The organism is Pseudobutyrivibrio sp. LB2011 (assembly GCF_000701765.1).
Taxonomy (GTDB): domain Bacteria; phylum Bacillota; class Clostridia; order Lachnospirales; family Lachnospiraceae; genus Pseudobutyrivibrio; species Pseudobutyrivibrio ruminis.
Genome location: NZ_JNJS01000007.1, coordinates 1 through 57,671, shown reverse-complemented (window position 1 = coordinate 57,671; position 57,671 = coordinate 1). Strand labels below are relative to the sequence as shown.

The 57,671-nt window shown below is 38.6% G+C and carries 54 protein-coding genes and 4 tRNA genes (1 of these 58 running past the window's edge); 8 read left to right on the top strand and 50 right to left on the bottom strand.

Going from position 1 to position 57,671, the window contains the following annotated elements:
* Both T375_RS09165 and T375_RS09160 read left to right on the top strand, forming a co-directional pair.
* Positions 1–186, top strand: the 3' end of a protein-coding gene (locus T375_RS09165) for an ABC transporter ATP-binding protein (RefSeq protein ID WP_044937653.1). The gene continues 639 nt to the left of window position 1, outside the view; 186 of the gene's 825 nt are visible here — the last part of the coding sequence; its start codon lies beyond the left edge, outside the window; the stop codon is at positions 184–186.
* 89 nt (positions 187–275) lie between these two features.
* Positions 276–653, top strand: a complete 378-nt coding sequence (locus T375_RS09160) for a thioesterase family protein (RefSeq protein WP_033154376.1) — start codon at positions 276–278, stop codon at positions 651–653.
* A gap of 34 nt (positions 654–687) precedes the next feature.
* On the opposite strand, the gene T375_RS13725 is transcribed toward T375_RS09160, so the two are convergent.
* The 13 genes from T375_RS13725 to T375_RS09105 form a co-directional block, all read right to left on the bottom strand.
* Positions 688–855 carry a hypothetical protein gene (locus tag T375_RS13725; RefSeq protein WP_167541227.1) on the bottom strand — a complete coding sequence of 56 codons (168 nt, stop codon included), beginning with the start codon at positions 853–855 and terminating at the stop codon, positions 688–690.
* A 53-nt stretch (positions 856–908) separates the two neighbouring features.
* On the bottom strand, positions 909–1,664 hold the full coding sequence (locus T375_RS09155) for an exodeoxyribonuclease III (RefSeq protein ID WP_044937651.1): 756 nt from the start codon (positions 1,662–1,664) through the stop codon (positions 909–911).
* 17 nt (positions 1,665–1,681) lie between these two features.
* Positions 1,682–2,935, bottom strand: coding sequence for an ABC transporter permease (locus tag T375_RS09150; protein WP_044937649.1), 1,254 nt, complete (start codon positions 2,933–2,935; stop codon positions 1,682–1,684).
* A gap of 10 nt (positions 2,936–2,945) precedes the next feature.
* Positions 2,946–4,457 carry an HlyD family efflux transporter periplasmic adaptor subunit gene (locus T375_RS09145; protein WP_044937646.1) on the bottom strand — a complete coding sequence of 504 codons (1,512 nt, stop codon included), beginning with the start codon at positions 4,455–4,457 and terminating at the stop codon, positions 2,946–2,948.
* Positions 4,454–5,146: an ABC transporter ATP-binding protein gene (locus T375_RS09140; RefSeq protein WP_033154381.1), complete on the bottom strand. Its 693-nt coding sequence runs from the start codon at positions 5,144–5,146 to the stop codon at positions 4,454–4,456. The genes T375_RS09145 and T375_RS09140 overlap by 4 nt, the downstream gene beginning before the upstream one ends.
* A gap of 2 nt (positions 5,147–5,148) precedes the next feature.
* Complete coding sequence (locus T375_RS09135) at positions 5,149–6,345, bottom strand: efflux RND transporter periplasmic adaptor subunit (RefSeq protein WP_044937644.1); 1,197 nt, start codon at positions 6,343–6,345, stop codon at positions 5,149–5,151.
* Between the two features lie 121 nt (positions 6,346–6,466).
* Positions 6,467–6,925, bottom strand: coding sequence for an HD domain-containing protein (locus tag T375_RS09130; protein ID WP_049960377.1), 459 nt, complete (start codon positions 6,923–6,925; stop codon positions 6,467–6,469).
* Between the two features lie 100 nt (positions 6,926–7,025).
* Positions 7,026–7,928 (bottom strand): hypothetical protein, encoded by a 903-nt coding sequence (locus T375_RS09125; RefSeq protein ID WP_155952489.1) that lies wholly within the window; start codon positions 7,926–7,928, stop codon positions 7,026–7,028.
* 17 nt (positions 7,929–7,945) lie between these two features.
* On the bottom strand, positions 7,946–8,599 hold the full coding sequence (locus tag T375_RS09120; RefSeq protein ID WP_044937641.1) for a PilZ domain-containing protein: 654 nt from the start codon (positions 8,597–8,599) through the stop codon (positions 7,946–7,948).
* 84 nt (positions 8,600–8,683) lie between these two features.
* Positions 8,684–9,538 carry a bifunctional 5,10-methylenetetrahydrofolate dehydrogenase/5,10-methenyltetrahydrofolate cyclohydrolase gene (locus tag T375_RS09115; protein ID WP_044937640.1) on the bottom strand — a complete coding sequence of 285 codons (855 nt, stop codon included), beginning with the start codon at positions 9,536–9,538 and terminating at the stop codon, positions 8,684–8,686.
* A gap of 12 nt (positions 9,539–9,550) precedes the next feature.
* Positions 9,551–10,165 carry a cyclodeaminase/cyclohydrolase family protein gene (locus T375_RS09110; RefSeq protein WP_044937637.1) on the bottom strand — a complete coding sequence of 205 codons (615 nt, stop codon included), beginning with the start codon at positions 10,163–10,165 and terminating at the stop codon, positions 9,551–9,553.
* Positions 10,166–10,213: 48 nt separating this feature from the next.
* Complete coding sequence (locus tag T375_RS13600) at positions 10,214–10,387, bottom strand: hypothetical protein (RefSeq protein ID WP_155952487.1); 174 nt, start codon at positions 10,385–10,387, stop codon at positions 10,214–10,216.
* 45 nt (positions 10,388–10,432) lie between these two features.
* Positions 10,433–11,353 (bottom strand): carbohydrate kinase family protein, encoded by a 921-nt coding sequence (locus T375_RS09105; protein WP_044937636.1) that lies wholly within the window; start codon positions 11,351–11,353, stop codon positions 10,433–10,435.
* Positions 11,354–11,487: 134 nt separating this feature from the next.
* Between T375_RS09105 and T375_RS09100 the strand changes: the two genes are divergently transcribed.
* Positions 11,488–12,426 carry a CobW family GTP-binding protein gene (locus T375_RS09100; RefSeq protein ID WP_044937634.1) on the top strand — a complete coding sequence of 313 codons (939 nt, stop codon included), beginning with the start codon at positions 11,488–11,490 and terminating at the stop codon, positions 12,424–12,426.
* Here the strand turns inward: T375_RS09100 and T375_RS09095 are convergent.
* The 4 genes from T375_RS09095 to T375_RS09080 form a co-directional block, all read right to left on the bottom strand.
* A complete protein-coding gene (locus T375_RS09095) occupies positions 12,423–13,664 on the bottom strand; it encodes an aconitase/3-isopropylmalate dehydratase large subunit family protein (RefSeq protein ID WP_044937927.1) in 1,242 nt (413 codons plus the stop codon). The two genes, T375_RS09100 and T375_RS09095, sit on opposite strands and share 4 nt — an antisense overlap.
* Before the next feature lie 10 nt (positions 13,665–13,674).
* Positions 13,675–14,169 carry a LeuD/DmdB family oxidoreductase small subunit gene (locus T375_RS09090; RefSeq protein ID WP_044937633.1) on the bottom strand — a complete coding sequence of 165 codons (495 nt, stop codon included), beginning with the start codon at positions 14,167–14,169 and terminating at the stop codon, positions 13,675–13,677.
* A gap of 114 nt (positions 14,170–14,283) precedes the next feature.
* A complete protein-coding gene (locus T375_RS09085; RefSeq protein WP_044937631.1) occupies positions 14,284–15,531 on the bottom strand; it encodes a 3-isopropylmalate dehydratase large subunit in 1,248 nt (415 codons plus the stop codon).
* Between the two features lie 2 nt (positions 15,532–15,533).
* Positions 15,534–16,007 carry a LeuD/DmdB family oxidoreductase small subunit gene (locus T375_RS09080; RefSeq protein ID WP_044937629.1) on the bottom strand — a complete coding sequence of 158 codons (474 nt, stop codon included), beginning with the start codon at positions 16,005–16,007 and terminating at the stop codon, positions 15,534–15,536.
* A 142-nt stretch (positions 16,008–16,149) separates the two neighbouring features.
* Here T375_RS09080 and T375_RS09075 point away from each other — a divergent pair, with 142 nt between their 5' ends.
* Positions 16,150–16,662: a YgjV family protein gene (locus T375_RS09075; protein ID WP_044937627.1), complete on the top strand. Its 513-nt coding sequence runs from the start codon at positions 16,150–16,152 to the stop codon at positions 16,660–16,662.
* A gap of 12 nt (positions 16,663–16,674) precedes the next feature.
* On the opposite strand, the gene T375_RS09070 is transcribed toward T375_RS09075, so the two are convergent.
* From T375_RS09070 to T375_RS09040, 7 genes are all read right to left on the bottom strand, one after another.
* A complete protein-coding gene (locus T375_RS09070) occupies positions 16,675–17,865 on the bottom strand; it encodes an EAL domain-containing protein (RefSeq protein WP_049960376.1) in 1,191 nt (396 codons plus the stop codon).
* 14 nt (positions 17,866–17,879) lie between these two features.
* Positions 17,880–19,049: an alanine racemase gene (gene alr, locus T375_RS09065; protein ID WP_044937626.1), complete on the bottom strand. Its 1,170-nt coding sequence runs from the start codon at positions 19,047–19,049 to the stop codon at positions 17,880–17,882.
* A 60-nt stretch (positions 19,050–19,109) separates the two neighbouring features.
* Positions 19,110–19,844 carry an amino acid ABC transporter ATP-binding protein gene (locus tag T375_RS09060; RefSeq protein WP_044937624.1) on the bottom strand — a complete coding sequence of 245 codons (735 nt, stop codon included), beginning with the start codon at positions 19,842–19,844 and terminating at the stop codon, positions 19,110–19,112.
* Positions 19,845–19,855: 11 nt separating this feature from the next.
* On the bottom strand, positions 19,856–21,361 hold the full coding sequence (locus T375_RS09055) for an ABC transporter substrate-binding protein/permease (RefSeq protein WP_049960375.1): 1,506 nt from the start codon (positions 21,359–21,361) through the stop codon (positions 19,856–19,858).
* Between the two features lie 161 nt (positions 21,362–21,522).
* Positions 21,523–22,779: an ABC transporter permease gene (locus T375_RS09050; protein WP_044937622.1), complete on the bottom strand. Its 1,257-nt coding sequence runs from the start codon at positions 22,777–22,779 to the stop codon at positions 21,523–21,525.
* Positions 22,780–22,799: 20 nt separating this feature from the next.
* Positions 22,800–23,513, bottom strand: coding sequence for an ABC transporter ATP-binding protein (locus tag T375_RS09045; protein ID WP_044937620.1), 714 nt, complete (start codon positions 23,511–23,513; stop codon positions 22,800–22,802).
* Positions 23,491–25,155: an efflux RND transporter periplasmic adaptor subunit gene (locus T375_RS09040; protein WP_044937619.1), complete on the bottom strand. Its 1,665-nt coding sequence runs from the start codon at positions 25,153–25,155 to the stop codon at positions 23,491–23,493. The genes T375_RS09045 and T375_RS09040 overlap by 23 nt, the downstream gene beginning before the upstream one ends.
* A 170-nt stretch (positions 25,156–25,325) precedes the next feature.
* Between T375_RS09040 and T375_RS09035 the strand changes: the two genes are divergently transcribed.
* Both T375_RS09035 and T375_RS09030 read left to right on the top strand, forming a co-directional pair.
* Entirely contained in the window at positions 25,326–26,036 is a 711-nt protein-coding gene (locus T375_RS09035) for a response regulator transcription factor (protein WP_044937617.1), read from the top strand.
* Positions 26,033–27,394: a sensor histidine kinase gene (locus T375_RS09030; RefSeq protein ID WP_044937615.1), complete on the top strand. Its 1,362-nt coding sequence runs from the start codon at positions 26,033–26,035 to the stop codon at positions 27,392–27,394. Before T375_RS09035 ends, T375_RS09030 begins: the two co-directional genes overlap by 4 nt.
* On the opposite strand, the gene T375_RS09025 is transcribed toward T375_RS09030, so the two are convergent.
* The 8 genes from T375_RS09025 to T375_RS08990 form a co-directional block, all read right to left on the bottom strand.
* Positions 27,375–28,112, bottom strand: a complete 738-nt coding sequence (locus T375_RS09025; RefSeq protein WP_044937613.1) for a sce7726 family protein — start codon at positions 28,110–28,112, stop codon at positions 27,375–27,377. The genes T375_RS09030 and T375_RS09025 overlap by 20 nt on opposite strands.
* Positions 28,112–28,936: a hypothetical protein gene (locus T375_RS09020; protein WP_044937611.1), complete on the bottom strand. Its 825-nt coding sequence runs from the start codon at positions 28,934–28,936 to the stop codon at positions 28,112–28,114. The genes T375_RS09025 and T375_RS09020 overlap by 1 nt, the downstream gene beginning before the upstream one ends.
* 240 nt (positions 28,937–29,176) lie before the next feature.
* Positions 29,177–29,250: transfer RNA gene (locus T375_RS09015), tRNA-Met, on the bottom strand.
* Between the two features lie 17 nt (positions 29,251–29,267).
* Positions 29,268–29,340, bottom strand: a tRNA-Val gene (locus T375_RS09010).
* A 168-nt stretch (positions 29,341–29,508) separates the two neighbouring features.
* The gene (locus T375_RS09005; RefSeq protein WP_044937609.1) at positions 29,509–29,943 is read right to left on the bottom strand and encodes a hypothetical protein; all 435 of its coding nucleotides are present in this window, start codon (positions 29,941–29,943) and stop codon (positions 29,509–29,511) included.
* A 68-nt stretch (positions 29,944–30,011) separates the two neighbouring features.
* Positions 30,012–32,444, bottom strand: coding sequence for a homocysteine S-methyltransferase family protein (locus T375_RS09000; protein ID WP_044937607.1), 2,433 nt, complete (start codon positions 32,442–32,444; stop codon positions 30,012–30,014).
* A 29-nt stretch (positions 32,445–32,473) separates the two neighbouring features.
* Positions 32,474–33,541: a tRNA 2-thiouridine(34) synthase MnmA gene (gene mnmA / locus T375_RS08995; RefSeq protein WP_044937605.1), complete on the bottom strand. Its 1,068-nt coding sequence runs from the start codon at positions 33,539–33,541 to the stop codon at positions 32,474–32,476.
* 13 nt (positions 33,542–33,554) lie between these two features.
* A complete protein-coding gene (locus T375_RS08990; RefSeq protein WP_044937604.1) occupies positions 33,555–34,145 on the bottom strand; it encodes an HD domain-containing protein in 591 nt (196 codons plus the stop codon).
* Between the two features lie 178 nt (positions 34,146–34,323).
* On the opposite strand from T375_RS08990, the gene T375_RS08985 reads away from it, so the two are divergent.
* Positions 34,324–35,769, top strand: coding sequence for a GGDEF domain-containing protein (locus T375_RS08985; RefSeq protein ID WP_044937602.1), 1,446 nt, complete (start codon positions 34,324–34,326; stop codon positions 35,767–35,769).
* 20 nt (positions 35,770–35,789) lie between these two features.
* Positions 35,790–36,185 (top strand): DUF6548 family protein, encoded by a 396-nt coding sequence (locus tag T375_RS08980; RefSeq protein WP_044937600.1) that lies wholly within the window; start codon positions 35,790–35,792, stop codon positions 36,183–36,185.
* Between the two features lie 48 nt (positions 36,186–36,233).
* Here the strand turns inward: T375_RS08980 and T375_RS08975 are convergent, their stop codons facing one another.
* The 18 genes from T375_RS08975 to T375_RS08890 form a co-directional block, all read right to left on the bottom strand.
* Positions 36,234–37,943 (bottom strand): methyl-accepting chemotaxis protein, encoded by a 1,710-nt coding sequence (locus T375_RS08975; protein ID WP_044937598.1) that lies wholly within the window; start codon positions 37,941–37,943, stop codon positions 36,234–36,236.
* A gap of 157 nt (positions 37,944–38,100) precedes the next feature.
* The gene (locus T375_RS08970; RefSeq protein ID WP_044937596.1) at positions 38,101–39,201 is read right to left on the bottom strand and encodes a DUF4179 domain-containing protein; all 1,101 of its coding nucleotides are present in this window, start codon (positions 39,199–39,201) and stop codon (positions 38,101–38,103) included.
* Positions 39,198–39,761, bottom strand: a complete 564-nt coding sequence (locus T375_RS08965) for an RNA polymerase sigma factor (protein WP_044937595.1) — start codon at positions 39,759–39,761, stop codon at positions 39,198–39,200. The genes T375_RS08970 and T375_RS08965 overlap by 4 nt, the downstream gene beginning before the upstream one ends.
* Before the next feature lie 133 nt (positions 39,762–39,894).
* Positions 39,895–40,350, bottom strand: coding sequence for a GAF domain-containing protein (locus tag T375_RS08960; protein ID WP_044937593.1), 456 nt, complete (start codon positions 40,348–40,350; stop codon positions 39,895–39,897).
* An 8-nt stretch (positions 40,351–40,358) separates the two neighbouring features.
* Positions 40,359–40,589 (bottom strand): hypothetical protein, encoded by a 231-nt coding sequence (locus tag T375_RS08955; protein WP_044937591.1) that lies wholly within the window; start codon positions 40,587–40,589, stop codon positions 40,359–40,361.
* A gap of 94 nt (positions 40,590–40,683) precedes the next feature.
* Positions 40,684–40,995: a YbjQ family protein gene (locus tag T375_RS08950; protein WP_044937589.1), complete on the bottom strand. Its 312-nt coding sequence runs from the start codon at positions 40,993–40,995 to the stop codon at positions 40,684–40,686.
* On the bottom strand, positions 40,976–41,620 hold the full coding sequence (locus tag T375_RS08945; protein ID WP_044937587.1) for a MerR family transcriptional regulator: 645 nt from the start codon (positions 41,618–41,620) through the stop codon (positions 40,976–40,978). Before T375_RS08945 ends, T375_RS08950 begins: the two co-directional genes overlap by 20 nt.
* The gene (locus T375_RS08940; RefSeq protein WP_044937585.1) at positions 41,617–42,432 is read right to left on the bottom strand and encodes an alpha/beta fold hydrolase; all 816 of its coding nucleotides are present in this window, start codon (positions 42,430–42,432) and stop codon (positions 41,617–41,619) included. The genes T375_RS08945 and T375_RS08940 overlap by 4 nt, the downstream gene beginning before the upstream one ends.
* A 3-nt stretch (positions 42,433–42,435) precedes the next feature.
* A complete protein-coding gene (locus T375_RS08935; protein ID WP_044937583.1) occupies positions 42,436–43,230 on the bottom strand; it encodes a YhfC family intramembrane metalloprotease in 795 nt (264 codons plus the stop codon).
* A 585-nt stretch (positions 43,231–43,815) separates the two neighbouring features.
* Complete coding sequence (locus T375_RS08930; RefSeq protein ID WP_049960374.1) at positions 43,816–44,205, bottom strand: flavodoxin family protein; 390 nt, start codon at positions 44,203–44,205, stop codon at positions 43,816–43,818.
* Between the two features lie 150 nt (positions 44,206–44,355).
* A complete protein-coding gene (carB, locus tag T375_RS08925; protein ID WP_044937581.1) occupies positions 44,356–47,556 on the bottom strand; it encodes a carbamoyl-phosphate synthase large subunit in 3,201 nt (1,066 codons plus the stop codon).
* The gene (locus T375_RS08920) at positions 47,556–48,626 is read right to left on the bottom strand and encodes a carbamoyl phosphate synthase small subunit (protein ID WP_044937579.1); all 1,071 of its coding nucleotides are present in this window, start codon (positions 48,624–48,626) and stop codon (positions 47,556–47,558) included. Before T375_RS08920 ends, carB begins: the two co-directional genes overlap by 1 nt.
* Positions 48,627–48,793: 167 nt before the next feature.
* Positions 48,794–52,594, bottom strand: a complete 3,801-nt coding sequence (locus T375_RS08915) for a phosphoribosylformylglycinamidine synthase (RefSeq protein ID WP_044937577.1) — start codon at positions 52,592–52,594, stop codon at positions 48,794–48,796.
* Positions 52,595–52,746: 152 nt separating this feature from the next.
* A complete protein-coding gene (locus tag T375_RS08910) occupies positions 52,747–55,152 on the bottom strand; it encodes an ATP-dependent DNA helicase (protein WP_044937575.1) in 2,406 nt (801 codons plus the stop codon).
* Between the two features lie 49 nt (positions 55,153–55,201).
* A complete protein-coding gene (locus T375_RS08905) occupies positions 55,202–55,429 on the bottom strand; it encodes an HPr family phosphocarrier protein (RefSeq protein WP_044937573.1) in 228 nt (75 codons plus the stop codon).
* Positions 55,430–55,762: 333 nt separating this feature from the next.
* Entirely contained in the window at positions 55,763–56,983 is a 1,221-nt protein-coding gene (locus T375_RS08900) for an EAL and HDOD domain-containing protein (protein ID WP_044937571.1), read from the bottom strand.
* 184 nt (positions 56,984–57,167) lie between these two features.
* Positions 57,168–57,238, bottom strand: a tRNA-Trp gene (locus T375_RS08895).
* Positions 57,239–57,403: 165 nt separating this feature from the next.
* Positions 57,404–57,476: transfer RNA gene (locus tag T375_RS08890), tRNA-Ala, on the bottom strand.
* Between the last annotated feature and the right edge of the window lie 195 nt (positions 57,477–57,671).

Here is a 57,671-nt window from a genome sequence, read left to right as displayed (position 1 = left end):
GCAATGAAAAACGGAAAGCTTTTAGCCGAAGGCACCCCAAACGAAATCATCACCACCGATTCCGTCAAGCAAATATACGGCATCGACAGCGTAGTAATCGAAGACCCAATGTCCCTAAGCCCCTTCGTAATCCCAATAAGCGCCCACGACAAATCTAGAGGGGCAGACCCTACACAAAAACTATAAAAATGTGTAAATAGTAGGCTTGCGGGGCGTGATGTGTGGTATTATAGTGGAGGTTGCGAAATTATATTTGTTGGGAAAGGACTTATACTATGTTGGAAATTGGGATGAAGAATACCGCTGAGACGGTTGTTACAATTGATAATACGGCGAAGGCTTTTACTAGTGGGGCTCTTGAGGTGTTTGCAACGCCTGCAATGATTGCTCTTATGGAAGAGACTTGCTGGAAAATGGTTCAGCCAGAGCTTGAGGAAGGCTTGGGTACTGTAGGCACAAAGGTAGATGTTAGTCATATGGCACCATCTGCTATTGGAAAAACCATTATTTGCGAGGCTACTCTTATTGAAATTGATGGCCGTAAGCTTTCTTTTGAGGTTGTTTGTTCAGATGAAAGCGGTGTTGTGGGTATGGGTACTCATGAGAGATTTATCATCAATAACGAAAAGTTCCTTGCAAAGGCAAATAAGTAATAAAAACGGCTAGCCAGATGGCTAGCCGATATTTTTATTCTTCGTCTGCATTTAAAGCAGCATCAATGATTGACATTAATTCCATGGCACTGCGGAAGCTAAGCTTTTCGTCCCGGTCAGCCCATGTGACCTGGCCCTGCCATGTGTCGTTTTCGCATTTATTAACATGTACTACAAATGTACCTTCTTTTTTATCTGCCATAATAAGCACCTCCCACTGATATACTCTATGATAGCATATTGCCTGCCTAATGCCTATTCAAAATCTAATTCTATTGGACAATGATCTGAGCCCATAACTTCTGTATGTATCTTGGCATCCTTCATTCTGTCCTTCATATCCTCTGAAACTATGAAATAGTCTATGCGCCAACCTGCATTCTTCTCTCTTGCATGGAATCGATATGACCACCATGAATAGATTTCGGCCTGGTCTGGATAAAAGTGTCTGAAACTGTCTACAAATCCAGCATCCAAAAGCTCTGTCATCTTGCCACGCTCCTCGTCAGTGAAGCCTGCATTACGACGATTTGTCTTAGGATTCTTGATATCAATTTCCTCATGGGCAACATTCAAATCGCCACAAAGGATTACGCCCTTTTTCTTGTTAAGCTCGCACATGTAAGCTCTGAAATCATCTTCCCATGTCATTCTGTAATCCAGACGCTTAAGCTCATTCTGAGAATTAGGTGTGTAGCATGTAATGAAGTAATAGTCCTCGAACTCGAGAGTAATAACTCTTCCTTCGTGGTCATGCTCTTCTATTCCAATACCGTAGCTTACAGAAATAGGCTCTTTCTTAGTAAAAATGGCTGTACCAGAATAGCCTTTCTTTTCTGCATAATTCCAGTAGACATGATATCCTTCTTTTTCAGAATCAAACTGCCCCTCAGAAAGCTTGATTTCCTGAAGGCAAAAGATATCTGCATCCACCTCATCAAAGTATTCCCAAAAGCCTTTTCCTACCACTGCTCTAAGGCCGTTTACATTCCATGAAATAAATTTACTCATATAACCTCCGGGTCAAATTAGTTAGTTCTCAATGCATCTATAGGATTGAGATTTGCAGCCTGATGACTTGGTAAAATACCAAATACAATACCGATTACCATTGAAAATACTACTGCTATAAAAGCAGCTGGCCATGATATTGCAACAGGAGTGCCACTCATAATTGAAATGATTTGAGCAAGTCCAATACCACTGGCAACTCCCAGAACACCGCCCATAGAAGTAAGTACGGCAGCTTCTGTAAGGAACTGTCCCATGATTTTTCCTTTTCTTGCTCCAATGGCCTTCTTTAGACCAATCTCTGCAGTACGTTCTGTAACTGATACTAGCATAATGTTCATTACACCGATACCACCAACTAAAAGAGAAATTGCTGCAATCCAAATAAGCATTGAATTTGTTGATGATGAAAGCTGCTGAAGTTGCTGTGCCTGCTCAAGTAAATCCTTTGATTGATACTTGATAGTGTCATCAGTTGGATTGATGTATGAATTCATAATATCTGCAGTCTTCTTTCCTGCAGCTGTCATATCATCAGTAGAATTAGCTCTAACTAAAACATTTTCTGGCTCGTCATATTTGTAGCTTATAGGCCAGGTTGAAAGGGGGATATAAACTGTTCCAGATTCATCCTGCATATATGTTTCATAGTCAGAGATTGAGTTGATTGTAGGCTCAAAGTTTGAACGTGATGCAACAACTCCGATTACCACATATGAATCTCCCTGAATCTCAAGGATTTTTCCAATAGGCTCATCATTGTGAAGAAGATCTTCCACAACACCATCATCAATTACACAAACCTTTTTATAATCTTTTAACTCATCTACTGTGAAAAGTCTACCTTCTTTAACTGTAAGATTGGCTGTTGAAAAATAGTCTGTTTCAACGCCTTTTACATATCCACCATTCATGGAATTGTTCAAGTAATAAACTCCATCATAAATCTGTCTGTTGGCATATTTACTTGCAGATTTGACCTCATCCAAGTCTCTGATTTCAGATAAAACATCATCGCTTACCTGAGGAACTCCAAATGGTGCCTCGCTATAGCTTAAATCAAGTGGCCAATCATTTTGATAAAGCTGAATATCAACAGTGTTGGAGCCAGAGCCAATAAGATTTTCTTTAATCTGTTGGTTGGTTCCTTCGATAGTAGATACTATGGCGATAATAGCCGCAATACCAATAATGATACCCAGCATTGTCAAAAAGGATCTAAGCTTATGTGTCCATATGCCTCTAAAGGCCAATCGTAAATTTTCTAACATAAGTCCTCCCTTAATACGCAAAAGAATCCACTATTTTGCAATTCATACCTTCCACTGCTCCATTTCCATATGGGAATGCAAGGTAATCATCCATAGTGACACCGCTTTTAATCTCAATCATTGAACCCCAAAGGCTTTTTCCAACCTTTACATAAACCTTTTCAAGCTTATTGTCAGAGCCCATTTTCATAACATAATTGCCGCTGGCATCCTTGCGAACAAAATATGTAGAAATATAAAGTCCGGTATCTTCCTGTCCAGCCGGGGTAATTGTAATATCTACTGCGGATCCAATTTCAATACCGCTGCTTCTATCGAAACTAGCCTTAAATTCATAATTACTGCTGTTTGTGTTTCCATCTCCAGAATAGAAATTGTTGTTATCTGTATTTGGAGTATCACTGATATAAGTAATAACAGCATCTGCTGTAAGTCCAGTATCCCAGGAAGAAATAGTAACTGTATCTCCAACATTTACACTATCAAGATAGAACTCTCCGATGCTGCCTGAGATATAGTACTCATCAGTAGCGGTAACTATCATGAATGGTTGAGTGTTATTGTAATTGTCCTTGTTCTGAACCTTAGAAACTGTACCTGAAACCTTTGCCAGAATCTCACCATTGTCATTGGTGTTCTTCATAACCTCAAGCTCATTTTCCTTCTTTCTAAGATCAAGATCATGTTTCTTGAGGGTGTTGGAAACCTCTTCTATTTTATCTTTAAGCTGAGTAGGTGTATAACCTTCTGGAGCATTGTATCGTTCTACAACATTTCCCTCTCCATCAACACCTTCGTGACCAATCATCTCTCCTGTTTCTGCATTGTAGTAAAAGGTACCTACAGTAACTTCTGTTGTTTCATAATTATCGTAACATTCGAAAAGAGAATGGTCCGCATTTACGATAGCATTAATCTTGTCTGTATCATCAGTTTCATCCAGGGAATTACCCTTTTCATCATAATAGAGAGTAGATGTAAGATTTCCAGACTGATCAAAATATTCCTCGTAAACAAGATGGTCTTCCTTGTATTCACCGAAGGTAGAGCCCAGCTTTAATCTATACTCTTTACTAACAAGAAGCTCCCTTGTTCTGGTATCTGGTGAGCTTGAAATGTATTCAGGAATAGGTGTTGTATTCTGCAGTCTTTCAAGAGTAACTGTATCAGCAACATAAGCTTGTCTGGCTTTTTCTACTTCAAGCTCTTTGCCTTTAATGTCCTGTGTTTCTTTCTTGACTGTCATCAGCACATCGCCTTCGTTAACATGGTCGCCTGGCTGAACATTAACAGCTAATATCTCTGTTCCTGATGAAAGGTAAGTGGTCTGAGACTTATCTGAGGTTACATCTCCGTAACTAGTTATTGAATCACCCCAGTATCCATCCATGGCATACATGCTTACGGCAACAACCTCAGCAGTCTTTTTGCTTTGGCTGTATCTGTATCCTCCATACAAACCGCCACCAGCCAAGGCCAAAATAATAACTATTATGAGGATAGGTTTAATTATCTTTTTCATTCCTTATCCTCCTCTAATCCATGGTAAAGCTTGCCGTCGACAATTCTGTATGTCTTTTTCGCATGGCTGGCAATATTGGCGTCGTGAGTAATCATTATAATGGTTGTGCCTTCTTCATTCAGCTTTTCGAAAAGATCCATGATAGCGGCGCCAGACTTTTGATCAAGGGCACCTGTAGGCTCATCCGCCAAAAGAACCTTTGGATTATTAACAATGGCTCTAGCTATGGCAACTCTTTGCTTTTGACCTCCAGAAAGCTGATCAGGACGGAATTTTACTCTATCCGCAAGGCCAACCCTTGTAAGAGCTTCAATCGCTCTTCTTTCTCTTTCTTTTTTAGGAACTCCTGCATATGAAAGAGGAAGGGCTACATTTTCAATTGCATTCTCCTCATTCATAAGATAAAAGCTTTGGAAAACGAACCCAATAGAGTGAAGTCTTAAATCAGACATCTGCCTATCTTTAAGCTTTAGAACATCCTTATCTTCAAAATAATAGACACCAGATGTAGGTTTATCCAGGCAACCAATAACATTCATCAAAGTACTCTTTCCAGAACCTGATGGCCCCATGATTGCCACGTATTCACCTTCGTTTACAGTAAGTGACACATCGTTCAAAGCAGGAACCGAGGTTTCTGTGCCAGATTCACCGTAAACCTTGTAAATGTTTTCAAGTTTTACAATCATTCTTATTCTCCCTCGTATTCGCTAACAGTCTTCATTCCCTCAGAGTAATCCTCCATTGGGAAAGCGATTAATGTGTCATTATCAATACCAGAAACAGAATATACCATCTGCTCCTCATAATAATCTCCAAGCTCGATAGGAACCTTTGTTAAACGTCCCTTGTTGTCTGCCCATACAAATGGATTGCCCTCTTCATCATAGGCAATGTAGTAATCATATAAATATGTGCCATCTGTAAAGTCCATCTCTGGTGCATCTGTCTGTCCAAGTTCGATGTATAGATGCTGTCCCATCATTAGGCCTTCACTATCCTCAAGTGTGATGTAAAAAGGATATTTTGTGGAACTAGAATCAGAAGAACCACCACCATAATATGACGAATCATTGTTTTCCTGCTTTGATTCAGTATCAATCTTGGTAATTGTTCCTTTCCATGTCTGACTGCTGTCCACACGAGAACGAAGTGTTACAGGCTCATCCACATTGATTGCCCATACGTTTTGCTCGTTGATTTGTCCCTTAACTCTCATCTCCTTAGATGCAAGAATTGTGATAAAAGAACCGTCTGTTGTGTATGGGTTTGTATCATCTGCAATCTTTGTGATTGTGCCATCAACTGTAGAAGTTACAGTAGAATTTGCTATTTTATTGTTGTTAGCTTCAATCTTTGCATTTACCATCTCAATATTATTCTGAGCAATGGCAATATCTGTATTTAATGAATTAATCTGATTGGTAAGCTCTTCCTTTTTAGTTTTATCCTCATCTGTGTTGCCCTTGATTTTATCAAGCTCTGCCTGAGTCTTGGTAATATCGTTGTTGTAATCAGCAATACTAAGGTTGTAGCCTTCAATTTCAAAGCCATACTGAGTATTCTCTGATACCAGAGAATCAGTTTTATACGAAAAAAGAGGTGTTCCAACTGTAACAGTGTCGCCCTCAGATACAAAAAGCTGATCTAACTCTCTGTCAGAACTTTTTGTAATACCTGTAGACTCCTGACCTTCCACAACGCCCATAAAGACATTAGTAGAATATCCACTGTTAGTTCCCATGATATCAGACAAAGACATAACGTATACCTCCGCTGAATCATCAGAACCAGTTGCACCTCCTGATATAATTCCTGATTTCCACACGAAAATTCCTGCAGCCGCAATTATCGCTGCAAGCACAATAGCTATAACCTTTTTTTTCATATCATTCGTCCTTTCGATGAACATTAACTGTTCTATTTCCCTTAATACAGTTATAGCATTAATATAGGGCCATTGCAAGCAAATACAATGGCCCTAATATAATATATTCTTGATTTAATTTTTATCTGCAAAGCAGTGTTTCTCGAGTTGATACACATTTATCAGCAATACATACAATCCATGCTGCTCTACTTTTGGGAACCTTGGTGATATTAAGTGGCCACATATGGCTTTCTATAACATCTTGAGTCCTTTTTCCTATCCCAAAGTCGTTAATGGCATTTTCTTTTGCAGTGTTTGAATGAGAAAAACCGTGAAGTCCATGTCCATCATCAGTAACATGCCAATCATATAAATAATAGTCGTGTAAAAAAGCACCTATTGTAAGAACTCTATCATCTGCTCCTATATGAAGTCTTTTATTAATCCAAAAACTAAGTCTAGTGACACTTTCCACATGATCAAAAGTTGTTATTCTCCCATGTTGAATGTAGTTCTTCATTTTTAGAACTCTCGAGTCACTTCTAATTGGCGCCAAGATACTATTTAATCTTGCCTCTTCATCTGGTCTAAGTCTCATAAAACCCTCCGAGATAACCATATTCATTACAAATCGCAGTTGAAATAGTACCAAAGAATTATGTCCAGGCTGTGAATGTAATATGTAGAATATGATAATTCTATCTGAATTTGTAGAAGGAATCTGTACGTCGTCCATCGTTAAACGAACCTTCTACCAAGATAGAACCTGCATGGTTTACCTCGGCAATCCCCACCTTTCCTGTATTCTCCTCTAAATATGAAATATAGAAAACATAAACATCTTCTTTAAAGAAATAATCGTATCTTTCTTCATCAGTAAGATTATCTTCTATTTCCAAACAACAGTCTCCAGGATTAAGCAAAAACCTTCCCACATAATCTGCATCCTCTCTGGAATATGTAACCGTGTATCCCTCCTCCTCAGGAAAATCCAATAGCAGCTGAGCATAAGCATCATCTGCGGACTCCACAGGGACCACTTGATTTGAAGAAACCCTAGCTTCTTCAGTTGGATTATAGTCTGGAATAGAGAGCCATAATCCTAATATCCAAATCTGAACAAATAAAATCAAGGTTAAACAAAATACCAAAACACCTTGTACATAACGTTTTACTCTTCCAAGACTAATCCTGTCATGAACTTTTTCTTTAATTTCTTCTTTTGTTTTATCTTGTTTGCTAATAGACTTTATTTTATCTATTAGCTTCTTAAAATCCGGAATTCTAAGCCTTTTATCATTTTCTTTAGTCTTGATTTTATTTTTAGCATAATCGCTTTCACCTATTGTTGAAAGACAATGCTGGCATATTACTTTATTATCAGCATGCTGTCCGCAAATAACACAATTCTCATCTACGGCTTGGCCAGCTGCTATATCAAATATTCTTGTTTTGAATCTCTTACCAAAAACAGAGCCTAGAATTTGTCTTTCATTTTCTAGCCTCAGTATACCTTCAACAACCTCCATACGACTGAAATCGTATTTAGAAGTAAGTCGAACCATATATAGTAGCTCTTGTCGTAACTTATCGTCTGCCATATAATTCGTCCCTATCGCTATCTATCTAACTTTTCGTCCATGCCTTTAAAGCATAGATACGCTAAAAGCTTATTATCTCTCTCTAAAATTTTGCCAGCGTACAATATGCCATTGTTTTCAGCTTCAGCTCTATTTACACGAGCCTTTACTGCCAAGCTAAAATCTGAATTATGAGCATTATCAGCAAAGTTAACCTCTACAATGTCACCTATTGTGACTCTATTAGCATTACCAATAAAGGAAACTCCACTGTCGCTAATATCCAAAACTGAGATGGAGAAACGTCGACCATCTTCCATCAGAGCAGAGCCTGGCTTTTTCACATGCACTCTAACATCCTCACGACGTTCACTAGATGCTGCAATTTTTCCAAATGCCTTGGCATCTACGGCATAGTAATCCACACCTCTGAATTTGATAACGTTAACAGCTACATTTTTCCACACAACTCTACCGCCAGTGTGCGGATCTATGCAATGAAGTGAGAATGTCATGCTCTGTGGAGATCCATTTGTAAAATCCACAACCTGTCCGTTATACACGTATGGCTTAACCAATGCTCCTGTTTCAGCATTAGTTCCAACCACCTCTGTCTTCAATTCAAATGATGAGCCACCAATAAGTACTTCTAGTGTGACCTCCTGTCCTGCCCTTAGCTGCTCAATAATCATAATTCGTCTCCCTTAACCCCTTATAACAACTATTCTACATAATTAATCGGAGTTTTTGTATAAAAAATTCATACATTTTGAAAATTAAACAGTCTTTTTTGCTGCCGCTTCAACAACATGCTTTACAAGTATGCTTGTTGTAACACCTCCAACACCACCTGGCACTGGTGTTATAGCATCTACAATTGGTTCAGCTTCGTCAAACTTAACATCGCCACAAAGCTTGCCTTTTTCATCATTCCAGCTAATACCAACATCAATTACAGTCTGGCCTTCTCTCAAATATTCCTTTCCAATGCTTTCCATCTGACCAGAAGCTACCACTACAATATCTGCATCCTTTGTAATAGAAGGAATATCAACTGTTCTTGTATGGCAAATTGTAACAGTTGCGTTTTCGTGCATAAGCATCATTGCAACTGGTCTACCAATAACAAGTGAGCGACCAATGACCGCAACCTTCTTGCCAGAAAGTGCAATATCATAATGCTTTAAGATTTCCATGGCCGCCTCAGCTGTACATGGTGCAAAACCAAGATTTGTGTTTGTAAATACACCGGAAAGAGATAAATCAGTGCATCCATCCACATCCTTTTCAGCCTTCAGCATATTTCTAGCTTTCTCACCATCGATATGCTTTGGAAGTGGTCTAAACATAAGAATTCCATGAACAGCGTCATCCTCGTTTAACTCAGTAAGCTTCTCAAAAAAGGCTTCTTCTGAAACATCCTCCGGAAGTGCCTCCACTCTAACTGTCACACCAACCTGCTGACAGCGTTTGATTGCGCCTCTTTCATAGGAAAGATCATCTGCTCTCTCTCCAACTCTAAGGATAGCAAGTGTAGGATTAACTCCATTTGCTTTGAGAGCCTCCACCTGATTAGCCATTTTTATATTTAATGCATCAACTACTTCTTTACCTTTTAATAACTTTGCCATGATACCTCCAGTTTATAATCTTTCCATAACGCTTTTGTATATTTCATCAGCTTTGCTTACATACTCATCAACTAATGCTTCCACTTTAGAATCTAAATCTGACGCATACTCTCTATCCTTCATAGATTTGGTGTTTATCTTTACATTGACAGCTGCCCCTTTGATTGCTCCCTGAAGCATTGCAACACCTGTGGCTGCATCACTAATCATAAGCACTGAGCCTTTATCTGCAAATTCTCTTTGTAAATCCACTGCTTCACAAGCAAGCTGAAGAATCTGAAATGGAACCTGTGCAGCATCTTTCAAGCACTTTTCCATTATTTCGTCTCTGGTAGGATCTTCCTTTGAAATAGAATAAGCCTTAGAAAGTGGTTCAAAGGCAATAGCATCATCATCGATGCATTTTAAGAGTTTAACTCTAATGTCCTGAGCCTTTTCCATTAAATCCTTTATTTCTGGCTCCACATCTGCATATTTCTTTTTCCCAACAGTGAACTCGCCAACCATATCTCCAAGAGCTATTCCAATGCTTGCAACCATAGCGCTTGCACCGCCTCCACCTGGCACGGATGTCTTTGAAGCAAGCTTCTCTGTGAATTCCTGTAATGTTGAATTAGTTAAACTCATAGTATTCTCCTTTTATATAATGCAAAAAAGACCTTGGTAATCCAAGGTCTAATCAGTAATAAAGTCAAAAATAGTCATTTGGTCAGAATCAGCTACTAAATTGTCGTAGTTCTCCTGCTCCTCTGGTGTTAATTCTCTGTGATATACGTATGTCTCTTGCTTGATAACACCATCCATATCAAAATACATCTGTCTGTATTTTAGATTATCATTTTCTAACATTACTCTAGCCCAATCAATTATCCTAAATTATTCATGACTATTCTATCATACTTCTAAGCCGAACTCACTAGGTAAAAATCGTGGACATACATTATCTGAAGTTACAATAACAGATGCTGCTAAAGTAGATCCAATTTCACAAGCCTCTTCTATTGTTTTGCCATATGTAAGACCGATTGTTACACCGGCGAAGAATGAATCTCCTGCACCTGTAGTATCTTTTACATCTACCTTTCTAGCAGGTACAAATCCTGTATTTCCATCAATATCTGCATAAACAGCACCCTGTCCACCAAGTGTTACAATCATCTTTTTAATCTGCGCACCCTGGATTTTCTTTGCAAGGATTTCTTCCATCTCCTCAGGTGTTTTCTCTGAATAATCATCCATGAAAAGGATGCCCGCTTCCTGCTGATTGCATACAAAGCACTCTACATTCTTCAAGAAATCTCTACGTTCAACAGCAATACTCATGTTTGATACAGCTGCATATACCTTTAGGTTATATTTCTCTGCATATTTGAATACTCTTTTGATTGAATCCTTTTCCATATCAATCTCAAGAGCAATACTATCTGCATCTTTGAAGATTTCGTCTCCTTCTTCATCAAGAATATCATTGATTACAGAAAGATCAGGACGTTTTGAAATAGATGCAACTACGTCTCCGTGATTATCAAAAACTGCAAGCCACTTTCCCATTCCATCAGGAGTACGGCGAACAAATCTTGTATCGACCTTGTGATTATTAAGCTTCTCAAGTACGCCTGTACCAATACCGCTTTCATCTACAAGACTAACAAATGTAGGACGAAGCTCAACATTTGCAATGTCCTCTACTACATTACGGCTAACACCACCGTGAACTTCCTCTACAGTACCAACATTTCTACCTGCTGGAATATAGCTTGCTGTAGAGTGACCTTTAATATCAATAAAAACTGCTCCTAGTACTACAATTCCCATTATTAATTACTCCTTTTTAAACAATGTATAAATACTATCACATGCTTTTAGAATTTTAAACAATAATTTACTACCAATGTGTTGTCCTTTATAATATACCTAAATTGTTACATAACTATGATACGAGGTATAACATGATTAAAGTAGACTTAATTACAGGATTCTTGGGTAGCGGCAAAACTACCTTTCTTAAAAAATATGCAAATTACTTCATTTCCCAGGGCAAACGAATTGGAATATTAGAAAACGATTACGGCGCTGTTAATGTTGATATGCTTCTTCTAAATGATTTGCGTGGAGACAATTGTGAGCTTGAAATGGTAGCCGGTGGATGTGACGCTGATTGTCATAAACGCCGTTTCAAAACAAAGCTTATTGCCATGGCTATGAGCGGTTATGACAGAGTCATCATTGAGCCATCTGGTATTTTTGATGTGGATGAGTTTTTTGATGTTCTTAGAGATGAGCCCCTTGATAGATGGTATGAAATCGGTACAGTTCTAACTATCGTTGATGCAAGACTTGAGGATAATCTTTCTGATGATTCCGATTTCTTCTTAGCCAGCCAGATAGCAAACGCCGGCCGCATAATTCTTAGTAGAACTCAGCTTACTGATTTAGATCATATCGCAAATACGAAGGCCCACTTAAAAGCTGCAGCAGAAAAGGCCAACTTAAATATAAATGTAGATTCTCTTGTCCTCGATAAAAACTGGGATGATTTTGATGATGGGGATTTTGAAATGATTTCAAATAGTAGCTATGCTACAAGATCTTACATAAAAAAATTAACCACTGATGACAGTGGTTATAAAACAGTTTATTTTCTTGAGCTTCCATTAAAAAAAGAATATCTAAAAGAAAGAATCGATACTCTTATGTCCGACTCTTCTTTTGGTGAAATCCTACGTGCAAAAGGCTTCTTTAATGAAGACGGCACTTGGTATCAGTTCAACGCCACTAAAAATGAATTTGAACTAACACCAATGTCCGTAGGTCAGCAGGTCTTCATTGTCATTGGTGAAAACCTTAATGAAAGTAAAATCCGTGAATTCATGGAAGCAAATAATTAAGCTTCTGTAATCTTGCCTGCAATTGCTGTAGCTGCAGCTGTTGCAGGGCTGGCAAGATATATCTGAACCTTGCTAGTTCCCATTCTTCCAAGGAAATTTCTATTGTTTGTGGCAACCACCACTTCGTTATCTGAAAGAATTCCTCCACCTCTTCCACAGCACAAACCACAACCTGGAGTAGTTATAATTGCGCCAGCGTCAGAAAGAATTTCAAGGGTGCCATCAGCTAAGGCCTCTCTATAAATCTTGCGGCTAGCAGGAGTGACAATCATTTTCACAAATGGTGCAACATGCTTTCCCTTTAAAATTGTAGCTGCCGTTCTAAGATCTTCTAATCTGCCATTTGTACATGAGCCAAGGAATACCTGATCCACCTTTGTCCCCTTAAGCTCAGAAACCAGATGAATGTTATCCACCAAAGATGGACAAGCCAAAACAGGAACCATATCCTCTGCTCTATATCTGAGTATTCTTGAATACTTAGCATCATTATCTGGCTTCAGTGCCTTGATACTATCGTCATATTGTATTTTGCAGTAATCACATGTCTTGTCATCTGGAACAAACAAACCGCATTTTGCCCCAGCTTCCACCGCCATATTAGACATAGTCATTCGGCTGGCTACACTCATAGCCTCTACTGTGCTTCCAGTAAATTCAATAGCCTGATATGTAGCTCCAGAGGCAGTCAAATCACCAATAATTCTAAGAATGATATCCTTTGATGTAACATTTCCAGGTAGCGTACCATCAATTTCTATTTTGATTGTCTCAGGAACTTTTATCCAAAGCTGACCTGTTCCAAGTATGCCTGCCATCTCCGTATATCCGATACCTGTTGAGAAGGCGCCAACGCAACCATATGTAACTGTATGGCTGTCTGTTCCAAAAGCAATATCACCAGGCTTTACGTATCCAGCCTCTGTCATAAGCTGATGACATATTCCATCTGTTCTGTGGACATTTTTGATGCCATATTTCTTTGCAAATACATCACCTTCTCTGAAATGACGAGTGTCATCTACCTGAGTAGCAGGAAGGAAATGATCATATATAAGAACAACGCTGTCAGGATTTTTAACTTTTGAAAAGCCCATCTCCTCAAACTTCTGTACAGCAAAAGGAACCATGATGTCATCTATCATGCACCAGTCAACATCTACAGTGACAATGTCTCCCGGTTTTACATCATGCCCTACTTTATTTCCAATTATTTTCTCTACTAATGTCTTTCCCATTTTTCCACCATTAATCCAATCCATTACGCTTTCTCATAGCTTTTACCAAGCCGCCTGCTTCGAGTATTTCCAGAAGATTATCTGGAAGTGAGGCTATTTCGTAGGATTTACCATTTACAACGATTTCCTTGCCTGGTGTAACCTCAGCAATATCTCCTTCTTTAACCTCATCATACAAATCCTGATTTTCAATTAATAGCAGACCATTGTGAATGGCATTTCTGAAAAAGATTCTTGCATAAGATTTTGCAACAACACAGGATACCCCAAGGGCCTTTACAACCTCTGGAGCCTGTTCTCTTGAAGAGCCGCAGCCAAAATTGTTGCCAGCTACAATCATATCTCCTGGCTGAATCTGTGAAGCCAAATCAGGCCTAAGTGGACTAAAGGCGTAAGGCTTCATTTCCTCCACCGTCTTAAACGCCAAATACTCTGTAGGTAAGATTATATCTGTATCTATGTCATCCCCAAGGACCCAAATTTTCGCCGTAAATTTATCACTCATAAATTCTCTCCAATCTAGTCTATGTACATAATCTTACATTAACAATCATTTACTCTCTTCCTTCGACTACATGTCTCATACAGAGAGCAAATAGATTGTTAATTAGATTATGATCTAAAGCTTATCTGCAGTAGTTATAAATCCTTTTACCGCGGATGCAGTTACAGTTGCCGCTGATGCAAGATAAACGTAGGAATCCTTGTGACCAGCTCTTCCCTTAAAGTTACGAGTGCCTGTAGAAATAAGTGTTTCACCTTCACCGATGACACCCTGGCATGCGCCCCAGCATACTGAACAATTAGGATTCATAACCATTGCTCCAGCCGCCATAAATATATCAAGAAGCCCTTCCTTAAGAGCCTGCTTGTACACTTCTCGACTGGCAGGTACCACTAAAAATCTAACTCCCTCTGCAACATGCTTTCCTTTGATTACTTCTGCACCAACTCTTAAATCCTCGATACGTCCGTTGTTGCAGCTACCAAGAAATGCCTCGTTAATCTTTGTACCTTCGCATTCAGATGCTGGTACAACGCTATCTACAAAATGAGGCTTTGCAACAATTGGCTGAATCTCAGATAAATCAATATCAAAAACTTTCGCAAACACTGCATCTTCATCTGATGAAAACAGTGCTTTTGGCTCACGTCCATGGGCTTTTAAATACTCCATTGCAACATCATCAACCTCCATAAGAGCAGTCTTTGCACCTGCCTCAACACACAGATTGCAGATTGAAATTCTGTCAGCAATTGAAAGATCATGCAATCCCTCTCCTGCAAATTCCATTGCTTTATAGTTGGCTCCATTAGCAGAGATTCTACCAATGATGGTAAGAATTAAATCCCTTGCGTATACCCCCTTATTAAGCTTTCCATGAAGATTAAAGCGAATTGTCTCTGGAACCAATAACCATGAAGTTCCAGTAACCATAGCATACAGATAATCTGTGCAACCAACGCCCGTACCAAAAGCGCCTAACGCTCCATATGCACAAGTGTGAGAATCAGCACCAAAAATCAACTCTCCTGGACGTACGTGCTTTTCCATCATAACCTGATGGCACACTCCTTCTCCCTCATAAAAAGTAATTCCATGCTCTCTGGCAAAGTCTCTCATCTTTTTATGACTTGCTGCTGTTTTAGGGCTATCAGCAGGAATATTGTGATCAATAACCCACACAAGCTTATCCACATCCGCAATACGCGGATGCTTAAGGTTGTTATACATGTCTATTGTCAGATGAGTAGTTCCATCATTACTCATCAATCTATCAAGTGTAACTGTCTCAATATCGCCAGCCTTACAGCTCTCCTTGCCAGCTGCTGCGGCGATAATCTTTTCTGCCATTGTCATTCCCATATCTAATCCTCCTTATCCAAAGATGCTATAAGACCACCTTGATCCAAAATTTCCTGCATCTTTTCAGGTAGCTTAGTACAAGAATATTCTTTTCCATTTGCTTTGATGATGCCAGCATTCAAATCCAGTTCCATTTCATCTCCGTCTTTTACCACATCATAAAGCTCTTTACTGACAATAACCGGCATGCCAATGTTTATAGAGTTTCTATAAAAAATACGAGCGAATGATTTAGCTATAACAGCTTTCACACCTAGTGCTTTTAGTACGCTTGGCGCCTGCTCTCTTGATGAACCACAACCAAAGTTTTCATCAGCCACAACAAAATCACCAGGCTTAACCTGAGATGCAAAATCGCCATTTAGGGACTCAAATGTATGCACTTTCATTTCGTCTATTGTGGGGAAAAGTAGATACTGTGAAGCGATAATCTGATCTGTATCTACATCTTTGTGAAATCTAAATACCTTGCCCATATTTCCTCCTTTTACATGTTGTCACATTTTCTAGTTAATCTATTCTACCTTAATTCTTTAGCGATTTAAAGAGGTAAAAACTTTAAAAAATCATAAGATTGTTTTATTATATGTAAATATGATTTTTGATAGGAGTTAATAAATGAATTTAGTTTTAGTTGGACGAATCTTTTCAATTTTGGCTTGTATCCTTATGGTGTTAATCGGATACCTTAAGCACAAAAAAACAATCCTATGGGCACAGAACCTACAGTTTGTTCTTTTTTCTATATCCTACGCTTGCCTTGGTGGTATTGCAGCAGTTGTAGGAAACATGGTTAGCTTGCTTAGAAATCTTATCTGTCTTAAATGGAATCTTTCTGTTCCACTTCAGATTTTTTTCATTGGCTTTCAGGGAGTATTCACCTTCATAACTACTCAAAACAGATGGATTGATTGGCTTCCTTTTGCCGCAGCTACTATGATTACACTTTCACTTAGATCTAAAAAGGATTTAATGATAAAGCTTGGATGCATCGGCAGTATTCTTTGTTTTGGAACTTATGATTTCTTCCTTAAGAACTGGGTTGTATTTGCATTCGATGTTTTCTCACTTATCACAAGTTTAATTGGTGTATATAGAATTCTATTTGATAAAGAAAAAGAGGCCTTTTAAAAGGCCTCTTTCTTATTCTTCAACTTTTCTTGAAAAACCTATCATCAATACATCTTCCTTGTGTGGATGTTTCATAAGATGAATTATAGTTCTAAACTTTTGTGGAACACCTGCCACATTGTGCTCTACAACAACCTCAACTCTTGTTTTTCCATTATTATATGCTTTTAAAAGAGCTGGTCGTGTAAGATTCTCTTCGTATACTTTGTACGACTCTCCCACGCATATTGCTAATGCATTGTGAGTCATATCATCAATAACACCTGCTGTAGGCGCATCAAAGAAAATCTCTGGGTTCTGATACATCATATAATAGCTATTCTTATACAGATTTCCGAACATTATCATGTCATATTCTGTCTTCATAGCTCTTAAAAGCAGGCTGTGAGTACTGAATGTTCCCTGCTTCTTAAGGAAATCATCATCATCAACCATAGGAGCATTGTCTATCATTGCAAGAACCAGGAAATCCTCTTTTTTGAGTGGTCTAGAGAATAAATACCCCTGAACTCTATCACAATCCATATTCTGCAAAAACTTAAGCTGCTCCATGGTCTCTACGCCTTCAGCTATAGTCTTTAAGCTAAGACGTCTTGCAAAGAAAAATACAGTTTCAAGGGTACCACGTCCCCTTTCATCCTGACAATTATCTTCCAAGAATGCTTTATCAACTTTCAAAAAACTAACTGGCATATTCTTTACAAACTGTAAGGATGTAAAGCCTGCACCGAAATCATCTATAGCGATTTTAACACCGGTGTCTGCGATGTTTCTGGCCCATTCTTCTATGGATTTTAAATCCTCAACAGCAAGAGCAGATTCTGTAATCTCGACCTCAAACATCTCTGGCTTTACTTTATATGTTGTAAGAATGGCCTGTAACTTGCGATAGAAATCTTTTTCTTTTACATGCCATCTAGAAAAATTGACAGCAATTGGAACTGCCTTATCTCCCATTTCATGGATAGTTCGACAGGCTTCCTCTGCCATATACCAGTCTAAAATATTAATATCATCTGTCTTTTCAAGTTTCGGTATGAATTTGTCTGGGCTAATTATTTCGCCATTAGGCTTCACCCATCTAACAAGTGCTTCAGCACTAACTATTTTACCAGTACTGGCATCGTACTGTGGTTGATAATATGCTTTGATTTCACGATTCTCAATAGCATTTACTACTTTATCTAAGAAAGAAGTACTCATAAAATCCTCAATTACTACATCCTAAGCATTAACTCACGATCAATAACTTCCCCATTTCGATAATAAACTCGAGGAACACGCTTGCTAACTGCACAAGTTAATTCATAAGGAATAGTACCTGCACAAGCAGCTAAGTCATCAATACTGTTCTTCTCCCCAAATATTTCAACTTCACTTCCTACATCTACAGTAGGCATATCTGTGATATCTATCATACACATGTCCATGCAAATTTTACCCCTAAGCTTTGCTGGACCTTCCTTTGTGTAAAGTGAACATTTATTAGAAAGACTTCTAAGAAATCCATCTGCATAACCATATGGTAAAACACCAATACGTGTTGGCTTGTCTGTAACAAACATTCCGCCGTAGCTGACAGCAGTTCCTTCTGGATAAATCTTGATTGTGCTGACAGTTGTCTTCATGGTCATGGCTGGACGAAGTCCCATCTGATGAGCGAACTCACCATAACCATATAATAACAGGCCTGGACGCACCATGTCTAGATAAGTTTCTGGGAAACGAGCAACTGCTCCTGTGTTTGCGCAATGTCTAATTTTAAACTTGTGATTAAGCTGCTCTTCAACTGCAGAAATGACTCTGGTGAATAACTCAAACTGATGCTTTGTATAATCATCATTGGCCTGACCAAACTCATCTGCCTCAGCAAAATGTGTAAAGATTCCTTCTGCCTCAAGACCTGGCATCTGGCATGCTTCTACAATGCCGCTGACACCAGTATCAAAATAGCCATTGTCGCAAAGGTATCCTAAACGAGACATTCCTGTATCCACTTTGATGTGAACCTTTAAAACGCCTCCTGCCTTTACTGCTTCTGCACTATACTCATCTGCCTTTGCTTTACAAGTGATGGCCTGTGTGATTCCATATTCAATAAGACGTGGAACCTGCTCCTTTGGAGTATGTCCTAAAATAAGAATAGGCATCTTGATGCCATTTACGCGTAGCTCTAATGCCTCATCTGCACTGCTGACAGCAAGATAATCAGCTCCCAATTCCTCAAGGAGCTGACTAACTTGAATACTTCCATGTCCATATGCATCGGCTTTTACTACGCCAAGAAACTTGACATCACTGCCTATCTTTTCACGAATCTTTTTGTAATTATATGCGATGGCGTCGAGATTTACCTCGGCCCATGTACGTCTAAGTGTTGATTCCATAATCGTATTGCTCCATTATCATTTAATGTTCAATACTATTATAGTCATTTATCTTAAAAACTAAAGTACTTTTGACAAGAAGTCCTGCAATCTCTGAGACTTTGGAGAATCGAAAATTTCTGCTGGAGTTCCCTCTTCTTTGATTCTCATTTCGTCGAAGAAAAGTACTCTATCTGCTACTTCTCTTGCAAATCCCATTTCGTGTGTAACAACTACCATTGTCATACCATCATCAGCAAGCTCTTTCATAAGATTGAGAACCTCACCAACCATCTCTGGATCTAGTGCAGATGTAGGCTCATCAAACAAAATAACCTCTGGATTCATAGCAAGTGTACGTGCAATTGCGATACGCTGCTTTTGTCCACCTGAAAGACTATCTGGATAAGCAGATGCCTTATCTGCGAGACCAACTCTTTCAAGAAGCTCTGCTGCTTTCTTGTTTGCCTCTTCCTCGCTCATAAGTCCAAGCTTTACTGGAGCAAGTGTAAGGTTCTTTTGGATTGTAAGATGAGGGAAAAGGTTGAAGTGCTGGAACACCATTCCCACACGACGTCTTACATCATTTATATCTACTCCCTTTGCAGTGATATCCTCACCATCAAGATAAATCTTTCCGTCTGTAAGATTCTCAAGCTGATTTAATGTACGAATGAATGTAGATTTACCACAGCCTGATGGTCCGATGATAGCAATAACCTCACCCTTTTCAATCTGCATATTTACATTTTTAAGAACTTCATTCTTTCCAAATGATTTTGATAAGTTTTCTACTTTAATTAATACTTCACTCATGCTATCTCTCCTTAATCAGCCTTTCTTTCTGTTTTGCGTAAGCTCTTTTCCCATTTACCAACAAGCACTGTAAGCAACTCTACGATAATAAGGTAAACGAATGCTACAGCAACAAGTGGAATGAAAGCTTCGTATGTCTGGCTTCGAATGATATCTCCACCACGAGTTAAATCTGTAAGACCGATGTATCCACAGATTGATGTCTCTTTGATAAGCATAATGAACTCGTTTGCCAAAGCTGGAAGTACATTCTTGATAGCCTGTGGAAGGATGATAGCGGTCATTGTCTGCTTGTGTGAAAGACCAAGGCTTCGTCCTGCTTCCATCTGACCATTGTCGATGGACATGATACCACCACGCATAATCTCTGCTACATAAGCACCTGAGTTAATAGCAAATGCAATAATTGCAACAAGTACCTTTGAAACATTAACTGACTTAAATACAACATAGTAAATAATCAAAAGCTGTACCATCATTGGTGTTCCACGAATGATAGTAAGATATACTTTACAAATTCCGTTAAGAATTACATGTGCTCCTGTTTTATCATATGAGACACGGATAATTGCTACAAAGAAACCTATAAGCACACCGATGATAACCGCACATAGAGCAATCACAAGTGTATTTCTAAGACCTGTTAAAAGATACTGATATCTTCCATCCTTTACAAAGTTTGCATAAAGCTTCTCTGTAAATGTCTGTCCGTCAGCTGTTGCATTAGCATCCTTAACAATCATAACCTGCTTTGATGTGATATATGATGTAGAGAAGTTGATTGATTTCGCACGCTCTTCTGTCATTGTCATGCCTGCAATACCAACATCGGCCTTGTGAGAGCTAACTGCGTTGATAATAGAATCGAACTCCATGTCCTCGATTTCAATGCTCATACCAAGCTTATCGCCAATGGCATGCATAATATCCATATCAATACCAATAACTTCACCACTCTCATAGTATTCATATGGCTTAAAAGTAGCATTAGTTGCAACTACGATTGTGCCATTGTCATATGTAACTCCCTCAGGTGACTCATATGGGAACTTACCTTTTGTATCATCTCCAATATAATTAGAAATGATTTCATCCAATGTGCCCTCTTCCTGAAGCTCAGCAATAGCGCCATTAACCTGCTCTAAAAGCTCGTCATTATCCTTTGCAATACAGATTGCATATTCTTCCAAAGCGAATGGCTCATCTAAAATTACAAGCGAACCTTCGTTTTCAACACTTGCAATTGCAGGCTGCTCATCAGCAATAACACAATCAATTTTGCCCTGCTTTAAAGCCTGAACCGCATCAGTGATTTTATTGTAACGCTCAACTGTTGTTCCAGCCTCGTCTCCCTCGTAATCACTGGCATAAATATCACCAGTTGTTCCAAGTTGAACACCGATTTTTGATCCTTCTAAATCATCGATAGATGAAATAGTTTTTGTGTTGTCAGCACTTCCACAGCCAATGAAAAGTGCGGCAAGCATACATGCAAGAATTGTAGCTTTCTTTTTCATATAATCCGTCTCTCTTTCGTATAATTATTCTTAAATAATGTATTTTTATACTAAGACATAATACCACATAATTATAAAAAATAAAGAGGAAATTAAATAAATATATAAAAAAATAGCCTCGATATTCATCGAAGCTATTAATAATATGCATAATATTCATTTTATTCGTATCTTAATGCATCAATCGGATTCATGTTTGCTGCATGCTTTGCTGGTGAATATCCAAAGAATACGCCTATGGCCATAGAGAATCCTACCGACATATATATACTTGCAATTGAAACTTCAGGTGTATAACCCATAAAGTGAGCAGCTATATTTCCAAGTAATAATCCTACCACTATTCCAATCAAGCCACCTATCAGACAAATAATAATAGCTTCACTTATAAACTGAAGCATTATCATTCCATCAGGAGCTCCCAGAGCTTTTCTTGTACCGATTTCTTTGGTTCGCTCAGTGATTGAAACTGTCATAATATTCATTACACCAATACCACCTACAATAAGGGCAATTGCCGCTATCATAGAGATAGCAAGTGTCATCTGATTCATAGTCTTTGTATTCTCCTGAATCATAGTTTGATTACTATATGCATCCACATAAAACTTATCACCTAATGTGTTTGCCATAACATCTGTCAAATATGTTTTAATCTCTGTAGATAAAGCTACCGGATCCTGTCCTTCTGCTGCAACCACCGTGGCATCAAAGATAGTTTCGTCATGAGAATAATTCCATGCAGTCTTAAGTGGAATATATACATTGGTGCTGATATTTTTATTGCTACCACGCATCATACTGCCTGACTGCTGATACTCATACACTCCTATTACTGTAATATTCATGTATTCATCATTAATATTGACTTCGAACTCTTTTCCAAGCACATCATCCAATGAATAATTAGCTCCAAAAAGCTGCTCTGCAAATTTGTCTGCCACAATAGCAGTATTCTTTCCCTGCTCATATGCAAACTCGTTAAATAGATTGCCGCCTTTAAGCTTTATGTTATTAGCTTTAAAATAACCAGCACTGACTCCTGTAATATCTACATTGGCTTTGTTTGCATCCTTGATGACTGTCCCCGAGCCTGCACTAGCCTCAACAGAGATTGCACTTATCTTACCCTTAAACTGATTGGCAAGTTTATGAAGTGTTTCCGGAGTGATTTTCATAGTTTGATAATCTGCCTCTGAAAGCTCCTGGTTATAATCAATTGGATTAACGTATATGGTAATGTTTTGAACACCATAGCTTTCCAGCTGCTTTTGTACGCCCTTTGTCATCGAATTGCCCACTGTCATAATAGCAATAACTGCTGCAACACCAATGATAATACCAAGCATTGTAAGAAAAGCTCTCATTTTGTTAGCTTTTATACTAAGCAAAGCAAGCTTACAGTTTTCTTTAATCATATCTATTCCTTTCAAGCCACTTAGGCCATCTTTTTCTCAGCAATAATATTTCCGTCGCTAATAGTTACAATTCTCGGAGTCTCTGCTGCAAGTTCATTTGAATGAGTAATGAGCACAATAGTCTTTCCCTGTTTTTCATGAAGCTCGTGAAATATATCCATTACCAATCTACCTGTTCCCGAATCGAGGGCACCTGTTGGCTCATCTGCCAGAATAATATCAGGGTCATTCGCCATAGCTCTTGCTATAGCTACACGCTGCTTCTGTCCACCTGATAGCTCGTCAGGAGTATGGTGCATACGCTCTTCCATTCCTACCATTTTCAAAAGCTCAATGGCTCTTTTTCTGCGTTGCTTTTCTGGAACACCTGCATATAGCATTGGCATCTCCACATTTGCAATAGCATCTGTTCTAGCTATTAGATTATATGTCTGAAAAACAAATCCTATATGCTTGTTTCTAAGGGCAGATAAGGCCTTGTTTGGAGCCTTTGAAATATCAATCCCATCAAGAATATATTCTCCCGAAGTCTGTCTATCCAAAATACCTAGAATATTCATCAGAGTACTTTTACCAGAACCTGATTGGCCAACAATGGAAACGAACTCTCCTTTGTGAATATCCAAATCTATTCCATGCAAAATCTCCAGCTCATTTGGAGTTCCAATATAATAGCTTTTTCTTATATTTTTTGCAGATAATAAAATATCATTACTCAAAATATATTCCTCCATCAGTTCCCATTGACTCTAATGTTGCATCGGCGCTGTTTCCATCCATATCAGACTCAACTATCATTTCACCTTCCTTAAGGTCGCCACCTGTAATCTCTGTATAGAAGTCATCTGAAATTCCTGTTGTCACTGTAACGTTCTTTGTGCTTCCGTCTTTTGTCTGAATCACCACATACTTGCTTCCATCATCTGCAGTCTTGATATCTGATGATGGCACAGCAATTGCATTTTCGGAAGATGCAGTAATAAATGTCATTTTGGCTGTCATACCAAGTCTTAGGTTTTCATTGGAATCATCTATCTGTACGTCTACTCTGTATGTAGCTCTGCTCTTTGATACAGAAGCTGTAGTAGATGTGGCGTCTGTAGTTTTAGTGCTGTTCTTTGTTGCTGTAGGTGAAACAAATACAACTGTACCGTTTAATACCTCATCTCCTGTAGCATCTGTTTTAATCTGTACCTTCTGTCCCACCTGGATGCTTGGAATCTGAGCCTCATCTATATCAGCTGTAGCCTTTAAGCTAGTTACATTATCAATTACAACTGCATCTGTTCCGCTGTAAGTCTGACCTTTTACTATATTTACATTAGTAACTGTCCCATCCTGAGACGCGTAAACAATTGCCTTTGAAAGCTCTTCCTGGGATTTTTCAATCTCCTGCTTTGCAGATAAAGTATTTGACTGGGCACTAAGCTCATTGGATTTAGCAGCCTGTGCCTGTGTATATACATTTGAGTTAGCAGACTCTGTTGTGTTATTTAAGCTAGACTGAGCAGATTCTACAGAACGATTTGCAGAGTTGACAGAATCTGATGCAGACTGAACTGACTGTCTTGCCGACTCTGTAGCTGACACTGCACTATCATATGCACTCTTTTTACTATCATAATCACTTTGAGCTGTAGCAAGCTCTGTCTTTGCTGTCTCTAAATCTGTCTTTGCCTGAGTAAGCTGATTGTTTAATTCTGTAGGATCTTCTGCACTGGCAATCTGAGTCACTAAATCAGTAATCTTTGCATTTAAGTCATCAACCTTCTTCTGTGCAGCTGCAAGTGTAGCACTGGCTGAATCCTTCGCTCTCTCTGCTTCATTTTCACTGTTGCTTGCAGTTGTAAGGTTATTATCAGCATTCTTTTTATTTCTGTTTGCAGTGTTCTGGTCCTGCTGTGCAGATTCAAGATTTCTATTAGAATCATTTATCTGAGTTGCCCCGTTACGCTGTGCATCTGTAAGAGCTTGATTTGCATTCTGCTGAGCAATTTCATTCTGCTGATTCTGAATATTGAGAGCCTGCTGCTGATATGAAAGTGTCTGCTCCATAGTTGTCATATCAAGCTTGTAAAGAGGATCACCTTTTTTTACTACATCTCCTACCTTTACATATACTTCCTCTACGGGATAAGAACTTGTTGTAGTTGCAAACTGTCCACTTTCCTCTGCAGAAATAATTGTTCCTGTTGCACTAAGTGTCTTTTCAATATTCTGCTTTGTCACCTCAATTGTAATTGGTTCGCTGTCAGCTTCATTTCCCTTAGCCTTTACATATTTAAATCCGGCCACACCTGCAACAGATGAAATAACAAGAGCTGCAATTATCATGCAAGTTACAACCTTTTTATTAAGTATCTCTTTTAGTTTCAATTCTTTTCCCTCCATGTGATTTCTATCAACAGATGCTATTGTGCCATTTGATTCTTAAGAAATACCTTAAGTAAATCTAAAGAAATCTAAAGAAATTTCTTTTTACTATTTATTCACAGCTTTTGTGTTACTATACAAACAGATAAAGCTATCTATTTATAGGAGTGAATATGGGAAATCAAAAGATACTGGTTGTTGATGACAACGAGGAAATAAGAAATATTCTACATATATTATTAGAAAGTGAAGGCTATCAGATTCTTGAAGCTTCCGATGGAGAGACTGCACTTACTATGGTGGACGACTCTATCGATTTAATCATCCTTGATATTATGATGCCTGGCATTTCTGGACTGGATGTATGCAAGAAAATTCGAGAAACATATCAAATGCCAATACTCTTTCTTACAGCAAAGGGAACTGACTCTGACAAATCTCTGGGCCTTCTTATAGGGGCCGATGATTATCTGTCAAAGCCTTTTTCACATAGTGAGCTTACTGCCCGTGTAAAATCCATGCTCCGTCGCTACTATGTATATCAGGGCAAAAAGGAAGCTGTCTCAGACAACTACTACACTTATAACATTTTTAAAGTGGCAAAGGACAGAAATGAAGTCTTTGTTATCAGCCCGGATGGACAGGAAACATCTATTGATTTATCTGAGTTGGAATATCAGATTTTCAAGCTTTTAATAGAAAGCCCGGGGCGTGTTTTCCCAGCCCAGCTTATATACGAAACTATATGGAATGAGCCATACTTCTACAGTTCAAATGCTACTATCATGGTTCACATCAGAAATCTTCGAACCAAAATCGAGGATGATCCATCAAATCCTGTTCATCTTCTTACAGTATGGGGAAAGGGATATAAACTACAATGAGAAAATTAAAGAAGGTCTTTTCTAAATCCTTATATCTTGAACTATGGCTATCCATAGTTGTTTCCTTGGTGATTGGTGGAATAACATTCTTTTTACTACAGCAGGTCAACGACCTAATTTATTATTCAAAGTGGGCAGATGAGGTCTATATCCCATCCCGATTAGATTCATCCGTAGCAGATTTTCAGGAATATATTGATGAAAACCAAGTATCTAGCGAAGATAAAACATTGATTTTTAAATGGTCACAGTCTCATCCTCTTATGTACTTTTATTTAGAGCGTGACGGAGTTATTATTTATAATTTCTATGTGGACTACTCTTATGACTCGGCCTCTGAAATTTCGGAAGCTGATGCTGAGCTAATAGAGGAATCATATGAATATAATCCTTATGTATACGACTATACAATTACGCTGATTGACGGCGAATGTCAGATGCATGTATTTGAAGACTTCAAATACGACTTGTATTCGAAAATCCAGTTTGCAAATATCGTAGTAAGCGCATTAATAATTATTATTATGATTACTATACTGGTACGTAAGAAAATCAAATATATTAATGAGGTTACTTCTGGTATTGAAATCCTTGCCGGTGGCGATTTAAGCTATCGTATTCCCGTTAAAGGAAACGATGAGATATCAAATGTTGCAGACAACATTAATTCAATGAGTATAGCTGTTGCAAACCAAATAGAAAATGAAAAGAAAGCAATACAGGCTAACAACAGCCTCGTCACAGCGCTATCTCACGACTTGCGGACTCCTCTCACCACACAGATGGGCTATTTGGAAATTCTAAAAGAACACCATTATCATTCAGAAGAAGAAATGGATAAGTATGTAAATACCGCATTGGATACTTGCTTTCAGATTAAAGAAATGTCAGATAGGCTTTTCGAATACTTCCTTGCATTTGATCCTCATCCTGAGCGTTCAAAGGAAACACTTAACTGCTATGATGGAATTGATTTCCTAATGCAGATAATAAGTGAATTATCCCTTCCACTAATAGAGCAAGGTTTCAGCTTTGAATACGGTGAGCCACCAGAGCCCTTTAAGATTAACGTAAATACGGATGATATCTTAAGAGTATTCAACAACGTATTTACGAATATAGATAAATATGCAGATGAAACTGAACCTGTTCATATTGGCCTAAAATGTGACAAGGAATTTGCTATACTTTCACTCTCCAACAAAATTCGTTCAGTTCCAAGAAAAAATGAAAGTGCCAAAATCGGTCTTATCAGTATCAATAGCCTAATGAAAAGACAAGGTGGCTCTAGCGTAACTAAAACCACCTTGGATACCTTCACTATTGAATTGAAATTTCCTATTTACCAGCACGCCTAGTTCTTTTGATAGAGGTCCTTTTCTTAGGGCCTCTTCTTTTTGGAGAATGTGCTTTTCTAAAGGCTGCAATCTCAGCCAACAGCTTTTCATAATCTCTTTCAAATAAGAGTTCACTAATCTCATGACTAACATCTGCAGGGTCGACCTTGGTTTCAGGAATCACCGGTTCCACCCCCGCTTCCTTTGCAGCTCTTTTTATACGAGCCACCTCAGCTTTTGCAATTGGAGCTTTCGTCCACTCTATAATCTTTTTGCGAACAGCCGGTTTACTCAACGTCTTGTATTCTGGCATTCCCAGTTTTTGTAAAAGGATTCCTAATTCAGGCCTCCATAGCAATTCCAGCTTTCTATTAAGCTTTACCTTTTTATTGTATTCAGGCTTTCTCAAAAAATAGAAATCAGGCTTTTCATCTACTTCATCAACTGTAATAATCCCCCAATAAGCTGGAACATGCTCTTCCACATGCATTGCATGACTTGAGCCAACTACCACTATGTTGTAATCGAAGTATTTATCATAGTCTTTTATCTGACCTTCAAGCCTTGTATAGGTGTCCGCATCAGATTTTATTTCTATTCCTACAAGAGCATCGGTAATTATCATAATCACATCTGCCCTTGATTTTCCCATCATCTTTTCCTCGATGATTCGTGTTTTACCGTAGGATTCCTCTAAAAACTCGAATAGGGGCTCCCTTATATCTTTATCTTTTAACATTAAAGTGCCTCAATCTGTTCTAGTATTTGGGAGGCATCTGCATTAAACTCAGTGATTTCTTTGCCAAATGAGGAATCATAGTATTTACCAAACAGCTCATCATATTCATCCTGACTGGCCAATTCCTCTCCATTTATCTCCCAATAAGAAATTATCGCATTTCCGTTTTCATCAAAGCTATCCTCTGCCCATGGATCAAGTGGACCCTGAGTACCATAAGCAATATTAATCCAATAACCATCCTTGATTGCCACCACACTGTTGTATGTATTGGCATCCACATGCTCTGTAGCTAATAACACATTGTCGCCTTCCACATATGAAACAGAATCAATCTGTCCACTCAGTAGGTTTACTGTAGAGCCAGTAAATGTGGCTATTACTATATCTGAATCATCAACCTTGTAGATAAGCTCTGGAACATCATCAGAATCTACATAAATCAGCGAAAAACTAACGCTATCCTCGCTACTCAAATCCTCTACTAAAGCCTTATAGCCTTCTTTCCAGGATGCAAACTCACTTACTTCAGATGCTCCTGCAGCTATATAGTTAGCCCCTACTCTATCATCAAGCTCAAAGGCTGCATTGTATTCATCGGAGTAATTGTATCCCTCTACTACCTCTATAGTTGGAAGATTTTCAGATTCTACACTTGCAGAATCATCTTTATTTTCAGTTGCTTCACTTTCAGATTTACTCTCCTCAAGGGCATCAGCCAACTCTTCTGGCTCAACCTCTCCCGAAACATTATCTTTTCCACAGGCAATCATGCTGGCCATCATGGAACTGCACAATAAAGCAACGATTAATCTTTTTCTCATTTCTTGTCCCCCTAGTTTTTGCTTTTGCAACAATTATAACTCAGTGAGTTTCGGAAGTCGAACATGGATATAGTGGGGATTCGATTCTCGCCTGCCGGCTCGGTCGGCTCGCAACCATGTGGTCCACTGGACCACGCTCGCCCCTCGACATCGCGGGAAACCCACAGTTTGATTGAATATAGAATCCCCCTCTCGCTACGAAACAAAAAAGGAATCCATATGGATTCCTTTTTTGTTTCGTAGCGAGAGGGGGATTCGAACCCTCGACACCGCGGGTATGAACCGCGTGCTCTAGCCAACTGAGCTATCTCGCCATATTTATTAAATTAAATGGGACCTACAGGGCTCGAACCTGTGACCCTCTGCTTGTAAGGCAGATGCTCTCCCAGCTGAGCTAAGATCCCAGAGCTATTAGCGTTTACCGCTTCAAGCGACTTCATAAAGATAACAAAACAAGCCCCCAATGTCAACATAATTATTAATTTTCGCAATATTTTTACTATTTAGAGGAATTACCTGAAATATGTACATCCATAAAATAAGAAAAGCAGACCTAAAAGTCTGCTTTTGTTTTAGAAATATGACATTGTACCTTCCAAATCAATGTGCTTTGCCTGAAGGTCCTTTAATTCGAAAACGATTCCCTCACAGTATTTTTCATCATTGATTCTTGTGCGGCGGCCAATCATTCTGAAATGTGCTACTGGGAAAGATGTTTCGTAGCTCCAAGAGTAATCTGGATTTCCACCCTTTTCTCCCTTGCAAAGGCCCTTCCAAAATGCCTTGATTGTATTTGGGCTTTCATAGTCCACATACATCATCTCGTTTTCTTCAGAGATATCGTCACCCTCTTCGTATGTAGCACCCTCAAACTGGATAACAGTATTTAAACTGCCATAGCCAATAACAAGGCCATTCACTCTTGCCTCTTCAATAAGAGATTCCTCTACATCTGAAAGACCATAGTGACATCCCTGAAGCTTCTCAGCTAATTCTTCTTTTGTCATAGTCAAACTCCCTCACTTTGATTTTCACATATCACTAATAATACATTACTAGATTTTAGTTAAAAAATCTATGCCCATTTCTCCATAATATTTTGAACCAACTTTACACATTCTGCTGCATCAGCCGAATATCCATCTGCACTAATCTCATCCTTGAAGGATTCGTTTATACATGCTCCGCCAATAATAATCTTAGCTCTACAGCCCTTTTCCTTAGCGAGCTTAACCACATCATCCATTCGCATCATTGTGGTGGTCATAAGGGCAGACAGACCAATTATATCTGCATCAACCTCTACTGCCTTATCAATGATTATGGCTGCTGGTACATCCTTGCCTAGATCAATTACGTTGAAGCCATAGTTTTTAAGCATAAGTGCAACCAAATTCTTTCCAATATCGTGAATATCACCCTCTACTGTAGCAATAACAACCGTCGCCTTTGCTTCAGTAGAATCGCTGGCAAGAAGTGGTTCTATGTGCTTCATTCCCACTTCCATCGCATTTGCTCCCGCTATTAGCTGTGGCAAGAAATACTTCTTTTTATCATATAAATCACCTACTACGTTTATTCCCTTAATAAGGTGATTTTCGATGATTTCCTGTGGCTCCATTCCAGCATCTAAAAGCTTTTGTATTTCAGAAACTATCTGGTCCTTTTTTCCTTTTATAACACACTCAGCCACTGGACTTTCTGAAGATGTAGTGCTGGTTTCAGGCTTTGCCCCAGCTGCGCTACCACTAGTGGCTCCTCCCGCTGTCATTGATAACACTGGCAGTGATGCATATTTTTCCAACGCCCCTGGCTTGTTCATAAGTGTATCAGCTGCTGCAGCCTGATACATAAGCATATCCTGGCTTGGATTTGCAATAGCCATAGTAAGGCCTTTGCTGACAGCTATGGTAAGATATGTGGCATTTACAAACTGTCTATTAGGCATTCCAAATGATATGTTGGACAAACCGCATACTGTAGGAAGTCCCAACTCATTCTTGCAGTATTCTATGGTTTCAAAGCACTGTAATCCTGCTGTACCTTCAGCACCAACTGTCTGTACCAGCACGTCTACCACTGCTGCATCCCTATCTAGTCCAATAGCTTCTGCTGCATTAAGAACAGTGGCAATATGCTCTTTCTTTTCTTCCATATCCTTTGGAAGTCCCGCTCCCGACAATGGAAGTGTGATAAACATAGCTCCATATTTCTTTGCAAGCTTAAGCATAGGCTCCATCTTTTCTTTTTCAGCAGATATAGAGTTAATGAGAGCACGTCCTGGATATATGCGAAGCGCAGCCTCCATAACATCCACATGGCTAGTATCCAAACATAACGGTAAATCAACTGCTGATGTTACCTCATAAATACTATCAAGCATCATCTGCTTCTCATCGATGCCATTCATACCCATATTTACGTCGAGAATGTTGGCGCCCTTTTCTTCCTGCTCTCTTGCAAAATCCACAACCATGGATAGAGAGCCTGAAAGTAGGCTAGCCTGGAATTTCTTTTTGCCTGTAGGATTGATTCTTTCACCGATTACCATAAATGGTCCGTCTAAATCAATCCAGGTATTCATTCGCTCAGAAGTAACAACCCTCATAGGCTTCTTTTCAATCTGATGCTGTTTTTTATCCTTCAAACGAGAAACCAGAGCTGATATGTGTTCCGGTGTAGAACCGCAACATCCACCAAAGAGCCATGCTCCTGCTTCATAAAGCTTTTCGCAAGCATCTGCAAAAACATCAGGGCTCATCTTGTAAACAGTCTTACCATCCTCAAGCTCAGGCAAGCCAGCGTTTGGCTTTACAATAATAGGGATGTTTGCAACTGCCGCCATCTGCTGAACAAGCTCTAGCATAGCATCCGGGCCAGTGCTGCAATTCATTCCCACACAATCTACACCCATTGACTGAAGAACAATCATGGCTGTATCTGGTGATGTTCCGTACAGTGTCTTTCCATCTGGATTAAAGGTAAGAGAAACAATGATTGGTAAGTCACATGATTCCTTGATAGCAAGAACTGCTGCACGACACTCCTGAAGGCTCATCATAGTTTCAACTACAAAAAGATCTACACCTTCCTGAAGAATAGCTTCCACCTGCTCCTTATAGCAATCTACTAAATCCTCAAACATAAGGTCTCCAAGAGGATATAGCTGCTTACCTGTCATAGAAATATCTGCTGCAACAAGGCCTTTATCCCCTGCAACCTGCCTTGAGAGGCGGACAAGCTGCCTGTTCATCTCCACAAGCTTATCCTCTAACCCATATTCTGCTAGCTTGATTCTAGAGGCTGTAAAAGTAGGTGCCAACACAATATCAGAACCTGCATCAAAATAAGCCTTTTGCAATTCCTGAATAGCCCAAGGATTATCAATAATCCATTTTTCTGGACATACTCCTGCAGGCATTCCCCTTTTTTGAAGCTCAGTACCTGTAGCCCCATCAATAAATACAATTCTCTTTTCAAGTAACTCTCTAAAATCCGCTCTAGTCATTATTTCTCCTCTTAAAAACCCGCTTAACTCTAGTCTCTTAAAATTGTTCCACCACCAAGTACTACATCGCCATCATAGAAAACAGCTGCCTGTCCTGGTGTGATTGCTCGCTGTGGCTCATCAAAAACAACCTTTGCTGAAGTTGCATCAATACGCTCAACTGTGCATGGCTGCTCAGTCATACGATAGCGAACCTTGGCCTTGCATTTAAATGTAGGTCTGTCGTCTGTTGGATCAATCCAGTTGATGTTCTTAACAATAGTGGTTGTTGTAAATAAATCTTCGTTTTTACCAAGGATTACCCTGTTGTTAGGCACATCAAGTGCGGTTACATAAAGAGGATGTTCTGCCGAAATACCAAGCCCCTTACGCTGTCCTATTGTGTATCCAACAATACCCTTGTGTGTACCCATAACATTGCCATCCTGGTCCACAAAATCTCCTGATGCATATTCCTTACCTGTAAATCGCTTTAAGGCTGAAACATAATCTCCGTCTGGAACAAAGCAAATATCCTGACTATCTGGTTTATTTGCATTTATAAAATCATGACTCTCAGCAATCTTTCTAACCTCATCCTTAGAAATTTCACCTAGTGGAAATTCAGTGTGTTCAAGCTCCTTCTGAGTCATTGCATATAAAACATAGCTTTGATCCTTGTTTGAATCCAGTCCCTTAAGAAGCTGATAACCATTGTCAGTCTTTCTTATTCTTGCATAGTGTCCTGTAACTATTTTCTCACAGCCAAGAATCTCGGCTCTGCGATAAAGCTCATTAAACTTCATGTTCTTGTTACATTCAATACAAGGATTAGGTGTCATACCATTTTCGTAGCAATAGATAAAATCATCTATTACAGTTTCTCTGAATTTATCCTGAAAATTGAAGGTATGATGTGGCATTCCCAAACGACGCGCTACAGATTTTGCATCCTCCACATCATCCAGGGAACAACATGTGTGAGAATCACACACACCAATATCTTCATTGGCATACAGCTTCATTGTACATCCAATGCATTCATATCCTTTTTCCTTCATCATTAAAGCGGCAACACTACTATCTACGCCACCGCTCATCGCAATAAGTGCTTTCATTTTTCCTCCAAAACTATTCGTCTTTAATATTTCCTCGACTTACATTGTCGCTAATAATTGCATCAACCACTTCGAAAAGCTTTTTCGAACCTAAAGCTGTCTTGTCCTGTCTGCCATGTACCTGTGTAGCATTGACTCCATGCTTGCGCCAATCTTCTCCACCATTGCTATTATTAAGCATTAGTGGCTGTACATTATCCATTGCACGAGCAAACTTAGCCTCTGCTGTTTCATAGGCTTCGAATTCTTCAAAAAGAGACATCAATTCCTTTGCCTGATCTTCTGGAAGCATTCCGAATATACGATTCTTAGCAGCTTCCTCTCTGGCAGCTTGTGTCTTTTTGTTTTCCTCATCATAGGCATAGGTATCACCTGCATCTATCTCCACAATATCGTGAATCAAGCACATCAGCATTACTTTACCTATATCAACTGGTTCATTTGAATACTCTCTGAGAAGATACGCCATAATGGCCATATGCCAGGCGTGCTCAGCATCATTTTCATTTCTGCCATGGCCCGACAAATGAGTTTGTCTAAAGATATTCTTTTCCTTATCTATTTCTAATGCAAAATCTAATTGTTTTTTAAGTCTATCGTCCATTTTAATATATCTCCTATCAATTTAGTAGATAAATCTATTATGGGATAGAATAAATTAAAACTCTAGTCTTTTCAACATAAAATCATTTCAAAAAATACCACAATTTTCACAAAGTAGGCACAAATATTAAATAGAATAAGTAATAATCCTTATACAATGTTATTTCTATAGGTAAGATATGGGTAACAATTTATATTCACTACTAAAACAAACAGCAAATCTATCTTCTCTTCCATGCACAATCATGTCTGTAGAGAAAAAATCTGATGGCACCTGTGGTGATATTCGTTTTTACGCCATAAACGATATCTTCAAAAGAAGCTACTACGACATGTTTATGGAGCAGGAAGGTAATAATAAAGTTGCCTTTGAAAATTTTGACGAGGTAATTGAAGGACAATTGTATACTGCTCATCTTCCAAAGGAACCAAAATTCGAAGACATATGCTTTAGAGCTGCCTGGGGAAATGAGCATATTCACACATATGTAGATACTACTAAAATTTATGGCTACTGGACTGAGGACATTTTGTTTCCTGTGAACTGTGCGCACGGAGAAAATGTTGCCTATTGCCAGTTTATGTACACTCTTAATAAGGAAATGGATACTGGAAAATTCAGTGCTGTATCACCTGATATTTCCAGCTTTGTAATTAAAGCTTGCCTGGAAATGAGAAATGAAAATGCATTCTCAACAAGCATGGACATAATTACAAAGGACTTGAGAGAATATGTGGATTCAGAGTCTGCTTGTATTCTGACTGTAGATTACGACCAAAAGAATTTTGAAATCATAAGCGAATCTGTAAGAGACAACGCTTACTGTATCAAGGAAATCTTTTCCCATTTTCCATTTGATATAGTTGGTTGTTGGCAAACTCTTCTTTCAGAAACCAACAATATAATTATTCAAAACGAGCAAGATATGAACCTCTACGAAGCGAAAGCTCCTGCCTGGCTAAAAACATATAAAGATGCAGGCGGTCAGGCTCTTTGCCTTATGCCATTTATTCATCATGGAAATATAATAGGCTATCTTTATATATCAAATTTTGACACTTCAGAAATGACTAGAATCAAAGAAACTTTGGAGCTCATTTCATTTTTCCTGACAGCCGAAGTTGCCAATCACATGATTCTAGAAAAGCTGGAATATCTCAGCAACGTAGATGTGCTTACAGGCGTTTTAAACAGAAACTGCATGAACGTTAATGTGGATGAGCTTTCCCTTAAGCTGAAGCTGGATCCCAAACCATTTGCAGTGGCCTTCTGTGATCTAAATGGTTTAAAAACAATAAACGACCATGGCGGACACAATTCAGGGGATGAATTATTAAAGGATGCTGCCAAGGTGCTTAAGGAAGTTTTTATAGGTGATCAAATATATCGAGCAGGCGGTGACGAATTCGCCATCATATCCCTTAATAGCACAGAAGGGGAATTTTTAGAAAAGCTTGCCCTATTACGACAAAAGGCCTGTGATCCTGATTGGTTAAATTTTGCTATAGGACATTATTACGATGCAAATAGCGGAAATCTTCGACTGGCAATGAGATATGCAGATGAAAACATGTACGAGGATAAAAATGCCTTTTACGAAGCCTATCCTGATAAACGTAGATAATATACGAAAGGTGACATACTATGAATACAAACAGAATTGTGAATGAAAACTTTTATGATGAATACCAGTACTTTGATTCCGTGTTGGCAAAGCGTTTTAAAATCGAGGAAAACGGTGTAGTCAGATACGTAAAAGAAATGAAAAATGCCGTCATCGATGTGCGAGATGTTTTACCAGAGTGGGATCTTACAATCGCCCGCTTACAGAAAATGAAAGTTCGCTACGACAGTCTCGACAATGCCGAAAGCAGTTTTGATGACTTCCAAGGAAAAGATGAGGATGTAGTTTGGATTAAAGTGTTCCTTACCAAGCTAGAATCCCATGCAGATCCTCTTTCAAAATACAGCAAACTGGAATTTACCTATAAGAAACGTAAAAAGAGCTTTTTCCAAAAACTAAAAGCACTATTTAGCTAAAACAAAAACCAATCCCCATGACAGGGATTGGTTTTATTATTATCTTCATTAAATTGTAAATGAATCTTTAATATCTCTAAGCTCGTTAGAGTTTTCTTCTGTCTCACCTACAACCTTTACAACACCGTCAGAAAGCATTGCTACATCAGTTGCTTTTTCTGCCACTGTTGTTACCGCTTCTGCCGCCTCACCTACAGTCTTAGAAATCTCATCAACTGAAATAGAAATTGCAGTGGTAGACTCCTGAAGTTCTCCAATCTTTTCTGATATATCGCCTAATACATCTGAGAAATTCTCTGCATCAAGCTTGTAGTTATCTGCCATTTTAAGGAAGCTATCATAATCGTTTGCAACATCTTTTTCTATATATCCAAGTGTTCTTGTAAGACACTCATTCATTAAGTCTACAGAATTCTGAACCTCAGATACGATTTCCATAATACCAGCAACTGTATCGCTAGACTGAGTTGCAAGTCCACCGATTTCTGTAGCTACAACTGCAAAGCCTTTTCCTGCCTCACCTGCACGAGCTGCTTCAATTGATGCATTTAAAGCAAGGAGATTTGTCTGGCTTGCAATATCCTGAATTGCCGCTGCAAGAGAATTAACCTTCTCAACAGCTTTTGACTTTTCAAGTGCTTCCTGTCCCTGTGCATTAATCTCTTCGTACATTCTTTCAGTCTTTTCCTTGGCTGCAACAGTTTCATCATAGACTGCACTTGCTTTCTTTCTGGTCTCTTTTGCATTGTCTGCACCGACCCTAACTTCATCAGCAATAGCATCAGCATTCTCTTTGATTGCAACTGTTCTTTCGCTGATTACGTCCGTGGTAGCACTTGTTTCCTGCATACTAGCTGCAAGCTCCTCAGATGTGGCTGAATTGTCTGCATTAGCAGAATCGATTTCAGCGGTAATATCCTTAAGTCTAAGAGCATGTCCTTCCAAATCAACAGAAGTATGGGCAATACGCTCAACTATATTTCGAAGGCTCTCTTCCATCTCTCCTACAGCTCTAGCCATAGTTCCAGTTTCATCCTTCTTATGCTCAATAACTTCCAACTCACCACTTGAAGAGAAATCAAGCTTTGAAACACTACCAATAATATTTGTAATAATCTTGATTGGTCCAGTTATGCCTTTGGCAGCAACAATACCTATAATAAGCACAACCACACCAACTATACAAGATAAGAGAATTCCAAGATTTCTAATCTGGTTAATCTCTGCCATAATCTCTGACTCATTTGCCACGCAAACTGTCACCCAGCCAGCTGACTCTATTACCTGATATGAACTATATTTAGCAACGCCATTTTCATCTACGTAATGAATAATACCGCTTGGAACATATGAGCCTGTAGGTATTTGCGCCAGTATATTTTTCACATCCTCATTAAATACCTCTGTTCCGATTTTATCTTCCTTCTTGTGATACAAGAAAATGCCATCCTGATCTACAACATAAATAGAGCTAGAATCTATACCATTTAAACCTCTACCTTCAAAAATAGGCTTAAGCACTTCATAATCTACTCCTTCAAGTCCCTTCGCTGCAATTTCCTGCTCTACAATTTCCGAGCATAGAGTGGACAAATCCTGCATATTGTTTTCGTTGACTTTCTGGATAGTAGCCTTTGCTCTTGGAATGATATAAGCAATGTTGAGTACGAAAAACGCAACAACACTTATAACTATCAGTGCGAGTATCTTCACATATATAGAATGAAGATTGAATCCTTTCTTTTTAGACTTTTCCATATAATACTCCTTTCAGTATATATAGTTATTTTCCAAATTATTTTTATGTTGCGAACAATACTATTATATATGGATACTGTATATATTTTGTGTTTTTTCTATAAAAAATGAGACATTCTTCCAAGAATGTCTCATTTTAATATCTTTATTTATGATTTTACTGTATTTCTATCTCAACTTTATCAACTCCACCACAATCTGTTGGCCATAGTAGTAAGGATTTTATTTCAGAAATATCAATAACTCTATCAAAGCAACTTGCACATACTGCATATTCCTCAGTATCATCTGTAAATCCGCTAGAGCCTCCGTTTCCAACATAAGGAAGTCTAGTACCATCTTTCATTACAAAACCTGTAAATTCAGGTATTCCGGTGCCGTCCTCACTAGCCTCTACCTTTCCATTAACCTTATAGTTCACTGTTATTGATACAGGTGATATATCTATAGTTGTGATTGTAAAATTGCTTTCAGGTACATCTTTATTTACTGTTATTGTCTGGGCGTTGCTAGTGGTTGGAAGCTGTAATTCAAAGCTCCAATTACCTTTTACTTGCGCCTCATACTCGGCTTTACCAGGATATATTCCAAGTGAAGAAAATTCCACATGTAGGGTATTTCCTGGTATTGTATTTAATCCATCTACCGCCTGAATTTGGATTACGTATTCCAAATCTCCATTCTCATCCAAGTAATGACCAATAAATCCATCCTGCTCAAGTGGCGATCCATCCTCATAAACACCCATGCCATTATCATCAATTATAATTCCATCATAGAAGTAGCTGCTTCCACTTACCCATGAAGACTCTGAATCTTTCTCATCACCTAAATAATAATCTACATCTACCCCTGGCTCTTCTTTATCAGAAATGCTAAATCCCGAAACTTTAAATGATACATATGCAAATTTATCATCGGCAACTACTGTGTCAGGAGCTATAGTGATTCCCTGATCTGTCACTTGATATGAAGAATAATCAGCAAGCTCAGGATATACGATAGCCTGTCCCTGTTCAGTTAAAGTCTGCTGCTGCACATCAGAAGATTTTAGGGCACCACTCATTCCTCTTCCCCAGAAATGATGTATGGCTGCTGCAGCTGTGGCTGTTGCTAGAAGAGCAAAACAAATACATGCAACAAATGATAATCTCTTATGAAATTTTACAACCTTTTTTCCCTCCGAATATCTATATGCTTTTACTAATACTGTATCGTCGATTCCAACCATACTTAAATACAAATCTCTACTTCTCATGATGCTAAATATCCCTCCCTTACTAATGTGCTCTGTAGCTTTCCTCTTAATCTACTAAGAGTCACTGATACGTTGTTCTGAGTCATTCCAAACTTTTTAGCAATTGTACTGATATCCTCTGTGTAAAAATATCTACATGAGAAAATATAAGCTTCCCTGTCTGGTAGATTATTTACAAAATCTCTGATAATACGCGAAAGCTCTGCCCCAAGAATTGAGCCTTCAACATCACTTGAATCTGGTATACATTCCTCAAGCTCATCAAGTACTTCCGCTATTTCTCCACCGCCTCTTTTTTTCGCTGTCATATTCTCGTATTTATTAAATGCAATGTTACGAGTAATCTTCCCTAAAAAGATTCTCAAAATCTGAGGTCTTGTTGGCGGAATTCTTTTCCATGCCTTCATATATGTATCATCTAAAGCTTCTTCCACATCCTCTGGACACTTTAAAATATTTCCTGCTATAGATGCCAGATAATTGCCATACTTAACATCTGTCTCTTCAATTGCACGTTCATTACGATTGAAATATAACTCTATTATCTCCTCGTCTCTCATATTTGCTCCCTTCGAATTGTTATTTGTAGGCCTTACATCTATATAGACAGGAATTAGATTTGTATCTTACAAAAAATATAAAAAAAATTACTCAACCTATTTTACTATAGGTTGAGTAATTATGACTCATTTTTTATTCAAAGGTAATTACTTCTTCTAAAGCTTTTACAAACTTTTCTAATCCAAGCTTATCGTCCTCTGAAAATCTATTAAGATTTGGACTATCAATATCAAGCACGCCCACTACTTTGCCATCCTTATGAATAGGAACAACAATCTCTGAATTAGAAGCGCAGTCGCATGCAATATGTCCTGGAAACTCGTGTACATTTGGTACCACCAAAGTCTCATCATTACCTGCTGCAGTGCCGCACACACCTTTGCCAAGTGCTATTCTAATACATGCAACCTTTCCCTGGAAAGGTCCAAGTAAAAGTGAGCCTTTGTTCATCAAATAAAATCCTGCCCAGTTTAAATCCTCCATAGCATCATATATAAGTGCTGATGCATTTGAAAGAACAGGGATAAAGTTTGGCTCATCCTCTGCAAGTGATTTAATCTGGTCTGCTAGTAAATTATAATCTGTCATTTGTCCTCCTACATTACGCAGCTTCTGCCATCTCTGCCTTCCATGTTGTCATCCTTTACATATCTGGCATTGAATTCCATGTTAATATCTCGAAGCTCCTTTTTTCCTTCTATGTAATCCTCGTACATCTCAGCAAGGCCTGCCATACATCCATCACAGTTTGCTTCGATATTTCCAAGAGATTCCTTTACAATTTGCTCTCTTTCTTCTTTTGTAGTGTCTTTAATTAAATATGACATAGCGTATCTCCATTAGAATAAATTTAAATTTTGCACAATTATACATCATAGATATAAAAAGAGCCAGAAGTTTTATCTTCCGGCTCATAGTGTTTTACAAGAACTTTACTGCAGTTCCATAGGCAAGTACCTCTGCTGCTCCCTGCATAACAGATGACGAAGCATATCTCACTCCTACAATAGCATCTGCCCCAAGCTGCTCAGCCTCATCTACCATTCTCTTTGTAGCAATCTGTCTGGCTTCAACAAGCATATCTGTATAGCCTTTAATCTCACCACCAACAAGTGTCTTCATACCAGCCATGAAATCCTTACCAAAGTTTTTAGACTGTACGATAGTTCCCTTTACTACACCGATTACCGCAAACTCCTGTCCTGGAATTGTTTCAATACTTACGAGCTTCATTTATTTCTCCTCCTTCTATTTCCTTTAATCTTTCTTTTAAAGCAAGAAGTGTTCCCACAATCATTGCTCCAAATAACACTATAATAGCAATTACAAATCCAATTGGTGTCTCAGGATCTGTAAATTCGGCCCATCCAATAAAAGCAATCATAGCAACGAAAAATATAATACTTACTGTGGCTGCTATAATTGGGCCTCTCTTTGACTTCTTAATATCAGTTTTATTAACATCCATAAACTTAACGCCCCCTTTCTCAAGTCTCCTCATTTCCTCGAGATAAGAATCAGCCTGTAGATTATCAAACTGAACATTGGCTTCTATGATTTCTTTACACATCTCTTTCATGATATCCAGCTCTTTCTGACGATGCGTAAAAAGAGATATGTGGCTATCCAAACAATCTGTCATAGATATCTGTCCTGTTTCCAATTTACGAATATCCTCTATCGGAACATCTAAGCTTCTAAGCAGCTTTATCTTATTTAAAAGCTCCACATCCTTCAGGGAATACTCTCTATATCCATTATCTCTGTTTCGCTCTGGACTAATCAGTCCCTGGTCTTCATAAAAGCGAATATTCTTTTTTGTAATTCCAACTAGTTCTTCTACTTGATTAATCTTCATGCTGTCTCCAAAAACTCTTCTATTAGCCTGTTAATTTCGTCGGGCTTATCCGTATTTGCGTTATGTCCCGCCCCTTCAATCCAATGAAGTGGCAATCCGGTGCGAGCATGCCAAGCTCTATTGTACCTTTTAGTAGAGCCTGCCATATCCTTTGTGCCACATATAAGCATGGCAGGGCAAGCAATCTCATAAGGAAGCTCTTCTTCCACAGCCTCTACCAAAATCCTATAGCCACCGCCTGCAAGACGTGAATATCTTTCCTGGTCACCGTCATAGGTCATCATAAACTCCTTCATTAAGGCACGTCCATATTCAGAGGTTGCCACCCCATTTGTTCCCTGCCGTAAAAGAGTTTTCCATGGATAATAGCGATATACCGGAGTCATTCTATGAAGTAGCCATAGTTCAATTCCTGTATAATATTGCTTTTGCAATGGGGCGGAATCAATGGATACAAACCCCACCGCTTTATTAGGAAAAAGCTGCATAAACATCTGACCCAAATATCCACCCATAGACTGTCCTATGATAACAGGCTTATCGAAACCATTTTCCACAAGGATTTCATTTAACCAAGTAGCCTTATCCGCCAAGGAAAAATCCATATCAAATGGATATGAAGTGGCATGAGCTGGTGCATCCCATACAAACACAGGATACTTCCCTTCAAAACACTCAATCTGCATATCAAATAATCTGTGATCTGCAGTTAACCCAGGTAAAAACACTAGCTGTTTATCCTGACACTCACCATTAGTATTTATCCAATAACGAATATTCCCGCATCTGGTACTATAAACTTTTTCGACCATAAATTATTCTCCTATGGCAATTGTCTGCTCAGCAGAAAATTTCTTATAAACAACTACTGCAATAATGGAAACTAATACAATCAATACAATTTCCACTACTATAACCGGTGCATATCCTGCCACCAAAACAGTTACAAAATCTGCAAAGGCATGTAATGCAATTGATAAGAAAAGTAGCTGAATCTTTCCGTCTTTGACTGCCCTATAAACAATATAGGAAAGTGACAGATGTAATGTAATGGCAACGACTCTCTCTACTCCAGCCATGTAAAAATCCACTGGGCTAGTAGTCCATAAAACTGTAAGCTGATCAATAGTCTGCTGTTTAATATCGCTGTCAAATAACTCCAAAGATTTCTCCATTAATCCAGTATTAATCATATAAGCGCTAATCAGATTTGATACTGTAGTCATGCCAACTATAATCATAGCCTCAATTCCACCGTGACCAACACCGTACATAAATGCATTTTCTTTATTAAGGAATCGCTTCATAAACAATTTCATTGATATGAAACGACCAACCTCTTCAAAGATTCCAGCTGCAAGGCCACCATAGATGGCTTTTATAAGAATATTTCCAGTTAAAGCTTCACCAAACTGATTAATCATTCCTATATGCAACAGCTGTTCAAGCACAAGAGCAAATACTACAAATGTAGCAGCTCCTATCCAAAAGCTAATCATTTTTGCTTTTAGCTTGTTCATTGCATATAGCAATAATCCTATTGGCAAACCAAATGAAATTAATAGTGTAAAACACATCCCTATAATAGATGCTAAAGATACTGTTTCCATGTCATCCCTCCCGAGTTAATATTGAGACTTGGCCTTGTCTATGCTTGAAATATAAACCTTCCATAAGGTAGAAGGTCAACACTTTTCTTAAATTTTGCAAATAATCCACATTTATTTTAAAGTATACCATAATCTCTGTCCACTTGCTGCTCTTCTTTCTGAATATGATTTTACAGAACTAGTTAGTACAGTTTTTTTCCTAACACAGTAAAAAATCACTGTACATGAATTATTCATTTTTTTGATATGACAGTTATTTTGATACAATTCTTTAAAATAACTGTACGTAACATTTATCACTATTCCGCTGATACAGTTTTTAATACATTTCATCTGAAAAAAACTGTATCGCAAATATTAGCATACAGTTTTTATTTAAAACTCTGTCAAAAAAACTGTATTTTCAAAAATCAAGTTCACTCTGAGGGCATTAGAATACAGTTATTTTCCGATATTAGGTAAAAATAACTGTACAAGGCCTAAAAAAACTTCTAACACTGCCCCAAAAACAACAACAAAAGGATGCCACCTGTATAACACTAGATAGCATCCTTTTATTAATCTTAATTCACGCCTTTTTTCAATTTATATAAACTTCTTAGCAAATTCTTCTGCCTCTGCAAGCTGCTTATCATTTGGCTTATTTCTAACATAGCAAGTCTCATCAGCAACTTCGATGCCCTTTTCCTTAAGTGCCTTCTTAATTAAATCAATAGAATGCTTTGAAATCCAAGAAGTTGAAAATACTACTGCCTTCTTAACTTTCTTACCATCGATTCCTGCTAAATAATCATTCATTACCTTATCAAGTCCATAAGCGTATAATGCGCCACCGATGAATAAAACATCGATGTCTTCAGTAATCTTTGCGCTATCCTCATCTACTGAGATAGGGATTACACCTGCGCCCTTTGCAATTGCCTCTGCAAGGCTCTTTGTATTTCCTGATTTAGAATAATATCTAACTGCTACCATAATTTACCTCCTGAATCACAGACTATTAAATGCACTATTAAATTGTGTCCAATTTGTATTTTTAATATACATCCCAATCCTAACTATGTCAAGCAATAAAAAAAGCTATCCTGCATATCAATGCAAGATAGCTTTAAATCAATCATATATTTATATCTTAGCCACATCCACAAGTGTATATTCTGTAGTTGCGCTTTCAAGTGATGTAGCAAGTGCTACTGCAGTATCGATTGCTGTGATACAGTTAACACCAGTCTCGATAGAATTTCGGCGAATGAGGAATCCGTCTCTTGTCTTATCTCCGTGTCCCTGTGTAGGTGTATCGATAACAAGGTCAATCTTGTGACCAAGGATAAGGTCCATTACGTTTGGAGATTCCTGTGAAATCTTGTTTACCTGAAGTGCATCTACTCCTCCATCCTGCAGATACTTTGCAGTTGAGCGTGTAGCGTAGATCTTGTATCCAAGCTTCTCAAATCTCTTTGCAACCTCAAGAGCCTCTGGCTTATCAGCATCCTTTACAGTAATAATCATCTGCTTATGCTTTGGAAGAACCACACCGGCCCCAAGGAATGCTTTGTATAAAGCTTCCTCAAATGTCTTTGCAATACCAAGGCACTCACCAGTTGACTTCATTTCTGGTCCAAGGCTTATCTCAGCTCCACGTAGCTTCTCGAATGAGAACACTGGCATCTTGATTGCAATGTAGTCAGCTTCAGGCTGGAGGCCTGGCTTGTATCCCATTTCTGTAATCTTATGACCAAGAATTGCCTTTGCAGCAAGGTCTACGATTGGAATACCTGTTACCTTACTGATGTATGGAACTGTACGTGAGCTTCGTGGGTTTACCTCGATTACATAAACCTCTCCGTCCATGGCGATGAACTGGATATTAATCATTCCAAGTACGTGAAGTGCCTTTGCAAGTCGCTCTGTATAGTCTACAATCTTGTCCTTAATATCCTGGCTGATTGTGTGAGCAGGATATACTGAGATACTATCACCTGAGTGTATACCAGTACGCTCAATATGCTCCATGATACCAGGGATTAAGATATTTTCACCGTCACAGATGGCATCAACCTCAATTTCCTTTCCCTGTAAGTACTTATCTACAAGGATTGGGTGATCCTGAGCAATCTGATTGATGATATCCATGAATTTCTCAATCTCATCATCATTAAAGGCAATCTGCATTCCCTGTCCACCAAGTACATAAGATGGGCGAACAAGTACTGGATAACCAAGTCTGTTTGCAACTTCCTTTGCTTCCTCAGCAGTAAATACTGTGCCGCCGGCAGCACGTGGAATCTGTGTCTGCTCAAGAATTTCATCAAAGAGCTCTCTATCCTCTGCTGCATCTACGTCCTCTGCCTTTGTTCCAAGGATTGGCACGCCGATTTTCATAAGATGCTCTGTAAGCTTGATAGCTGTCTGACCACCGAACTGTACGATAGCACCGTCTGGCTTCTCAAGATTTACGATTGACTCTACATCCTCATTTGTAAGAGGCTCGAAGTAAAGCTTATCTGCTATATCAAAGTCAGTTGAAACTGTCTCTGGGTTGTTATTTACGATGACTGTCTCCCAGCCTTCCTTTGCAAACGCCCATGTAGCATGAACTGAACAGTAGTCAAACTCAACACCCTGACCGATTCTGATAGGACCAGAACCAAGTACAAGTACCTTCTTTCTGTCCTTTGTCTCTACAGCTTCGTTTTCGCTTCCGTAAACACTGTAGTAGTAAGGTGTCATGGCATCGAACTCTGCTGCGCATGTATCAACCATCTTATAAGCAGCCACAATGCCGTTATCATAACGCATCTGACGAACCTCGTCCTCAGTCATCTTTCCATTCAAGTGTGCAATTACGCTATCTGGGAACTCAATTCTCTTTGCTTCTTTAAGAAGTTCAACTGTAAGCTCTTCCTGCTGAAGTCTAAGCTCCATTTCAACAAGAATCTTAATCTTATCAATGAACCACATATCAATCTTTGTGATATTGTGAATAGTCTCGTAAGATGCTCCACGTCTGAGAGCTTCAGCGATACAGTAAATTCTTCTATCATCAACAACCTTAAGTGCTTCGTTAAGTTCCTCATCTGTCATATCGCAGAAATCGTAGCTGAGAAGCGAATCTACATGCTGCTCAAGTGAGCGGATTGCCTTCATAAGGGCACCCTCAAAGTTGTTGCATATAGACATTACTTCGCCAGTAGCCTTCATCTGGGTAGTAAGCTTACGCTGAGCTGTGATGAACTTATCAAATGGAAGTCTTGGAATCTTTACTACGCAGTAATCAAGCATTGGCTCAAATGATGCATAAGTCTTCTTTGTGATTGCATTTGGGATTTCATCAAGTGTATAACCAAGAGCAATCTTTGCTGCTACCTTTGCAATAGGGTATCCTGTTGCCTTTGATGCAAGTGCTGATGAACGAGATACACGTGGATTTACCTCGATTACACAGTACTCAAAGCTTTCTGGATGAAGCGCATACTGTACGTTACATCCACCTGTGATTCCAAGCTCATCTATAATACGAAGTGCAGATGTACGAAGCATCTGATATTCCTTGTCGCCAAGTGTCTGTGAAGGAGCAACTACGATTGAGTCACCTGTATGTACACCAACTGGGTCGATGTTTTCCATGTTACATACTGTGATGCAGTTGCCGTTGGCATCACGCATTACCTCGTACTCGATTTCTTTCCATCCAGCGATACATCTTTCTACAAGAACTTCATGGACACGCGAAAGACGAAGACCATTTGTAAGAATTTCTACAAGCTCCTGCTGGTTGTTTGCAATACCACCGCCTGAACCACCAAGTGTATAAGCAGGTCTAAGTACTACTGGATAGCCGATTGTGTTAGTAAACTTGATACCATCCTCAACTGTGTTTACAACAAGTGATGCTGCAACAGGCTCACCAAGCTTTTCCATTGTATCCTTGAATGCCTGTCTATCCTCGGCTCTAAAGATTGTCTCAGCTGTGGTACCGATAAGCTTAACTCCTTGCTCCTCGAGGAAGCCGCTCTCTGCAAGCTCCATACCAAGGTTAAGTCCAGCCTGTCCACCAAGTGTTGGAAGAAGTGAATCTGGCTTTTCCTTAATAATAATCTGCTTTAAAACGTCTACTGTAAGAGGCTCAATATAAACCTGATCTGCTATCTCTTTGTCTGTCATGATTGTGGCAGGGTTAGAGTTTACAAGGCAAACCTCAATTCCCTCTTCCTTAAGTGAACGACATGCCTGTGTTCCAGCATAATCGAACTCTGCCGCCTGTCCAATAACGATAGGACCTGAGCCAATCACCATTACTTTCTTAATGTCACTTCTCTTTGGCATTACTGCTCTCCTCCCATCATCTTAATAAATCTATCAAATAAATATCCGCTGTCCTGTGGTCCTGGGCATGCCTCAGGATGGAACTGAACAGTGAAAATGTTCTTTCCTGTATACTTAAGTCCCTCATTTGTTCCATCGTTTACATTCACAAATGCTGGTACTGCAATTTTCTCATCAAGTCCATCTGTATCAACTACATAACCGTGGTTTTGTGATGAAATGTATACTTTGCCAGTCTCCAAATCCTTTACAGGATGGTTGCCACCTCTGTGTCCGTACTTAAGCTTGTGAGTATCTAGACCAGTTGCAAGTGCCATAAGCTGATGTCCAAGGCAAATTGCAAAAATTGGTACATTGCTGTCATAAAGCTTTTTAACCTCATCAATGATAGGCCCGCAGTCCTTTGGATCGCCAGGTCCGTTTGAAAGCATAATACCGTCTGGCTCTGCTGCAAGGATTTCCTTTGCAGGAGTGTGGGCAGGATAAATAGTAACCTCACATCCTCTATCAATAAGAGACTTTGCAATATTTCTCTTTGCACCAAAATCTAATAGTGCCACCTTTTTTCCGTTTCCTGGTAGAACTGTCTTCTCCTGGCAAGTAACCTTTGAAACTACATCCCCAGTTCTATATGCCTGAAGCTTTGGCTTGATTTCTTCGAAATTAAAGTGCTCATTTGTAGTAATCATTCCGTTCATTGTTCCGCGGTCGCGTAAGATTATTGTAAGAGCACGTGTGTCGATACCTGAAATGCCAGTGATATTGTGCTTAACCAAGAAATCCTGAATTGTGCCCTTGCAGCGGAAGTTTGATGGAATTCTACTAAGCTCTCTAACAATAAATCCATCAGGCCATGGTCTGCCACTTTCCATATCATCTGTAATACCGTAATTACCAATAAGTGGATATGTCATGCATACGGCCTGGCCTGCATAAGAAGGATCTGTCAGAACTTCCAAATATCCAGTCATAGAAGTATTGAAAACAATCTCACTAACGACCTCTCTGGTAGATCCTATGCTTGTGCCTTCAAATACTGTGCCATCTTCCAAAATCAAAAATGCTTTCATCTTTCCTCTTTTCTACCCTTTTTATAGTCCGCTTTCCAAATAGTTCTATTATTTTTTCAATATCGTTATCACTATATTCATTGAAAAAATAAGAACTATTTTGTAAAGCTCATTTAAATTTTTATAAAAATCCAAGGTATAGAAGATACCTTGGATTTACGATTATTTTAGCGGAAGTAATCCACACCAGATTCGAAAATCTTCATGTCCTGATTACCATAAATGTTAAGTGCTACGCCACTACCTCTACGCTCTGCATGAGCCATCTTACCAAATACTCTACCATCTGGACTTGTAATACCTTCGATTGCATAGTAGCTTCCGTTGATATTCCATTCCTCATCCATTGTAGGGTTACCATTTTCATCTACGTACTGAGTAGCAACCTGTCCGTTTTCAAAGAGCTTCTTAATCCACTCTTCTGAAGCAACGAAACGTCCCTCACCGTGAGATGCTGGTGAACAATAAGTCTCTCCAAGCTGTGCACCTGCAAGCCAAGGTGACTTGTTGCTGACTACCTTTGTATAGGCAATCTTAGAAATATGACGTCCTATTGTGTTGTATGTAAGAGTTGGTGAATCTGCTGACTGTGTATGGATTTCACCGTAAGGTACAAGACCAAGCTTGATAAGAGCCTGGAATCCATTACAGATACCTAACATCAAACCATCTCTATTTTCTAAAAGATTTGTTATAGCTTCCTTCATCTTTGCATTTCTAAATGCAGTTGCGAAGAATTTAGCTGAACCCTCTGGCTCATCACCAGCTGAGAATCCACCAGGGAACATAACAATCTGAGACTGAGCAATTGCTCTTGTAAACTCATCTACTGATTCTCTGATGTCCTCGGCATTCTGATTCTTGAATACCTTTACATTTGTGATTGCGCCTGCCTTTTCAAAGGCACGAGCTGAATCGTATTCACAGTTTGTGCCTGGGAATACTGGAATAAATACTCTTGGCTTTGCAATCTTATTCTTGCTAATGTAGAAGTTCTTAGCCTTGTAAAGCTCTGTATTTACAAGAGATGTATCTTCATGACTGCGTGTCTTAAATACCTTTTCAAGAGTTCCTGTCCATGCTCCAAGAGCCTCATCCATAGAAATCTTTACATCCTTGTATGTGAATGTTGCATCATCTGTAACTTCACCAACTTCGTAGCCACAATCAGAGAATCCTCTCTTTTCAAGCTCCTGAATGATAGCAAGTGCGCCATCCTCTGAAACTTCAACTACGATATCGCCAATTACACATCCGAATAATAATCCGTTCTGGCATTCATCAACCAGCTTTACACCAAGCTTGTTACCAAAGGCCATCTTAGAAACAGCTGGTACTAATCCGTATGCATCAAGAGCATATGCAGCCTTGATGTTTCCAAGCTCTACCATCTGTCTGATTACTTCAAATACAACCTTTGCCTGACTGTAATTTGGCTGGTCATAATTGTCACGAAGAATTCTAAGTAAGAAGAGCTTATCTCCTGCTTCCTTTAACTCTGGAGTAACAATCTCCTGCTGCTTTGCCACATCAACTGCAAATGATACAAGTGTTGGAGGAACATCGATTTCATTGAATGTTCCTGACATAGAGTCCTTACCGCCTATAGAAGGAAGACCGAACTCCATCTGAGCCTTGTATGCACCAAGGAGTGCAGCAAATGGCTGGCTCCATCTCTTTGGATCTTCGCTCATTCTGCGGAAGTATTCCTGGAATGTGAATCTGATTTTCTTGTAATCACCACCAGTAGCTACGATACGTGAGATTGACTCAAGTACAGCTAACTGTGAACCATGGTAAGGCGACCAAGAGCTTACATATGGATTAAAGCCATAAGCCATCATTGTAACAGCATCTGTATTTCCATCTGCAACAGGAACCTTAGCAACCATTGCCTGAGTTTCTGTAAGCTGATATCTACCACCGAAAGGCATAAGTGTTGAGCCAGCTCCAATTGAGCCATCAAACATCTCAACAAGACCTTTTTGTGAGCAAACATTGAGATCAGCAAGTGTATCAAGCCAAGCAGCCTTTAAATCATTATTCTCAATGTCCTTTGCTACCTTTTCGATACCAATTCTATCGATGTATTTATCATTGCTATCAGGAAGTTCTACATATACATCTGTCTCCTGATGAGCACCATTCGTATCAAGGAATGCTCTTGAAAGGTTAACAATTTCCTTACCTCTCCAGTTGAGAACAAGTCTAGGCTCCTCAGTAACAACTGCAACCTCAATTGCTTCAAGGTTTTCCTCTGCAGCATACTGCAAGAACTTATTAACATCAGCTGGTGATACAACTACAGCCATTCTCTCCTGTGATTCTGAAATAGCAAGTTCTGTTCCATCAAGACCTGCATACTTCTTTGGAACCTTATCAAGATCAACTGTAAGTCCTGGAGCAAGCTCGCCGATTGCTACTGATACACCGCCGGCACCAAAGTCGTTACACTTTTTGATAATATATGAAACTTCTTCTCTTCTGAAAAGTCTCTGAATCTTTCTTTCTGTAGGTGGGTTACCCTTTTGAACCTCAGCACCACATACTGCAGTAGATTCTGTATTGTGAGCCTTTGAAGAACCTGTAGCACCACCGATTCCATCACGTCCTGTACGTCCACCAAGAAGAATGATTTTATCTCCTGGATCTGAATTCAATCTCTGAACTGCGCGTCTTGGAGCAGCACCCATAACAGCACCAATCTCCATACGCTTTGCAACATAATCTGGATGATATATTTCCTTTACATATCCTGTAGCAAGACCAATCTGGTTACCATATGAGCTATATCCATGAGCAGCTTCACGAACAAGCTTCTTCTGTGGAAGCTTTCCTTCGATTGTATCCTTTACTGAAACTGTTGGATCAGCAGCACCTGTAACACGCATTGCCTGATATACATAAGTACGTCCTGAAAGTGGATCTCTGATTGCACCGCCAAGACATGTTGCAGCACCACCAAATGGTTCGATTTCTGTAGGATGGTTATGTGTCTCATTCTTAAAGTTGATAAGCCACTCTTCATCTGTTCCATCTACATTAATGGGTACAACGATTGAGCACGCATTAATCTCATCAGATTCTTCCTGATCATCAAGCTTGCCATCTGCTTTAAGACGCTTCATAGCAAGAAGTGCCAAATCCATTAAGCATACAAACTTATCATCTCTATCCTTATAAAGAATCTTGAAGTTATCAAGATAATCATCAAAAGTTGCCTGAATAGGAGCTTTGTAATAACCATCTTCGATAGTAACGTTCTTTAACTCTGTAGAGAATGTTGTATGTCTACAATGATCAGACCAATATGTATCTAATACCCTGATTTCTGTAACAGTAGGGTCTCTGTGTTCTTCATTGGAAAAATAGTTCTGAATGTGAAGGAAATCCTTAAATGTCATAGCAAGATTTAAGGAATCATATAAATTACGTAAATCATTTTCAGCCATAGAAATGAATCCGTCAAAAGTCTTGACGTCGGCTGGCTCATCGAAATTATTAGATAGAGACTCTGGCTTTTCAAGTGAAGTCTCTCTAGAATCAACTGGATTAATACAATGTGATTTTATAGCATTAAATTCATCGTCAGAAATGCTACCCTCAATTACATAGGTAGTTGCTGTATGAATAGTAGGATTCTCATCCTCATTTAGAAGTTTAAGACACTGCTCCGCAGAATCAGCTCTCTGGTCAAACTGACCTGGTAAAAACTCAACAGAAAAAACTCTGCCATTGTAATCAAATGTTTCTTCATAAACATCATCAACAGGTGGCTCCGAAAATACCGTCTTTACCGCTTTTTTAAAGACCTCATCAGAAACATCCTGAATGTCGTACCGAATCAGAACCCTGACTCCTGTAACACCCTTGATGCCTAAGTAACTTCCTATTTCGGAATACAGTGACTTAGCAGATACTGCAAACTGTGGTTTTTTCTCAACGTAAACTCTTCTTACCTTGCCCACTTTACACCTCCGTGATATTTATTTTGTATCGCAGGGTGTACAAAACCTCGCACACCCCACAGTTGTAGATAGTATATCACAATTTGTTCACATGTCCTAATACTTTTTCAGTCTATTTTTTTAATTAAATTTGTTACTTTTTAACGAAAGTTTTATTCCTTATCTTTCCAGAATCCTTTAACCTGCTCTTCCACACTTTCTACAGATGTGAATGTAGCATCATTCCATTCTCTTGGAAATGTTTTTCTATAGCTTCCAAACCTGAAGCGTTCATCAAGCAATGCAATAACTCCCACATCGTCTTTGGTTCTGATAAGACGTCCTGCCGCCTGGATTACTTTATTCATACCAGGATACAAATAGGCATACTCAAATCCATTTTTGCCATTCTCATCAAAAAAATCAGACATAAGCTTTCGCTCGTTGCCCACCTGTGGAAGCCCTGCCCCAAGTACTATAGAACCAATAAGCTTTCCGCCAACTAAATCTATACCTTCTGAAAAAATCCCTCCAAGAGTACAAAACGCTACCATTGATTTGTCTCTTTTCTTTTCAAATTCCAGCAGGAAATCTTCTCGTTCTTGTTCTGTCATATTTTGCTGTTGAACTATTACATCAACATCACCCATTATGTCACTATATTTGCTTTGTATATCCTCCAAAAACTTGTAAGAAGGACCAAAAACCATATAGTTTCCCTGCTTCGCTTTTACGATAGTATTGATGTAAGTTGCAAATTTCAGATACTCATCATCACCTCGTCTTGTGTACTTGCTGGTAACATCTGTACCTAACATCAAAAGACGGTTCTTTTGATCAAATACCGAATCCACATATATGGCATACACATCTTTATCATTACAAAGCAAATCCTTGTAATAATCGATAGGAAGTAATGTCGCGCTAAAGTATACTGTTGCCCTGGCCATTCGGAGCCTGTCCTGCAACTGTGCAGATGGATCAATACAATATAAATGAAGATTGAAGTTTTTATCCTCATCGAAATCACAGTATATACGATAGTGATCACTATCCTGTTGATACGCCAAGGCTGTAAAGTTTCTCAATCTGAAGTAGAAATCTAATACTTCATCCTGATATATTCCAAATTTGATTTCTTTTTTAAATAGTTGTTCCAATATCATTTGAAGATTGTCACAAGCATTTAAAAGCATATCAACATCATCCAGCACTGTTATATCGTGATCACACTCACGCTTATATTCCAGCATAATCCTATTGCATTTTTCCAATGCATTAACTAATTTCTTGCTGACAGGTTTAGCATACCTTTTTATAGAAAGAATTTCTTCCTTGATGAGAGTTTCAGAGTACATCTCTCTTGCTCTATCAACCATGTTGTGAGCTTCATCAATAAGAAAAATGTGCTCGCCACCTTTGCCTTCAGCAAAAAATCTCTTCAAATATACATTTGGATCAAACACGTAGTTGTAATCACAGATAATGCCTTCACACCACGTACTAACATCTAGTGCCAGTTCAAATGGACAAACTACGTATTCTTCGGCATAGCCAAGAATAACATCTCTTGTTATTACCGTCTCCTTAGTAATTACTTCATATATAACGTCGTTAATTCTATCAAAATGTCCCCTGGCATAAGGACAATAATCCGGATTACAATCAGCCTCATCGCAAAGGCACATTTTCTCCTTTGCTGTCAACATGATTGTTTTGCCTTCATATCCCTTTTCCACTAAAAGACTATATGCATCCCTAGCTGCGATTGCAGTAGCCGTTTTAGCTGTAAGATAAAAAACACGCTCTGCAAGATTTTGCCCAAGGGCCATTACTGCAGGATAAACGTTGGCGATAGTTTTTCCTGTGCCTGTAGGAGCCTGCATGAACAAAATCTTTCTTCTATATATACTTCTGTATACATCACTAACAAGTTTCTTTTGTCCATCTCTGTATTCATAAGGGAATTCCAAACCTTGAACAGATTCTAGAAGCTCCATCTTATGATAATATAGGAAATCAGACCATTTCTTAAATATACCAACAATTGTTAAAAACCACTCTTCTATTTCTTCATAAGTATAGACATGATTAAAATACTTAACCTCTTCTGTCTCCAAGCTAACATAAGTCATCTGCACTTCGATTGTCTCAAGACTATATTCAGAAGCAACCATATATGCATAACATTTAGCTTGAGCTTCATGAACAAGTACAGGCTTTTCAAATGTCATTACATCCATATACATTCCTTTTATTTCATCAACTGTGGCTGTAACAACATTTCCAGATTCGTCTCTATCTAAAACAAGACCGTCAGCTCTCCCTTCCAGTCCAAGAATATAGTCTTCATATTCAATCTGGAATTTAAGTGGAACTTCAGCACTATAAAATGGACCCATAGAACTTTGAATTTTTCTATGGATCCTACTTCCTGCTTGCATCGCCTCAAAAGGATCTACAGACCCTTTTCTGTCATCGATATCTCCTTCTCTAAGAAGAAACTCGACTAAGTTGCGAACCGAAATATTTATTTGTGCTTTTTCTCCCTCTGGAGCTATTAATCTCGATACTTTCATAAATAAAAAACCCTGTGATAATCACAGGGTTATTATACCTTATTCTATTCTATGCAACAACGAACTTCTTAACAGCGTTTTTAAAAGATGGTTCGATGTGATCTGCAACATAGACATCCATGTCTCTCTTGATACCCATTGCAAGTACTCCAAGAAGGGACTTACCATCGATATAAACTACTCCGCTATGAAGGTCGACATCGCCGCCACACTTAGCAGCTGCTGTAACAAACTCTTCTGCATCCTGTGTGTTCTCAAGTCTAATTTTAAACTTCATAAACTAAATCAACTCCTATAAAAACCAAAATCCATTTACTACAATACGTCTTCCGTAACGTACTTGATATTTTATAACATCATTTATAAATACTGTCAATGCAATTTTTGTCACACACTTATCAATTCGTGCAGTAACTTTTTGATTTTTATAAAAAATTGCTATGTGAAGATTATCTGAACACTTTTTTAAATTTTAGTTTCCATAAAAAGCCTTATTATCGGTGTTTGTGCGATATTTTTACAAGCAAGTTTCCATGTTGACAAATTATATTGATTTAGTGTCCAAATTATTAAATTTTTGTAAATTTGTATTTAAATGAGTACAAAGTCACTAAATAAACATATTGCCATACCATTTCAAGGCTTCCACGTATGCATCGTACACATCATGCATCTCAATATCATGAAGAACCATTAATCTGGAAACTTCCTGCCAATCACCAGCTTCATAGCTAAGTAAGAATTCAAGCTGAGGTGAAAAGATGCCATCATCTTCTACTAAAGCCTTCTTTATCTCATTACTAACGCCAACTTGCTCTAATGCCTTTTCCATAGGCATATCTAGTATCAAATTAAGTAGAGAAAACAGTCCCATTAGGAAAAGCTCATCTTTTCTCATAGCATAATCGAATACAGGTGCCAGATTTTCTGCAAATCTTGCTCTAACTAATGATAGTCGTGTAATCTCATTTGGCTTACCAGCTGCTAAACCATTAAATAATGTTGTATTTAGCCAACGTCTAATCTCGCGTTGTCCTAAAAGTGCTGTAGCTTGAGCAATGGATCTAATATTAGAATTTACTGTAAGCTTATTAGCAATTTTCAATAACTCAATAGAAAGAGCTGGATCTTGTCCAATAACATTCGATACATCGCTAAGATTAAAATCTGGCTGATTAATAACTGTCATCAACTTCATGTAATTAATCTTAATAGGCGAAACCTCTGTATCTTGTTCATTAATTGGAACTCTAAAGAAAGTACCTTCGAAAATTTTGAATAGACCAGATTCTTTAGCAGCATCAAATTCTTCCTTGCTATGAAGATTCTCTGCGCAAAAGTCCATATCAGGAATAACTTTTCTAAACTCCTTAGCCTGAGCAACAACATCTCCAGCATCGCTATTAATAAGGAATAGATCAAAATCGTTTAGCATAAACTTAAAGTCATCAATGTTAGCAAGAGGCAAATCCTTCATAGCCAACTTGAAACCTTTACTTTTCAAATCAAGTAAACGTTTATTATATGATTCTTCTGGCTTAATAGTCTGATCAACCAGTAAAACTATTCTTCCATCAAAGCCAGTCAACTGTTGTTCTATATTAGAAAATAATGAAATATTATTAATAGGAATAATTATGCTGCAGTTAGCAACAAGATCATCCTCCGAAACACTATCAAAAACTTCAATTCCTACGATAGCGCCAGCACCATCATATTTTCCTGCGCCTAGTAAATGGGGATGTTGATATAAGTTCTCCTTCTGCGCATATAAGCAATATGATGCAACTGACATATCTTCGTAAAACAGTGGTACCAATGTAGCAAGCATAATCCCTTCTCCTTTGCACGTAATATAGTAAAAACCCTTAAGAAAATTATAAATTGAATTTTCTGACTATTTTAGTTTATTATATCATTTTGTTTTTACACATTCAATTAATTAAGTAGTGTATTTATCACTGTTTTATATACGAAAAAAGCCCTGGAAGTATATCTTCCAAGGCTTTTAGTAACAGGGGATGAGAGAATCGAACTCCCACCAAAGGTTTTGGAGACCCCTATCATACCATTTGACCAATCCCCTAAATCGTAAGCGAAAAACCCAAAATTGATTTGAGTCCCTCACCCACGCGACTAGTAAATATTAACACAATATCTAGTCGCTTTCAATAGAAAAATCACAAAATTTTCACATTATTTTTTCTATCTTAGGCAAACAAAAAGTTCTTGCATTTAGCAAGAACTTTAGTGGAGACGGAGAGATTCGAACTCTTGACCCCCTGCTTGCAAGGCAGGTGCTCTCCCAACTGAGCTACGCCCCCAAATAGTGGTTTCTCTACGAAAAAAGCAAGCTCTTGCTTGCTACTTCTCTTATAGCAACCTCAAAACTTCACACAGTAAAACTTAGTTTCCGAAAATTCGCTACACATCTTCCTTTTAGAATAAACCTTCGATCTATTAGTATTCATCAGCTGAATGCGTTACCGCACTTACACCTTGAACCTATCTACCTTATC

Excerpts from the sequence above, each read along its gene's own strand:
- T375_RS08960 (WP_044937593.1), bottom strand. The coding sequence starts at position 40,350 with ATGACAGATTATAATTTACTAGCAGACCAGATTAAATCACTTGCAGAG.
- T375_RS08990 (WP_044937604.1), bottom strand. The coding sequence starts at position 34,145 with ATGGACGATAGACTTAAAAAACAATTAGATTTTGCATTAGAAATAGAT.
- T375_RS08950 (WP_044937589.1), bottom strand. The coding sequence starts at position 40,995 with ATGAAGCTCGTAAGTATTGAAACAATTCCAGGACAGGAGTTTGCGGTA.
- T375_RS13725 (WP_167541227.1), bottom strand. The coding sequence starts at position 855 with ATGGCAGATAAAAAAGAAGGTACATTTGTAGTACATGTTAATAAATGC.
- T375_RS08975 (WP_044937598.1), bottom strand. The coding sequence starts at position 37,943 with ATGGAAAAGTCTAAAAAGAAAGGATTCAATCTTCATTCTATATATGTG.
- T375_RS09110 (WP_044937637.1), bottom strand. The coding sequence starts at position 10,165 with ATGAGTTTAACTAATTCAACATTACAGGAATTCACAGAGAAGCTTGCT.
- T375_RS08905 (WP_044937573.1), bottom strand. The coding sequence starts at position 55,429 with ATGAAGTTTAAAATTAGACTTGAGAACACACAGGATGCAGAAGAGTTT.
- T375_RS08965 (WP_044937595.1), bottom strand. The coding sequence starts at position 39,761 with ATGAGAGACGAGGAGATAATAGAGTTATATTTCAATCGTAATGAACGT.
- T375_RS09160 (WP_033154376.1), top strand. The coding sequence starts at position 276 with ATGTTGGAAATTGGGATGAAGAATACCGCTGAGACGGTTGTTACAATT.
- T375_RS09025 (WP_044937613.1), bottom strand. The coding sequence starts at position 28,112 with ATGTTAAAAGATAAAGATATAAGGGAGCCCCTATTCGAGTTTTTAGAG.
- T375_RS09115 (WP_044937640.1), bottom strand. The coding sequence starts at position 9,538 with ATGGCAAAGTTATTAAAAGGTAAAGAAGTAGTTGATGCATTAAATATA.
- T375_RS09135 (WP_044937644.1), bottom strand. The coding sequence starts at position 6,345 with ATGAAAAAAAAGGTTATAGCTATTGTGCTTGCAGCGATAATTGCGGCT.
- alr (WP_044937626.1), bottom strand. The coding sequence starts at position 19,049 with ATGGAATCAACACTTAGACGTACATGGGCCGAGGTAAATCTCGACGCC.
- T375_RS09130 (WP_049960377.1), bottom strand. The coding sequence starts at position 6,925 with ATGAGACTTAGACCAGATGAAGAGGCAAGATTAAATAGTATCTTGGCG.
- T375_RS09095 (WP_044937927.1), bottom strand. The coding sequence starts at position 13,664 with ATGGGAAAGACATTAGTAGAGAAAATAATTGGAAATAAAGTAGGGCAT.
- T375_RS13600 (WP_155952487.1), bottom strand. The coding sequence starts at position 10,387 with ATGTTAGAAAATGATAATCTAAAATACAGACAGATGTATTTTGATATG.
- T375_RS09035 (WP_044937617.1), top strand. The coding sequence starts at position 25,326 with ATGGGAAATCAAAAGATACTGGTTGTTGATGACAACGAGGAAATAAGA.
- T375_RS08955 (WP_044937591.1), bottom strand. The coding sequence starts at position 40,589 with ATGTCATATTTAATTAAAGACACTACAAAAGAAGAAAGAGAGCAAATT.
- T375_RS08985 (WP_044937602.1), top strand. The coding sequence starts at position 34,324 with ATGGGTAACAATTTATATTCACTACTAAAACAAACAGCAAATCTATCT.
- T375_RS09075 (WP_044937627.1), top strand. The coding sequence starts at position 16,150 with ATGAATTTAGTTTTAGTTGGACGAATCTTTTCAATTTTGGCTTGTATC.
- T375_RS08930 (WP_049960374.1), bottom strand. The coding sequence starts at position 44,205 with ATGGTAGCAGTTAGATATTATTCTAAATCAGGAAATACAAAGAGCCTT.
- T375_RS09005 (WP_044937609.1), bottom strand. The coding sequence starts at position 29,943 with ATGACAAAAGAAGAATTAGCTGAGAAGCTTCAGGGATGTCACTATGGT.
- T375_RS09140 (WP_033154381.1), bottom strand. The coding sequence starts at position 5,146 with ATGATTGTAAAACTTGAAAACATTTACAAGGTTTACGGTGAATCTGGC.
- T375_RS08980 (WP_044937600.1), top strand. The coding sequence starts at position 35,790 with ATGAATACAAACAGAATTGTGAATGAAAACTTTTATGATGAATACCAG.
- T375_RS08970 (WP_044937596.1), bottom strand. The coding sequence starts at position 39,201 with ATGAGAAGTAGAGATTTGTATTTAAGTATGGTTGGAATCGACGATACA.
- T375_RS09100 (WP_044937634.1), top strand. The coding sequence starts at position 11,488 with ATGATTAAAGTAGACTTAATTACAGGATTCTTGGGTAGCGGCAAAACT.
- T375_RS09125 (WP_155952489.1), bottom strand. The coding sequence starts at position 7,928 with ATGGCAGACGATAAGTTACGACAAGAGCTACTATATATGGTTCGACTT.
- T375_RS09030 (WP_044937615.1), top strand. The coding sequence starts at position 26,033 with ATGAGAAAATTAAAGAAGGTCTTTTCTAAATCCTTATATCTTGAACTA.
- T375_RS08920 (WP_044937579.1), bottom strand. The coding sequence starts at position 48,626 with ATGAAAGCATTTTTGATTTTGGAAGATGGCACAGTATTTGAAGGCACA.
- T375_RS09080 (WP_044937629.1), bottom strand. The coding sequence starts at position 16,007 with ATGGGCAAGGTATTTAGATTTCACAAAGATGTAGATACAGATCAGATT.
- T375_RS08940 (WP_044937585.1), bottom strand. The coding sequence starts at position 42,432 with ATGGTCGAAAAAGTTTATAGTACCAGATGCGGGAATATTCGTTATTGG.
- T375_RS09020 (WP_044937611.1), bottom strand. The coding sequence starts at position 28,936 with ATGAGAAAAAGATTAATCGTTGCTTTATTGTGCAGTTCCATGATGGCC.
- T375_RS09055 (WP_049960375.1), bottom strand. The coding sequence starts at position 21,361 with ATGAAAAAGAAAGCTACAATTCTTGCATGTATGCTTGCCGCACTTTTC.
- T375_RS09090 (WP_044937633.1), bottom strand. The coding sequence starts at position 14,169 with ATGAGTGATAAATTTACGGCGAAAATTTGGGTCCTTGGGGATGACATA.
- T375_RS09085 (WP_044937631.1), bottom strand. The coding sequence starts at position 15,531 with ATGGGAATGACAATGGCAGAAAAGATTATCGCCGCAGCAGCTGGCAAG.
- mnmA (WP_044937605.1), bottom strand. The coding sequence starts at position 33,541 with ATGAAAGCACTTATTGCGATGAGCGGTGGCGTAGATAGTAGTGTTGCC.
- T375_RS09060 (WP_044937624.1), bottom strand. The coding sequence starts at position 19,844 with ATGAGTGAAGTATTAATTAAAGTAGAAAACTTATCAAAATCATTTGGA.
- T375_RS09045 (WP_044937620.1), bottom strand. The coding sequence starts at position 23,513 with ATGGAGGAATATATTTTGAGTAATGATATTTTATTATCTGCAAAAAAT.
- T375_RS09155 (WP_044937651.1), bottom strand. The coding sequence starts at position 1,664 with ATGAGTAAATTTATTTCATGGAATGTAAACGGCCTTAGAGCAGTGGTA.
- T375_RS09150 (WP_044937649.1), bottom strand. The coding sequence starts at position 2,935 with ATGTTAGAAAATTTACGATTGGCCTTTAGAGGCATATGGACACATAAG.
- T375_RS09145 (WP_044937646.1), bottom strand. The coding sequence starts at position 4,457 with ATGAAAAAGATAATTAAACCTATCCTCATAATAGTTATTATTTTGGCC.
- T375_RS08945 (WP_044937587.1), bottom strand. The coding sequence starts at position 41,620 with ATGAAGATTAATCAAGTAGAAGAACTAGTTGGAATTACAAAAAAGAAT.
- T375_RS09120 (WP_044937641.1), bottom strand. The coding sequence starts at position 8,599 with ATGATTATTGAGCAGCTAAGGGCAGGACAGGAGGTCACACTAGAAGTA.
- T375_RS09070 (WP_049960376.1), bottom strand. The coding sequence starts at position 17,865 with ATGAGTACTTCTTTCTTAGATAAAGTAGTAAATGCTATTGAGAATCGT.
- T375_RS09105 (WP_044937636.1), bottom strand. The coding sequence starts at position 11,353 with ATGGGAATTGTAGTACTAGGAGCAGTTTTTATTGATATTAAAGGTCAC.
- carB (WP_044937581.1), bottom strand. The coding sequence starts at position 47,556 with ATGCCAAAGAGAAGTGACATTAAGAAAGTAATGGTGATTGGCTCAGGT.
- T375_RS09050 (WP_044937622.1), bottom strand. The coding sequence starts at position 22,779 with ATGATTAAAGAAAACTGTAAGCTTGCTTTGCTTAGTATAAAAGCTAAC.
- T375_RS08935 (WP_044937583.1), bottom strand. The coding sequence starts at position 43,230 with ATGGAAACAGTATCTTTAGCATCTATTATAGGGATGTGTTTTACACTA.
- T375_RS08910 (WP_044937575.1), bottom strand. The coding sequence starts at position 55,152 with ATGAAAGTATCGAGATTAATAGCTCCAGAGGGAGAAAAAGCACAAATA.
- T375_RS09000 (WP_044937607.1), bottom strand. The coding sequence starts at position 32,444 with ATGACTAGAGCGGATTTTAGAGAGTTACTTGAAAAGAGAATTGTATTT.
- T375_RS08900 (WP_044937571.1), bottom strand. The coding sequence starts at position 56,983 with ATGCTTGCTACATTGGTACCACTGTTTTACGAAGATATGTCAGTTGCA.